This is a genomic window from Falsibacillus pallidus (assembly GCF_003350505.1).
Taxonomy (GTDB): domain Bacteria; phylum Bacillota; class Bacilli; order Bacillales; family DSM-25281; genus Falsibacillus; species Falsibacillus pallidus.
The window spans coordinates 1-57,671 of the sequence record NZ_QQAY01000017.1 but is presented as its reverse complement, the minus strand read 5'-3'; the positions used below and the strand labels follow the sequence as shown (position 1 = coordinate 57,671).

The following is a 57,671-nucleotide window of genomic DNA, read 5'->3' as shown; positions in this document are numbered from 1 at the left end:
GCTCTAAACTTGGCACTTGAAGCGAGGAAGCATTATTGGAGCGCCATGAGCGGCCACAATCCTGAAGCAGAAAATGCCAAATGCACAGATGGGAGCTTCGATTATAAAGGAACGGATTACCGCTATTTCTGCAGCGATTTGGGAACTAAAAAGAAATTCACGAAGTATATGAATAAAGTGTTTACAAGGAATGCAATCAAAAAAGGGATCAAAAAATATTCCTTCATTGAATACAAAGGCAAGTTTGCCCAGCCAAATGCAGACGGCGGAAGCCTCCTTGAATGGGATAAAGCAAAGGGAAAATTGATTTATCAGCGTAAAGATATCCGACTGTACGAATTCACTGTTCCTGTCGGGGAAACAAAAGAGGTTTCAAAAGAAAAAGTGACGTTTGTCAAAGTAAATGGCGAGTGGCTGATCAATGCCATTGATGCGGTCAGATAAAAAAATCACAGCATCCTTTCCATTTGGGAAGGATGTTTTTTTATTTGCAGCGGCTGTCTTTCTCCACGTTTCGATCTTCCTTCACTAAATTCGAGCAATCTTGCAACGCTTAACGAAAATCCGTGTCTGGATTTGTAGATATTTTTGTTGTTTTAAATATGAAAAATAGCGGTAAAAAGTAATAAAATGTTAAATGGATTTGAAAGGAGCGTGAAGACATGAGGATTAAAGTTGGAAGCTGGAGAATGCTTTCTTCACAGGACAAGCTTTTCCTATTAAAAGCCATCAGCCAAAGAAGCAGACAAATGAAAAGCGCCTGAGCCTGAGGAGTGGTTTACGATATGCAGAACAATTGCCCAATGCTGAAATAGGCTTCGCCTGCCGACAAGGGACAAGCGAAGCCTATTTAAATTTTGCCTTAAATCAGATTATCTTGATCCTTCAGCCTTAAGCAGCAATTCTCTTGCCAAAGTTGAAAGGCTTTCTGTTGTTGCGTTGACTTCTTTTATGGATTGGACAATAGTATCCAAGTCGACTTTGTTCCGATCGAACATCGTCAAATACTGTTCCATTTCCATCTTCATTGTCATCAGCCCGCCTTTGACTTGGCCGATTTTAGACTGTGATTCCTTCGTATACGTATTCATTGATTGCATGATGTGGACGAGATCCGTAATTTGTGTGTCGCTTTCTTCAATCAGCGATTTAATCTGGCTGCTCATCCCTTTGGAATTTTCAGCAAGCTTTCGAACCTCTGTCGCTACGACAGCAAATCCTCTTCCTTCATCCCCTGCTCGAGCCGCTTCAATGGAGGCATTCAAAGCCAGGAGATTCGTTTGATCCGCGATATCCTCAATCCCTTTTGTCATCGTAATGATTTTCTCAGATATAGCCTTCAGAAGATCGATTCCTTCCAATGAAGATGATACGTTGCTCATAACATTATCAAACGTACTCACCATTTCTTCCATCTGCCCCTGGTTGACGTTTGTCAAATTCAATAGGTTGCGGCTGCTCTTCTGAGTCGTTTCTGTCTCATTCCTGATTTGTTCCGCCTTGGTGCTTGTTTCATTAATAGATGCTTCTGTCTGCTGGACAGAGGAAGCCACCTCTTGGCTGATGGAGTTCAATTCTTTTTGAAGCATGGCATTAGACTCATTCAATGTATTCAATTCTCTCATTCTTGCATCCAGGTAGTTTTGGACGACAAGCTGAGAATCCAGGTTCACTGCATGTGTAATCGCTAAGATGACATCGTTCAATTTAACTGGATCGTTTTGCAGATACGCAATGACTTTCGGGATTAATAGAGTGCTGATGGCAGAATATGTCGCTAAAAACCATTCCACCGGCAGACCAGCGCTATTATGCGTATTACCGATTCGGTTTCTCATTTCAAAATATTCTTCATCAATCGTTCCGCTTAACAAACTTTGGAAATAACGGACAAACACTCCGTACAATCTTTCCCTTGTAGTGTGGTTTGAAGCAATTTTCTCGAGAGCCGGCTGTATGTAGAGGTGATTTAATACCTTTTGCAAGAGCTCGTCCAATAGTGGAGAAACAACTGGAGAAATCTCTTTCAGCGTCTCAAGGTGCTGCTTGGTAAAGCCCATATATTCTAAACGATTTTGAATCCTTGCATTTGATGTTTGGATGATTTGATCTTGATCTGGAAAAGCCATTTCAGGATTGAATGCCTGTATACGGCCCTTTCTCTTTTCCTTAGTTTGAAATAACACGTTTTTGTCCCCCTGGTTTTGAATGTCTTTATGTAAATGCCTTTATGTAAATTATGTATACAAATTCAAAAATTGGCAACTATTAATCTTCTAACGGGGCAAATAAGTTTTTGCCCCCACCTAATCATTCCCTATTATTCTTTTTAATTGGAAGTTCTTTCATTTTCTTAAATGTAATCTTCCAGCCGGACCCGCTTCCGATTTGATAAGCTCCTGCGAAGGATCCCTGATTGATGGCAACCCCTAAAATATCCAAAGAGTTTACATAGACCAAGGGCTCCCCCACTAAACTGTCTGCAAATGACCGCACAAACGTCATGATATTTTGATAGATTTTCCTCGTGCTGCTTTCTATAGAAACTTCGAGCAAGTCTCCATATTGGATGCCAAACTCCTTAAACAGCTTACGGCTGATATTTGTCCAGAGGTTTCCAAAGCGGATATCCAGGATTTCAATAATCCCCTCTACCTTCCCATTGGTTTGAGCAGCATCTGTCAATGGAAGTTCTACAAGCTCTTCCATAGAGAGGGATGGACCGATTTCCTCATACGAAATGACGCCAGAAGCAAGCCTGGCACCTGTATAAGCATAAATATCACGGCCATGGAAGGTGTAGGATTCTCCTGAGTTCGGCAAACGATTCACGGTTTCATCAATGATTCTCGCTTCCAAGAGTCCCTGATGTTTTTTGATATGGGTCAGGGTCCCATTGTCAGGTGTAATAATAAAATGATTGCTGGCCGTTTTAACAGCTATGCTTTTGCGGTCCGATCCCACGCCGGGGTCGACTACTGACACAAATACCGTCCCTTCAGGCCAATAAGAAACAGTCTGGAGCAGTCTGTAAGAACCTTCCCAAATGTTGTACTGGGGAATATCATGGGTCAAATCATAAATCGCAAGTGAAGAATCGACACCATTTGCCACCCCATACATGGCACATACCGCACCATCACTGATCCCAAAATCTGATTGAAGCACCAAAGCCCTGCTCATTCCATTCCTCCCATCCAACTGCGTAATTCTTTCTATTAACTTCATCATATGAAGGTCAAAAGAAAAACATGGTCTTCACTTCAAAAAAATATCCCTTTTTTGTTATGCAATTGTAACTCCATCTTTACATCACCTTCATTAACTTTATTCCTCCTTAACTCTTCTCTGTTTTAATGGAATTAACCATAAATGAGGAGGTTTTTTCCACTATGAAAAAGAAAGTATCTGTTGGGCTTTCCATTGCTCTTTTAGCATCATCAATTCCTGCACTCGCTTCTGCACATGATCACCATCATGGCTATAAAGGGAGCCATCATCCAAATGCACATAAGCAGATCCAGAGTGTAGAATTTACTTCTATGAAAGCTCCTAGTACAGTTGAAAATATGGTAAAAACCTATACGGATGCCAAAGTCAAAGTTACTTATAAAGACGGCACTGTCGAAGAAAATCCATTAAACTACAATCAGCTTTTCCTTTCTAAAGATAAAATCGTCAAGAACAAAGATGAAATGATTGCAGCTGGAACACCGATTGACGCCAATGGCGATCCCATTGTAGATACAAGCGTTCCGGACAAGCCATCTAACTTTGTGTCGGATGCTCCGGATTCCAACAGCATGATCACAATCGCAGGAAAAAGCTACTTGATTTCCCATTATGAATATGAATCCATGAACAATGCAGGCGAAGATGTTCACGGACTTCCTGCATCCATGACATTGACTCAAGTGGATCGCAATCCAAAGACAGGGGAACTTACTGTCAACAACGCGAAGAAAATCGATTTCTCCAATGTGAATGGATTGTGGACTCCATGCAACGGTTCTACCACTTCATGGGGAACCCATCTAGGTTCTGAAGAGTACGAACCGGATGCACGTGCTTTTGAAGATCCTTCATCCTGCTCTTACCGAGACGTAACCAATTTCGCTAAATATTACTTCGGCGATGAAAGCAAAGCGAATCCATATTTCTACGGCTGGATCCCCGAAATCTCTGTAGACAATAAAGGGAATGCCTCTGTCGTCAAACATTACAGCACAGGCCGCTTCTCCCATGAAACGATGCAAGTGCTGCCGGATGAAAAGACTGCGCTCTTTGGCGATGACGGCGGAAATACAATGATGTTTATGTATGTCGCAGATAAGAAGCGTGACTTCTCTGCAGGTACTTTATATGCGGCAAAATTCAATCAAACATCCGCTGAAAATGGCGGTGCTGGAGACCTCCAATGGATCAAGCTCGGTCATTCAACAGATGATGAAATAAAAGCGATTATTGATAAGGGCGTAAAGTTCAGCGACATTTTCGAAACAGCTTCCGAGCCAACAGAAGGATTCACAGCAGTTAAAACGAATGCAAGCAAAAAAGTAGAGTATTTAAAAGTAAAGCCTGGCATGGAAAAAGCAGCGGCTTACCTTGAAGCAAGACGCTACGGAGCCATCTTGGGAGCGACTTCTGAGTTCAATAAAATGGAAGGCATCGCAGTGAATCAAAAAGATAAAAAAGCCTACATGGCCATTTCTTATGAAAATGGCAGCATGGAAAAACAGGACAACGGTGTACGCGATGATATCCAATTGCCTGCACGTGATTCCGGTGCAACATTCCAGCTTAACCTGACAGGCGGACAAGCAGATGCTTCAGGTGAAAAAATCAATAGTGAGTATGTCCCTTCCAACATGGGAGCACTTATTGTAGGCCAAGACCTTGAGAAGCCTGATGCATACGGAAATACAGCTGCACCAGACAAAATCGCCAACCCGGATAACCTAAGCTTCTCAGATGATATGAATACATTGTTCATCGGAGAAGACAGCGCACTTCATACAAATAACTTTGTGTGGGCGTACAATGTAGAAACGAAAAAGCTTTCCAGGATTCTCTCCGTCCCAGTTGGAGCTGAAGCAACAGGACTCCGAGCGGATGACATGATCAAAGATTCAAGATATATCCTGAGCAACTACCAGCATCCGGGTGAAGATCTGGATGGAAAGCAAATCACTGCCGTCGATAAACAAAAGCTTGAAGAAGCTATGAAAAACGGCATCGGCATTCAAGAAACTGGCGGAGTCGGCTATATTTCCGGACTTCCTTCAGGAAAGATTGGCGCTGGTTCCAAGGGTGAACGTGAAAATGATCATCACCAAAAAGAGAATGACCATCACGGACAAGAAGATGACGAATAATTGATTCATACAAAAAAAGCAGCCTCCTCGGCTGCTTTTTTGTATTAGGCGCATATTTTCATTTTAAAAATCCCACATCGATCTTCATGATTTCAGACCTGCTTGCAATCCTGATTGGCGGGCCCCATGTGCCGTAGCCCGATGAAACAGCCACATGCATTTCGTTTTTCTTCATGTACCCCCAATCGAGTTCAAAAAGCCTTCCTGTCAGCCAGTGGTTTGGCGCGAACTGTCCCCTGTGTGTATGCCCGCACAAAAGCAGATCCACACCAGCATCTGCAGCTGCGGCAAATCCGTATGGCTGATGATCCATCATAATGATAAAACGTGAAGGATCGACTCCGGAAAGGAGCTCAGCCACAGGCTTTCTCCCCACGGGATCCATACTTTCTGCCGTCTTATCTTTCCGCCCCGCAATGACTACTGATCCCTCTTCTGTCTCAACTTCCACTACTTCATCCCTTAGGACTTTTATTCCGATGTTCTTCATTTCGTCGACATATTGTTCGATATGACCGCCGTAGTACTCGTGGTTTCCAAGCACTGCATAGACCCCATATTTGGCTTTCAACTGCTTGAGTGTCTCACTCATTTTATTGCGGAGAAACGGCTCAATGCTGTCATCGATTACATCGCCCGGAAGAAGAATCAAATCCGGCTTGAGATCATTGATGCGTTCGACCATCCTCTTTAAATGCCTGTTCCCGACGATGTTGCCCAAGTGGATATCGGAAGCAGCGGCAATTCTTAAAGCAGTGTTGGTTCTACCGGTACCTTTTCGAATTTCAACGGGATAGTCCCGAATGACGGTGCTCCAGGCATTCCTCGTACCCCAAAGCATGAGACACGCGAGAAGAATTAAAACGGTCCATCCTGCATACAGCACATAATCACCTGGCAAATGACCTGCAGGCCGGAGAATGCCGTACACAATATCAGCGCCTATTAACAAAATGATTCCAAACTCCATCACTGCAAAATAGTAAGAGCCGATCACTTTGAAGAAGCGGAACAGTGGAAGAAGCCACTTCGGACCCGGCACCCGGCCAAATAAATACCCGAAAGAAACGAGGGCAAAGATCGGCCAATAAACGGCAGCGTGAACTCCACCACCGAGCTCCTTCATAAAAATCAAAAGATGCCATCCAATATAAAAATTCAATCCGACCACTGCAATGAGCATCAAAAGAAACATGCCAATCATCCGGCTATTCATTCAAAAATTCTCCCTTTGGCAATCAATCCTATTTGCCTTTTTCCCATAATCATATGGATGGGTGCTCTGTAAGTCAACGATTTCAATCTGCTTCTTTCGATAGCAGCTGCCCATCTGTTTTTGAAATGAACAATTTACTAATTATCCCTGAGGAAGTAAGAACACCGGCGATAACAAGAGCAGCCCCTGCCAGCTGAATCTCTTCCACCCCTATGCCCGATGCAGCAGAAATAGTCATCGTTACCACCGGCACAAGATTAAAGAATAATGAAGTCTTTCCAATGCCGATGATCTGGATGGCGCGATTCCACCACAAATAGCCCAAGACACTTGTAAATAAAGCCATAAACACGATCGAACCCCATGCTCCAAGCGTAATTCCTTGTGAAGCAGGCTGGTCGGAAACCAGTGAAAGCAGAATGAGTGCCCCTGCCCCAATCACCATTGTATAAGTGGTTGTTGCCAGAGACGTACTGTTCTTCACCAACTTCCTGCCCAACACCCCATATAATGCCCAGCAAAGGTTCCCCATCAATATAATGAAATCCCCGATGGAAAAAGATAGATTTTCAATGACCGCCATTGAACCGTGCGTAATAACGAGTCCCACTCCAATCAATGCAAGAATGACCCCTGCACCCTGGTTGGCCGTGATTTTTTCTTTCAAAATAAACCGGGCCAAAATCGTTGATAGTACAGGATTTGTCCCCATAATCAAAGCACCATTGATGGCTGAAGTGTGTTGAAGGCCCAAGAAGAAGAGTGCGTTAAAGCCGAAAATCCCTATGATCCCGAGGAGAAGGAACGCTTTCCCGTTTTGTTTAAAATGGTGTAGACGGATCCCCTCCCTCTTCCACATAATCAGAAGCATAATAGACGCTGCAATACCGAATCTCCAGGCAGCCGCACTTGAAGGAGAAAAGAATTCCACTGTGTACTTTGCCAAATTAAATGTCGCACCAGTGATGACAGCAAATCCTAACAAAGATAAATAGGTCAAGGAATGTTTCATGCTATACTTCCTCTCCTTCATGTTCATTCGCCAGCAGTTCTTGATAGATTCCCAGTTTTTCATTCGCCGTCAATATGATTTGTTCGAGTTCTGCTTTTTTGCGGTCCAATTCTTTTATGTGCTTCGTAAGAATAGCGATTCTTTTATTCAGAGAGGGATATAGCTGAATTTTTTCGGACGTTTTGATTTGATCCAATATACATCCGCCTTTGATAAATTCCTGAATATCCTCTAATGACATCCCGGTATCTTTTAAACTCTTGATGAAAGATACTAATTTCAAATCCCCTTCCGTATAACTCCGCTTTCCACCATTCTGTCGATCCGGTGAAGGCAGAAGGCCAATTTTTTCATAATATCTCAACGTGTATGCATTAATGCCGGTCAGTCCGGCCGCTTCACTGATTGAATACATTCCAATCATCTTCCTTTCTGTTAATTACTGTAAGCTTACAACTTAGAGCTGACTCTAAGTCAAGAAAAAAATGCAAAAAAAATTACCGCGAATGTCTGGACCAGCTAGCAGCTCCGATCAGACAAATTCCGCGGTATATAAATGGACTTTTTATCGTTGTCTCAATCATTCTTTCTTTTTTAATCAAACGTTTGATGAAGAAACATCCTTGTAGATTCATAGAGATAAAAGTCGCCTTTTGTCTCTTATTAATGAACAGTAAACTCCCCTTGATGTGCTTTTGAAGTCCTCACTTCAACGGTCAAACTTCCATTTTTCACGTAGGCTTTCAGCAAAAACGGGGCAGTTGTTGAATTTTGAAAACGGAAATCCAATCCGCCATACGAGACAGTGGCATCCCTTTCCGTTGGAACATATCCCACATGCACAGAATGATGATGCTTTTCTACATAGGAAACGCCGATTTGGTCAACCGCATTATAAAGAGTGGATGATGTCTGGCATATCCCTCCCCCAATGCCGTCCACCAACTTCCCGTCGACTGCCTCTTTTGCTTTTTGATATCCATGCTCTGCATCACTTGGCCCCACTGTGGTATTAAAGGAGAAAACATCGCCGACCCCTACAATGACGTTGTTGATGGATTCTGCAGAAAGCTCAATGTTTTTGGAACGGCCAGCAACACTGCTGTCAAACTGGGTTGTATAGGAAGCAACGACAACTTCCCCAAGAAGGGCAGCCTCTTCTGGCTTGTATCCACTCTCTGTGACAGTCAGCGGCAATTCCACTTTTCCGCCTTTTTCAGATGCTGCGATGACCTTCGAGACCAATTCCGCTTCCTCCAGGATCATTCGCGGCTTCCCTTTTATGACCTGCCCATCCGCTCCAATTTTGTCAGGATACATCCGTTGGTCGAATCCTTCTGCTTGATTGGTGCCCCTTGCAGCATTTTTTGCCCACTCCGCAATCTCTTTTTCATAGGCAGCCCGATCCGTAACATAGCCCATTTCTTTCGGGTCGATGGTTTTAATGACTTCCATGGTTAATGGATTGATCACTTCAACCACCCCTGATTGCTCCTCCTGTTCCGGTTTTTCTTCCGGCGCTTGCTCCTTCTCGGCTTTTTCCTTCTCCCTCTTCAGCTCATCAATCTGCTGCTGGAGTTCTGCAACCTTTTTTTCGAGTTCCTTTTCCTTCGCTGTCTTTTCAGAACACCCCGTCAGCCCAATGAGGCTGCACACGATCAAAACCGACGTTAGCCATTTTACCTTTTTCATAGATCCCCCATCGTTTCTCTTTGTCTTTGAAAAATTTCCTTCGTCTATAAATCTATTCAGTTTCCGCCTTCATATACCTGATGGGAATGGTTCTATTGGCTTAAATTGAGGAGGGAACAGTTGCGGCGCCACCTGAAAAATTGGGAAATGCTTGATTAGAGGTGTTATTAATTTCCATAATAAGGATAGTTGGGCGGTTATGCAGAAAAGTGCGGTGGTTATCTCCTAAAGTGGGGAGGTTAAACACAAAAGTGTGCTGAAAAACCGGCAAAGTGCGGCGGTCAATGCCTATTCTGGGGAGCAAAAGGCAAAATCCAAGCGACCCCTGCTCCAAATTGCCCAAAATGGCCCTTCAAATGGGGCTCGCGGTAGTCCGGAATTGTCTCTATGCGCCAACCTCGGCGTTCTATGAATCAAAATCATGCTCCTATGCGCGAGAAACCTCGGCTTATGCGCCGAAATCGATTCCTATGCGCCAAACTACTCCTCTTATGCGCCGCCGCACAAAAACCCATAATTTGCAGCGGAAACTCACTAAATTGCGACGCTGTACATCCACTTCCGGAGCAAATCCCCGCAATCACCAGGTGCAGCAGCAAAGAAAAAAGCCGAAAACCACAAATGGGTTTTCGGCTTAAGTCCTGAACTAGCTATGATATTCGTTAGACAACAGGGACATCGACAACAGGCTGATATAGTTGTCCCCTTCTTTCTCGCAGTCTCTTAAAATACCTTCATCGACAAATCCGAATTTTCGAAGGAGATGGCTGGAGGCCGCGTTGCGGGTATCGACCTCGGCCTCGATTCTGTGCAGGTTCATGGAGGTAAACCCAAAATGAACGACTGCCTGCAATGCCTCAGACATGATGCCCCTCCCCCAGAAGCTCTTGTTCAGCTCATAGCCTATTTCTGCCCGAGCATGTGCAGCGGCATAGTTTTTATAGCCGCAGCTTCCAATCATCCGCTCTTCACCTTTTAGGAAAATAGCCCATCGGATACCGGTCTTTTCCTGAATCAGTCTTTCATACCAATCCAATTCCGTCTTGGCATCCGCTAATGTTTCATACGGCTCTAATCCTGTGTATCTGACAACATCCTTTTCTGAAAGGATTGCAAGAATGGACTCAATGTCTGATTCTGTAGCCCTTTTTAGGATTAGCCTATCTGATTGAAGCAACGGAAACTGGCTGAAATCAAAAGTATTCATTCTATTACGCTCTTTCCTATCGAAAATAAAACAAATCCACTTTCGGTTTTTTCAGCTGCCTCAGTCCTCGTCCTTGATGTCGATGTCTTCCGGAATCGGTTCGTTCAAGTATTCCATCATCTGCTTCTTGTATTTCTCCATTTGCTCAAGATGGTTATTGAACTGATCCTTATTGATGAGGTATTGAGATCCGTCATGGACGGCGCGGATCTTCTTTGCCAAAATCAACGATTCGATATAGGCTTCCGGCATGGACAAATATTCAGCTGTTTCTTCAATTGTTAAATACATGTGGACACACTCCGAATATGAATAGTTTCTTACATTCATTATACATCATATCTATCGCAGTTCACCCACAGCTTCCCAATCATTCTGCCAGCTTCAGACCTCTTTCAATCAGTACCTTCCATTCTTCATCCAGAATCTTGATTTCCTCGAGCTGCTTTGAAATCAATTCCTGTTCATCCAAGAGAAGCGTGCTGTCTCTTAAGATTTCCATGATTTCTACGCGCAGCAGCCAGTCATGCGGGAACTCTGAAGTCAATTGGCCAATGATCCTTTGCAGTGCAGGAATGTCCGCTCCATTGTTCCTCATTTCACGAACTTCTCCATATAGCTGTTCCAGAGGCGTCCACTCCCTTTTTTCAAACGGCTTTTGCTCAACCTCTTCCAGATCCGCATAGAATTGCTCCGAATCAGCGGCCCCGGCAAAGACGGATACTACTTTTTCCCCAACAGCCAGATCAAACTCTCCCCATGATGGATCAAAGAGAACTTTATCTCCTAATTGAACCCGACAGTCGGTAAAACTGATTAGAATCGGCGAATCGTTTTTCTTAAGGATCTTCTTCACAATCCCCTCAACGACCACTCCACTTTCATAAGATAATCGGCAGTCTGCGCCTTCCTCAATTCCAAGTGATTTCAGCTGCTGATCATTCATTTCCTCCAGCGGACATTCGGTATTCTCAAGCTTCCCGATTGGTGCACCGAATCCATCGAAATGATGACTTTTTCCATGGCCAATGATTTCTTTATTTTCAAATGCCAAAGCAGTCGGTCCGACAGTTTTCATGTAGACGGCTTCACCTGCTCCATCCTTTTCAATTGTTTCAAGTGTACCAGTCACTTGAAGGCCAGAGGAGAATTGAAAGGTAGCGGTATGCCCTGACCTTAGCGCTGTTTCAAGGCTCGCGGTGCCGCCTGTATGGGATGCCATTGTCTTCCTGAATTCCTTCACAGCGTCAATCAGTTGTTCGAAGCTTTCGCATACAAAAAGCTGCGGCTGTGGCTTCGTGATGTCAAAGCTCGTATTGATGACTTTTTCCAAATCAAAAGGAATTTTCTTAACTGAAGGAGACAGGCTGTTCCTTCCCTCTGACACAGATGATAGAAGTCCGGCCCCGTAGATTTTCGGGTCCTCGACCGTTCCGATCATCCCGTATTCCACTGTCCACCAGTATAGACGCGAGATTTGCTCGGCTTCTGAAAGCTCGACGACCGAAGCCTGTCTTTTTTCCACTTCTGCCTCAGCCTGTTCAATCTGTTCTTTCGTTGCTGAACCGCTTTCCAACAGGTTGGAATACGTTCTGACGGCTTCAAATAAATCATGTTCTTCTTTTGTAGCCAATGCTTTTGAACCGATTTCCCCGAACAGCTTTACATATTCAGAGAATTTCTCTTCACACAAAATAGGGGCGTGTCCTGCTGCTTCATGGATGATGTCCGGCGCAGGAGTATACTGAATGTTCTCCAGTTTGCGGATATCCGATGCAATCGGCAGGATTCCGTGCGCCTGAAAGTCGAAGAATACGACGCCCGGAATAAAGCCGTCTATATTGGCTGCCCCCCATCCAAATGGTGAAAGGGCCTCGTTCATATCATCAACATTCGGGATTCTTTCTATGGATATGCCTGAAGACTTCAATCCCCCGGTGTAGGCAGGATGTGCAGCGTCCTTCAGGAAATGATGGTTCTGTCTCATGACATAGCGCCAAACCGCCTGGTCGATTGGAGAGTATTTTTCATACTGTTGATCGACCACATATTTCTGCAGGTGCCTTGGTATTTTTTTTGTCGCGGTTATCGCTTGATTCATTTTCTTTTCTCTCCTTTGAATAAAAATTTAAAATAAAAAAGAGCCCCTTTCATCCCCTTGCAAGGGACGAAGAAGCTCTCCGCGGTACCACCCTAATTAACAGGTTCATTCACCTGTCCACTCTTTGACAAAAGCCTTGAAAATCTGCATGTGTAATTCGCCGCTCTGCCAAACCTGGACTTTCACCACCCGTCCAGTCTCTTCTTGCTGTTTTGCAGGGACTACTATGAATGCTCGGCTGCTTCTATTAAATCACTAATATACTTAAACGCTAAAACGCTTTTAAGTGTTAAAGTATTTGTATAAACAAGATACTACCAATCTGAAACTCTGTCAATCAAAAATGAATAATAAATTTCCTTTTACTTAGAGAGATGCTTGGACACATTAATTTTCATTCAATTCTGTTAAAATAAAAGAAAAAAGTTGAGGTGCCCTATGAATCCACAGAAATTAGTCATCACTCATGATTTAGATAAGGAACTCCTGGAGAAAGTGAAGGAAGCTGCTCCGGACTGGGAAGTCATCGCAGGAAAAGATGCTTCCGTTTGGGAGCCTCATATCGAAGAAGCTGAAATTATTGCAGGATGGAAAAAAGGATTGGAATCGCATTGCCTGACCGAAAAGGCGAAGCTAAAGTGGCTGCAGACGTGGAGTGCAGGTGTGAACAGCCTGCCACTGAGTGACCTGCAGTCTAAAAATGTTGCTGTCACAAGTGCAAACGGCGTCCATTCGTATCCTATCTCTGAAACGATCTTCGCCCTCATGTTGGGACTGACAAGGAAGATTCACGCATATGTACGGAACCAGCAGGAGAAAAAATGGCATCATGCCAACTTGAGCCTTGAAATCCATGGCAAGACCATCGGGATATTAGGAACGGGGGCGATTGGCAAAGAAACAGCGAAAATTGCCAAGGCATTCGGAATGAAGGTTATTGGACTGAGGAATTCTGGGGAGCCGGAAGATTACTTTGATGAAATGTATGCGATGGACGGACTGTCCTCCCTTCTTCCTGAATGTGATTATGTGGTCGTGGCGCTGCCGCTGACGGAAAAGACCCATCGTTTAATCGGACAAGAGCAGTTGAACAAGATGAAATCGACTGCCTATCTGATCAATATCGGACGCGGGGACATCATCGATGAAAAGGAGCTGATTCAAGCCCTTCAAGATGGAAAAATTGCTGGGGCAGGCCTTGATGTATTCGAGAAGGAGCCGCTTGAGGAGAACAGTCCCTTATGGGAAATGAAGAACGTGATCATTACCCCTCATACAGCCGGATCGACCGAACACTACAACAGCCGTCTCATTCAGGAAATCTTCATCCCCAATTTAAAAGATTATATCGCAGGCAATGACCCTCAAATCAATCTGCTGGACTATTCAAAAGGGTATTGATATCAGCAGGATTTTTCGACAAGTTTGCGTGAAATTCGTTGGATGGACACTTTCTTTGGCGAAGAAAAACTTGTTTTGTCGTACGTAAAGGAATTTGCAGCCTCTCTCTAGAAAACCCTATTTTAAGGGAGGGGATTTCAGATGAATACGAGTTATGTCGCAAATCTTTTAGGGGTTTCACCAAGCACCGTTCAGCGGTGGATCAAGCAGCTGGATCTTGAAATGGAACGGAATGAAATTGGCCACTACTCCTTTACAGAAGATGATGTCGCTGTTTTTAAAACCATTCATAAACAGCTTCAGAATGGAGTCATTCTCCAAGACGTCAAGCTTGCCAAGATGAACAAACGCAAAGGTTCTGCCGTCGTTGTCAAGAAAGAAACGGAAGCAGCCGACAGCCAAAAAATCCTCCAACGTCTTTCCAGTCTTGAACAATTAGTTCAGAACAAGGCGGATTCAGTCGTATCCTATCAGCTATTGACTCATCGCAGGGAAATCGAGGAACTGGAGAAAGAAGTGAAAAGACTTCAGGAACGTGTCGAGGCATTAGAAAAGGCACATCCGGGCAGCAGAAAGCCTTCTTCCTCAGAACTCCCTCTTGTGCTGGATCAGGAAAAAATTTCGATGAAACGAAGGAAAAAGAACATCCTTACATTATTGTTTGGATTTTAAACGCATCATGCACAGTTTTGTGTATGGTGTTTTTTTTTGCCATCAAAGGAACTTTCGCTTACGATTAAACGTATGTAGATACGAATTTACCAATACGTTTAAAGGGGTGCCCCTGTGAAAAGTGAAAGAAAGCTATGGAGAATGTGGAAGGTCCTTTCATTGGCCCTTTCCATTGTCATCAGAGTTTACTGGTATCGAATCACCCGGAAATCAGAAAAAGAAAAAGATCTTTTATGGGAGCGTATTGGACAGGAATTCAAAGATACCCTGTTTGAGTTAAAAGGCGTCCTGATCAAGGTTGGCCAATTCCTCAGTATAAGGGCTGACCTACTGCCAAGCGGATTCGTCAGTCAAATTCAAGACCTTGTCGACCATGTCCCCCCTTCTGAATGGGAAGAAATCGAGAAGGTCCTCGAATCAGAATGGGATAGGCCGATTGAAGAAATGATGCATTCCATTGAACCAACGGCCATCGCTTCCGCCTCTATCGGTGAGGTGTATAGGGGTTTTCTTCCCGATGGCACAAAGGTTGCTGTGAAAGTCCAGCGCCCTTCCATCGAGGCAATCGTCAAAACGGATTTCCGTTCATTGGCCATCATCATCTGGTTTGCTGATCACTTCGCTCCTGTTCCTAAGGGCTTTATCAATTTTAAGAAACTGTATCAGGAACTCAAAGAGGTCATCGAACGAGAGCTGGATTTCCAAAAAGAAATGGAATCCGTTCAAACGTTCAGACAGAGGTTCCAAGAAGATGCGGGCGTAAAGATCCCTGAGGTATATCCGAGCCATTGCACGCCGAAAGTATTGGTCATGGAATGGCTGGACGGTGAGCGGATCACAAGCATCGAAGCGCTCAACCAGCCTTCCATCAACAGGGATGAACTATCCGAAAGGCTTTTTCGCCTCTTCCTCCCACAATGGCTTGAGCCGGGCATCTTTCATGCAGACCCGCATTCAGGCAATGTCCTGCTTTTGAAGGATGGGACCATCGCCCTGTTGGATTTCGGGATGATCGGGGAGATTTCCCGCAAGGATGCAGCCCATTTCCAAGAGCTATTGGAAGGCATTTTGATGAAAAACTATCCGAAGGCGACCAAAGCATTGAATCAGCTTGGATTCCTGCTGCCTGATGCTGATGAAGAAATGATCGTGAAGCTTTTAGAAGATGCCCTTTCACTCGACATGCACCAAATGAAAGAAATGGACTTATTTACAGCTAAAAAAGAAATCAATGATCTATTTAAAACACTGCCAGTCCAAGTTCCGACCCGCTTCATCTTTCTTGGCAGATCATTCGTAACGATTGAAGGAATGATCCATATCATTTCACCTGATCAAGATACGTTGTCCATTATCAAGCCGGCATTCATGGACTGGCTGAAAAAATCGGGAACAAGCAAGTGGGAGCTCTTCTATAAATGGATGAATACGCAGCCGATCTTCCAAATCGTCCATCATGCATCGGATTACCTGCAAGCGCCGAAGAAGATGCTTTCCCTTCAAGAAGCGCAGCAATACAATGAATTCGAATTCAGGATTTATGAAAACAAAAAGAAACATTGGGTATACATCGGATTGGCCGGAATGGCAGGCATCATTTCCGGAGTTTATCTTGATCATTATTGGCTGACGGCAGGAGCGATCGCTTTGGATGCTGTCTGTATTATTGGGTATACGGCAGCATCCGCCGGACAAAGGAAGTGGCTCAAGAAAACGAAGCGGAGCAAGGTCATTTAGTTGGTGGTTTCTCACCCGTTTGCTATCATTAGGATATAAGTGAAAAGGAGATGAGAGAATTGGCAAAGCAAGTGAAATTAGGCAAAACCGAGCTTTTTGTAAATCCCATCGGACTTGGAACGAACGCAGTCGGAGGCCATAATATCTATCCGAACCTCAGTGAAGAAGTCGGTAAAGATGTTGTACGCACCGCTATTGAAAATGGCATCAATTTTTTGGATACAGCCTTTATTTACGGCCCTGAACGGTCGGAAGAACTGATTGGCGAAGTGATAAAAGAAAAAGGCTGCCGCTCTGAAATGGTCATTGCCACCAAAGGAGCCCATAAAATCTTGCCGGGCAATCAAATCATCAAAGATAATTCACCAGGATTTTTAAAACAATGTGTCGAGGACAGTCTGAAAAGGCTGCAAACTGATTATATCGACCTGTTCTATATCCATTTCCCTGATGAAGACACACCGAAATACGAAGCTGTCGGGGCATTGAAAGAATTAAAGGACCAAGGAAAAATCAAGGCAATCGGCGTTTCGAATTTCTCAATTGAACAATTGAAGGAAGCCAATCAAGATGGATATGTCGATGTCCTTCAATCAGAATATAATCTATTCAAACGCCAGGCAGAAAAAGATTTGCTGCCATATACAGCTGAAAATCAAATTTCCTTTGTTCCCTACTTCCCTCTTGCTGCAGGATTGTTAGGCGGAAAGTACACGAAGGACACGACCTTCCAGGACGGACGGGCCAAAAACCCGATGTTCCAAGGGGAGCAGTTTGAGAAGAACCTGGAGAAAGTGGATCAGTTGAAACAGATCGCTGAAACGAAGAATGTTGAAACAGCACATCTTGTTCTAGCATGGTACTTGTCAGTCGATTCCATCGACGCCCTCATTCCAGGCGCGAAAAAACCGGAACAAGTGGTCAACAATCTTAAAACATTAGACGTTCAATTAACAAAAGAAGAGATTCAGAAAATCTCAAATATTTTCCAATAAGAAAAGCGAACGCCCTGAGTTCCATTGGAGATCAGGGCTTTCCTATTTAATATCGCAAGGTGCATATTTCAGCACTCAGAAAATCATCCTAACCAAAAAGGAGTTGAAGGTTGATGCCGAAAGAAAGTCAAAAAAATACGAATACCGAAGTGGACGCTCATAGAGATGGACGGTTGGATACTGTCATAAACGATCCTGGTACAGACCTTGGGAATCAGGCAGGTGTCGCAGCCCAAACTGAAGACCATCAGCACCCATACCATGTGACAAAGCTTGAGCATCATGATAAGGATCTCGAAAAGTTCCAGCGTATGATGAAGGGTAAGGTAGTCGAGGATAAGTAAGTCCAAAAAAAAGGTGTACCAAATGCATTGCACTTGGACACCTTAATTTTTTAAGCTTTTTTAAATGTCAAAATGGCCGTAGTCCCTGCTCCTTTTTCACTTTTAAACTGGAGGCTTCCGCCATACTTCTCCAAAATATTGTAGCAGATCATCAACCCAAGCCCAGTCCCCGAGCTCTTCAAGGAATAAAACGGTGTACCAAGTTCTTTTATTTCTTCTTGGTCCATCCCCACCCCTTCATCTGCAATTTCTACAACAGCATAATCCCCTTCTGTTCTGGAAGAGATTCGAATTTCCCCGCCTTTTTTCATCGCTTCGATTGAGTTCTTCATGATATTCACGAGCAGCTGCTTGAGCTCTACTTTGCTGCCATAAATAAAGGACTCTTCTGCCTGGTCCACTTTGAATTGAATATTGTTGATGGATCCATAGGATTGAAGCAGGTCTGTTACACTCTTCAAGATTTCAGACAGGTCAACTAAAGAAGCGTGTTCGTCATGCGGTTTGGAAAGAGAGAGAAAATCCTGAATGACAGATTCCGCTTGATCCATCTCCAAAAGCATCAATTGAAAATGTTCCTTAGCGGATTCCGGGATATTCGGGTCTTCCCGATATAACTGCAGGAACCCTTTTACAACCGCAATCGGATTACGGATTTCATGTGCTACAGCTGCTGCCAGCTGCCCTGTCATCTTCAATCTCTCCGACTTTTGGATATGATCATAATATTGGCTAATCCGATCGATTCGATTATTGGTAATGAAGAAAATAAAATAGAGCATGATTTGCGCCCCGATGAAATCAAGCACATTTCCTGTAAAATCGCCTTTTAAGAAGGAGAACTTCTCACCCTCTTCAAAGTAGACATAGAGGAATGCGCCAAAAGCTCCGGCAAAATTCAAGATCCATATCGTGTAAAATAATTTTTTATGAAAAAAACCGATTGCCACGGCAGGAAGCAGCGCAATAAATATAAAATTCAAAGCTGTCAACGGATAGTAAATGAAAAAGGCGTAAAAGTATCCTGCAATTGTAAATATCAAAATACTTCTAAGCAAAATAGACTCTTTTTTAGGATAAATGATAAGCAAAACGGAAATGACGACCACAAAAAATGACTGGATTATGATCCCTGCATTCCATGAAAGGGAAGGCGATGTCACAACTCCAAGCACCATGATTGCAATAATCAGCGCTGCCGTCCATCTATATAAAACGATATTTGCTATGTGATTAAATTCCTTCATTCAAATTCTCCTTCAATCAATAGAAACCGCAACAGAATTTTTATAGAGCTATAATATTACTGAACTTCCTAATTATAGCACTTATCCCTTGTCCTTGAACGCTTGCTGTCAAAAAAAAGAAGCTACCTGATTTTTTCAGGACAGCTCGTTGAATTTCTATTATTCTCAGTTAGCAGGAACGCCTTTTGGCTTTACTTCTTTTTCAGCTCTTGCCCCTATGATGTAACGGTCCCCACCTATAAATAAAGACACAAAGAGGCCGATGATGCCCGCAATCAATGCCAGGACAAATCCATGATGCAATGCCGTTTCAAGAGCACCTCTCATGTATTCGACCAGCTGAGGCGGAAGGGCCGTATTTTGCTGCATAAGGACCTCAGGCTTCGCTAATTTCTGAACCTGCTCTGCAGGCATCTGGGAGGAAGCAGCAAACGAAGTCATTTTATCTTTCAAGTAATTATTGACGATCGTTGCTGTAATGGATGCCCCCATGACGCCGCCGATGCTGCGCCAGAAACCGACGACAGATGATGCGATCCCAATGTATTTCATCTCAACATTTTGAGCCACGGCATTTTGAGATACACTCATCAACGGCCCTAGGACAATCAATCCCATCCCGATCATAACAAGGGTCACGGTCAATTTGGCCGTTTCGTGAGTGATTGTTCCAAGCATGTATGCTTCCCCGATTCCCGCTGCCATTGAAATGATCATAATGGTGCGGAATGGAACTTTTGTACAGAGAAAACCACCCATTATCGCCCCAATCATGATCGGAAACATCATTGGAGTAAGGACGCTGTTGGAGTTTTCATTCCCCATGACAGCAACAGAAAGAATCGGCAGATACGTAATGGCCGAGAACATGATGGCTCCCTGGCAGAAAACAATGATGCTTGTGCCAAGAACCATTTTATTTTTAAAGATCCCAAGCGGCAGGATTGGCTCCTTCGCTTTTCTCTCTACCAAAATGAACAAGACAATCGCAATGGCAGAAGCCGAGAACATACTGATGATCTGTACAGAATCCCATGCATAATCCTTTCCACCCCACTCAAGTCCGAGCAGGAGAAGGACTGTGGAAGCTACAAGAAGGAGTGTTCCAAGGTAGTCGACTTTCGGCTTTTGATCCGATTTTGACTCCTTCAGAGCAAATAGCAGTGTGACAATCGAAAGGATGCCGAACGGGACATTAACATAAAAGCACCATCTCCAGCCTAGCACCGCCGACTCCGAAATCCACGTACCGATCTGTGGTCCAAGCACAGAAGAAATCCCAAAGATTCCTGCAAAGACCCCGGACATTTTGGCCGCCTTCTTAGGATCCGATGACATAGCAAAAATGATAGTAAAGGAAATCGGGAATATTGCCCCTGATCCGACCCCTTGAATCACACGATAAGCAATCAACTGATCAATCGTCTGTGCTGTCCCGCAAAGAGCAGAACCGATTAAAAACAAGCTGATGCCGATTAAATAAAACAATTTCCGTCCGAATAAATCACTCATTTTCCCGAAAACGAGCATCGTACTAGTCGATGCCAGCATATAAGCAGTAAAGATCCAGCTCATTTTTTCAAACCCGCCAATATCTTTGATGACCTGGCTGATGCTCGCAGACACAATGGTATTATCCAGCGACGACATGAACAGGCCAAGTGCCATCGCCAGCACCACATAAGCCATTCTTTTATTTGTTTCCATCATTCCCACTTCCCCAAAGTTCAATTTTCTAATTTTTATCCTCAAATAGAATATCACGGGATCATTAAAATTCAATAAAAATTGGAATTATTTATTTCGACAAAAAAAGAGCTCGATGATTGAGCCCTTTTTCAAATATGATTATTCTTTTGGTTGGAGAGCACCTGCCGGATCGTAGCGAGTTAAATCCAACTCAGTCGGGATGCCCTGAACCAATTTCGCCAGCTCAGCCCCGAGATAAGGCCCGCTTGTCAGACCCGATGCACCGAGGCCATTCGCAATCAGCAGTCCATCCACCCTAGGCAATGGACCGATAACCGGAAGAAAATCCGGGGTAAACGGCCTGAATCCAACCCGTGTTTCAAGCCATTCTCCCTGTGCCAATCCAGGTGCGATATCCAACGCTTTGCTGACTACTTCATGGATGCCCCCTGCTGTCACCCTTGAATCAAATCCGACCTCATTTTCATGAGTGGCCCCAATGACCACCCTCCCGTCTTCAAAGGAAAGGATGTACTGATCATTTTGCGGCATGATCACCGGCCAATCTTCCGTCCCTTTATCTTCTATTTGCAGATGTACGATCTGTGCTTTCTGGGGCTTCACCATGAACGTAATGCCAACCTGATCTAAAAGTTCTTTTGCCCAGGCGCCTGCTGTGACGATGACTTTGTCCGCCTGCATTTCCCTGCCATCCATTCGAACGCCGGAAATGCTATTGCCTTTTTGCAGCAATTCCGCATCACCGTGTATTACTTCCGCATCACATTTGACCGCTGCATTAATCAATGCATCCCTTAACGCCCTGCCGTTTACTTTCGCTGCTCCTGAAACCCATACGGAACCAAATTCATCCGATAATGGCGGGAATAGATCTTTTGTTTGTTGGGGCGTTAATATTTTCACTTCTCCGATTTCCGGAGCATCCTTTCGGCGTTCAATCGCTCTCTCAGCCATTTTTTCCAGCTTTGTATGATCATTATGTATACTTAATGCCCCGACTCTGCTGTACCCTGTTTCCGTCTCCCCGCATTCTTTCAACTGTTGGATAAGATCCGGATAATAGCGGGCACCGCCCTTCACCATTTCATACCATGCCTTATTCCGCCTCTGCGATATCCATGGGCACACAATGCCTGCAGCCGCATCTGTCGCCTGTCCTTTATCAAATCTATCTATTAATACAACATTCAAGCCAGCCTTAGCTAAATGGAAAGCGGTGGATGCACCGAGTATCCCAGCTCCGACTATTATGATCTTTTGCATTTGCAACACCTTTTCTATGGAAATCTTTTTTCCATTATCCCATATTGGCGGGCTGGTTCTCAAATACAGGAATGGAACCTTATACGTGCACACACAAAAAGGATAATCCTCATTCCAGCGAGGACTATCCTTGATTTTTCAGCTATTAGTCTAATATCTTAATGCGCTGCTGTATGATTGGCCGGCTTTGATGCTTTGGATGCAAATCCAATATAGATGGAAGCAAATGCAATAATGAAGTGAAGGATATTATCGGATATTAAGAAAATGATTCCTGCAAATTCATGTGTGAATAATCCTAAGATAGCAACCAGCAAATAGACAAATCCAAATACTTTAGCATATAAGGCAGCCTTTGCCTCCGTTCCGCTCATAATAAGGGCGATGATACCTGATGCCAAGTGGACAATATTATGCATCGGAGTCAGATGAAATATCCCCTCCATCGGCAATATAAAGCCAACAATGCCCAACAGTATAAAAATAACACCTAATCCTTTAGTAAATTTTTGAGCCATATTTATTCGACCCTTTCTATTTTTGATTTATTCAAATAGAAAACGGACCAAACAGATAATTGGATCACAAAAAATTAATTATTTTTTTGAAGGATATTTTCCAGCGCCTGATTAAGCTGTGGATACCTAAACGTATATCCTTCCTTTAACAGCCGTTCTGGAAGGACCCATCGGCTTTTCAAAATCAGCTCCGTTTCTGTCTTGATGAATACAGCGCCCATCTCGAGCATCCACTTAGGGGAAGGCAGACCCCACTTCATATTCATGTTCTTTCTCAATAGCTCCATCAGTTTCCGGTTGTCGACTGGATTTGGTGCAGAGCAATTGAACACCCCGCTTAAATCCTCTCTTTCCATTAAAAACAGCATGATTTGATGCAAATCTTCAATGTGAATCCAGCTGAACTTTTGATTGCCAGGCCCTTGATGTCCCCCGAGACCGAATTTAACAAGGTTTTTAAATGGACCCATGACACCGCCGTCAGGTCCCAATACGATGGCGATCCTTAATGCTGCTTGGCGAGTCTTCGGCAGATCGAATCCAAAAAAGTATTTTTCCCATTCCTTCGCTACCTCAACAGAAAATCCGCTCCCGATTTCACCGCCTTCTTCTGTCATCGGCCGATCCTCTGCGTGGCGGTATATGGTTGCTGTACTTGAATTGAGCCATAGTGCAGGAGGGTTTTCACATTTTAACAGAGCATTTCCTAATATCTCAGTCGTTTGCGTTCTTGATCTGAAGATTTCTCTTTTATTTTTTTCATTGTAGCGGCAATCCACTGACTTCCCAGCCAAGTTGATGAGGACTTCAGCGTCTTCCAATGCTTTTAGGATTCCTGGTTCATCCTCCCACTGTATATTGGGGGAACGCCTGGAAATGATGAAGACTTTATAACCATCCTCTGTGAACTTTTCTTTAAGGTATTGACCAATAAATCCGGTTCCACCGGCAATGACCACTTTTTTCTCCATCATATCAGCCCTTTTCATGAGATTATAATTAAAGTTTGTGAATGAATTCACATATATTATACCTAATATTTACCACGTTAGAAACCCTATTTTACAAAACTTCAGCACATTCTCCGATACGAATGAAATGAAATGCGCATAATGAATGTGTTACCTTTATGATGATGGAAAAATGAAAGGAAAGGAACGATGATAAATGCGTGATAAAGACACATTGAAACAGGAAATCCTTGAGGCTTTTCATTTTAGACATGCAACGAAGCAATTTGACCCTGACAAGAAAATTCCTGAAGATGATTTCCAATTCATCATGGAAACAGGGCGCTTATCCCCAAGTTCCTTCGGCTTTGAGCCATGGCGCTTCCTTGTGATTCAAAGCGAGGAAATGAGAGAAAAGATCAAGAATGCTGCTTGGGGTGCTTACGGAAAACTTCCCGAAGCCAGCCATTTTGTGGTGATTTTATCTCGAACCAAGCTCGATACAGAATATAATTCAGCCTATTTGCAGGATCATTTCAAGAATGGGAAAAATATGCCTGAAGAAAACTTTAAGAAATATATGCAGCGCATCGAAGAGTTTCAGAAAGAAGACTTTAAGCTTCTTGATGGAGACCGTCCGCTACTGGATTGGGCAGGCAAACAAACCTATATTGCCCTTGCCAATATGATGACAGCGGCAGCCCAGATCGGGGTCGACTCCTGTCCAATTGAAGGATTCAACATGGACAAAATGAATAAGCTGCTCGCTGACGAGGGCTTGTTGGAAGACGGCCATTTCGGCATTTCCGTCATGGTGGCATTCGGCTACCGCGTCAATGAGCCGGCAGAAAAATCACGCCGTCCATTTGATGATATTGTTAAATTTATATAATTAGACGAAAGAGGACCGGAATATCCGGTCCTCTCTTTTGTTTGGTCTACCTTTTATACCAATCCGCATTCTCATCCATGTGCAGAAAAGGAATATCTGTATCAACGGCGCCTGTGATCCTGCCCGCTTCCAGATCTGCTCCTTCCAGCCACTTTCCGAAGTCGAATTCTACTGGCTCCCTGTCCCCTCCGAGCGTAATCCAAGCCTTCATTTGATGCGGCAAGTAGGCAGTTGTGTGGATGGTCCCTGCCCAGCTTCCATACAAATCGGAAAAGACGCCTTTATCAGTATCATTCAATAGCCGGAATGCCTGCTTAGCATTTAATGTTGCAGCTGCCCGTGTATCTTCAATGACTTTGAGCCTTCGTTCAGAATCAACCAGATGCCTGCGGTTTTCATCCTTCATGATTTCAAAGTGGTTTGTACAGGCAGCTGCCATTCTCACTTGCACATCGCGAGGAGAGGCTTCAATCACAACAGCTTCCCGATCCCTGTCATAGACCACATAGCTAAAAGAATGGCGGTGAGGTATTTCCTTGAGCATCGCAGCAGCTTCGGCAACAGTTGCGCAAGACTCCAGGATGAGCCTGCCAATCATGCAGCAAATGAACCCATCTCCGGGCTTTTTTCGATTCATGAAATTGTAGCCGACAGCAAGCCCGTGTTCATTCATGCCGTCCATCCGGCCCGTTCCCCGCTGGCTTGGTCCAATCATCGCATACCCCTTGCCGTCTGTCGGCTGGTACAATACATACCGCCCTTCATACGTCTTCGGATGGTAATCGTAGTTGCGGATGAGATAATCCTCTCCAGTCAAAATCGAGCAGCCGGAACGGTTATACTCCACCCGGTAGCCGCCGAACTCCTGCAGCACCTGCTGCATCGGCCATTGAAGAGCATCTTGAAGCCCCAAAAGCTCATCCCATATACCCGGTGCGAATCGCTTGATTTCCCGTTTGGCTTCCTGTTCATCTATTTCGAATCGGGGCTTCCGCACTTTCCATTGATTTTCCCGATTGATAACGGTCAAAGAATTCTTCAGCCGCATGCCCTGCATATACCCAAAATCGTAGTGAGAACCTCTGAATTGAATAATCTCGCTGTGAATTTCCTTCATGTCTGCCCTTCTTTCCTCTCTTGGAATCGTCTCAATCAGCATAATGGATAATTCCACGAAAAGAAAACATCCCGTCTCCTTACTCTCCAGCTGCCTTCAATTTTTCATCCAGCATCCAGAAAGCATCCATCAAACGATCTTTTGGAACGGTATGATATAAATCACCGATGGACGCTTCATACGAGCATTGATGATCATTCACTTCTTTTAGATAGCCGGTAAAGACGACCCCTGTTTCTTCAGCAACCTCAAGCAAAATCGCCTCTGCCTTTTCTTTCGCAAGATGAAAATGGACGTGGAACATATTTGAAACCGGTACAGCCGGAATGGTCTCAACCCGGTGGCAGGCATTGAAAAATGAAGCATACTCAATGGCCTCGATAAAATACTGCTCCATCTTTCCGACTCTTTCTTCAAAATAATGGTCTGCCGTCAGGATATACGGATAAAGGCTGATCAAATTGCCGCCGTGGCGTGTTTTCCAGATCTTCGCTTCCTGGGTAAAAGATTCATCTCCGGCTAAAATGGCACCGGCAATGCCGCCAATCCCTTTATAAAGTGAGACATAGACACTATCAAATAAGGAACAGACCTCTGCAGCCGTTTTTTGATAGAATGGCAGGACTTCATACAGGCGCGCCCCGTCTAAATGAAGCCTGATTCCCTTTTCTTTGCAATAGGAAGAGATGTCTTCCAGTGTTTTATAATCAGGCAGCTGCCCTCCGATCTCACGCTGAGGGAGTTCAAGAAGTATGGCAGAGACCTCATCCTCCATGTTTAAGATATCTTCCATTTCAATCACTCTATCTTTCTCTGTCAGTAGAACGGACTCTATATGATGAAGCTTCTTTAAGCCATCCTGTTCGTGGATTTCCAAATGGCATAGCGGATGGTAGGCGACTTTTTTGATCCCTTTTTCATCACTCCAGATTCGCAGGGCAATCTGCTGCGCCATGGTGCCGCTCGGGAAAAAGACCGCACTTTTTTTGCCGAGGTACTTAGCCATTTTTTCTTGAAACTCCTCAATGACCTTCCCTGCCCCGTACATATCACTTTCCAGATGATCATCGATTGTGTCGAACGCATCTTTCAGGACTTTCATGTTTCTCTTTCCATGTCCATTGACCGGGTATTCTGCAGTTTTAAAAGCTTCTATCAGCGTTTTATTCATATTAATCTCCCCATTTATGTAAGTTTTCTTGATTGGTTAATACTCATTGTTTTCTAGATAAATTGTGCGGAATCCTCTTTTGGGATGGGGGCAATTTTTAATAAATGACATTAGTCAACCCATTTATTTGATAAAATGGATAAAAAGAGAAATAAGGGGGATTCATTTTGTCCAACTTCAACCTCCCAGCCGTTCTGTTCAGCCTTGCTGCATGGGGGCTGATTATTTTTTCAGCAGTTTTTATTTACCGGAGAAAAGAGATTAAGCTGAAAACATGGAAAATTATTTTTGTCATGGTAATCGGTTTATTTTCATTTTCCTTCAAAATGCATTTCTTTGGGGAAATTATACAAATATCCATTCTCCCTCTTGGCGTATGGATTTTATTCGGTGTTTTACGTCGGAAAGAAGGTCGCTGGCAAGCCTACCGTCCCTATGCATGGCTAGGGTTTGCAGCGAATTTCATTTTTTTGATATCCAGCCTCCTGAGCATTTCCGTTCACCATATGCTTTTTCCAAGGGATGTGGCAAGCACCTATGTCTCAAACATCCACTCCCCTTCGGTCATTGTGATCCATCCGAGCGGCAAAGAGGAAATGGTCGATTCTAAGAAGCTTCAAACCGCTGTGGAAAATATGAAAGAAGAAGAATTGAATATCTTCAACTGGCATGATCAAACCGCCTCTCTCGATAGAACACAAGTGGTAGAAACTTTTCCTTATGTCTTGAAAGGAACTTCATCGAAGTGGGGAAGCGGCATCGAGACACTTGTTTATGTTGCGAAAGATGGGAAAGGCATTTTGATAACAAGCAAGGAAAAACAGCACTATTTCCGCTCACCTGATTCTATTTTCGAGGGGGTGGATGAAGAATGACCAAACGAAGAAAGCTTTCAATGTTTTTAGCACTGGTACTCGTCATCGCCATCTTATCAGCATATTGGTTCTATTTAGCAAAGCCGAGCGGCCTTCCTACGGAGAAAGAAATTATGTCCATGGCCGCCAAGGAAGATACAACTTTTCGGCCAGACAATATACAAGAAATCCTTGCGATCGATTCAACTCATGTGCTGGTTCCTTTTATAACATCCAAGGACACTTACGGACTGATTTTTGTCGTATGGAAACATCATAAGTGGGCAATGGATTCCATTGTAACCAACGGCTCCCCTAGAATCTGGACCTTTAAGAAGAATGATCCGTCTTCACAATACATCGTTTGGAACATGCATCCTGATGACCAGTTGGGGCAGATTGACTTTTACCTCTTAAAGAGACGATCCTATTCCGGATCAGGAGGGATATCCACATATGAGCCTGGGACGCAGATGAAAACCACAGCTTTATTAGATGAGAGCACCTATGGATTCAAGAAACTCCCGAAAGACTGGGCTTACTATATGGAGAACTTTAAGGACACTTCTCGGAATGAACCCCATTCAATGTTTGATAATTTCTTCTCGCACAGTTCTATGTATATAGGTTGGCTTCCGATGAATAAAAATGGAGAGTCTGTATTTCCTGAGCAGTCCGTGAATGGAGAAAGCTATCACAGAGGAGATGAAATTATCGATTAATTAATTATTCTTGGTAAAGAGGATCTTGAGGGAATATTAGAGTAGAGATCTTTACAGAAAAAGGAACCGAATTCGGTTCCTTTTTCAATCCGTTCCAGTAAAGGTGACAGTCATCACCCGGTTTTTGTCGAAAAATGGCCTATGTGGTGCATTTCCTTATTGAACAGGAGGATCCCATTATGTACCTAGTTAGGAAAACTAGCCACAGGCGCATAGAATTGGAGTTTTCGCGCATAGCTGGACTTGGCCGGCGCATAAGAATCATTTTTCGCGCATAGAGCATGGAGTTTGGCGCATGGCCAACCGTTTCTCGCGCATAGCCCCCGTCAAGAAGGGAAATCCGCTATGAATTCCACACTGTTTTTCTCCAAATGTCTCTCGCAAATTTCCTTCACCTCTAAAGAGAGCAGAATTTCACTCATTAAGACCCCAAATTGGACATGGAGGAGGTCTTTTTTCTATATTTTGTCCCATCTTCATCAAATGCCACCTATTTTCATAACCTTTTTTCTTTTTCATCATGCAAATAGGGGCAATATTGAACCCGGTACCTTTTTTACAATGCTTTCCGAAATGCTTTTACTACGACTCCATCATCCGCAGGCTCAAAGTCATGTTCAGGGACATGGTGGAATCCCAGTTTTTGATAGAGTTTCATCGCTGTTTCCATGAAGGGGGCTGTATGGAGACCGATGTGCGTGCAGCCCCTTGCTTTGGAGCGGCGCAGGCATTCTTCTATCAGGAGTGGCGCTATCCCTTTTCCCCTCGCATGCGGGTCAACTGCGAGCATCCGGATTTCAGGGTAATCTGAGGATCCGACGAGCCCCCGGTAGACATCTGTTTTTTCTGGACATAATACGATGCTTCCGACAATTTCCCCTTCTAGCTCAGCTACAAATATCATCGCACCGTTTTCTTGATCTGCTTTTGAAGAAATGGCTGTCCTCAACCCTTTCCAATGGTTTGATGAAATTTTATTTTTGTGCTCGTCATAAGCTTCCACCCTCTGCTTTCTTATCAATTCCAATTCTGTTTCATGGGCATCTCGAATTAGCACCATACCTCTTCCTCCATCCATCGTTTGAATGAAACCATTATAATCCAATTTATGGATTAAATGCGCATATTAATGTTATTTCAGCTAATACTATTAAATATCAAAAACTCATTTGACATATCTTTAAAATATGATATAGTAGTAAAAACTTTAATACTTAAAAGCGTTTAAGCAAAAGAATATTCATAGAAGCGTTGATAGGAATTCAGTAGTTTTTGTCCTGCTGCTTATAGAGAGCTGATGGATGGTGGAAATCAGCACACAGACAAAAATGAAATTCGCTCCTTGAGCTCCCTGTTGAATCAGGGCGGTGTGAGCCGTTAACAAAATGAAGCGGCAGGGATTTTTTCCTGCAACTAGGGTGGTAACGCGATATTCATCGTCCCTACTGGTATTTCCGGTAGGGGCGTTTTTGTTTTTTATTGTTCAGAGAGAAAGGGTGTTCAGCATGGAGGAGAATCAGCAAGCGTTGAAAAAAGGATTGCTGCCAAGGCACGTTCAGTTCATTGCTTTGGCAGGGATGATTGGAACGGGGATTTTTAAAGGCAGTGCAGACACATTGAGCATGGCAGGACCGAGTGTTGTGCTAGCTTACTTGGCAGGAGGGCTTCTCCTCTTTATCGTCATGGCAGCTTTAGGGGAAATGGCCATGATGCACCCCAATTTGAATGTCCAGAACCTTGTGCATAAAGCTTTTGGATTCAGAATTTCATTCATCGTTGGATGGCTGTACTGGATCAACTGGATCCTGGTCACCATCGTTGAACTATTAGCAGGCGGAAGCTTCCTGCAGTACTGGCTTCCCGGTGTACCGTTATGGCTGTTGAGCCTGATTTGCGGCATCGTCATTATTGGAATCAATTTGTTCCAGGTCAAGCATTATGGGGAAATGGAATTTTGGTTTGCCGGAATTAAGATATTAGCACTTATTGCTTTCATTGTTTTAGGTTTCCTTATTATTTTCGGCGTTCTGCCAAGCCATGTGGATGATCCTATCTCCAATTTCACCGGACATGGAGGAATCTTCCCGCATGGATTCGGCGGAACAATCAGCGCCCTTTTAGTTGTCATGTTCTCCTATGGCGGGGCAGAGTTGATCGGGGTCGCGGTCACTGAGGTCAAGGATTCCGAAAAGGTCCTTCCGAAGATCATCAAAGGAACGGTCTGGAGGGTCATGATCTTTTACGTACTTCCAATGCTGATTATCTGCGGATTGATGCCTTGGAACGAAGTATCGGCAAAAGAAAGCCCATTCGTTCAAGTATTCAGCCTCTCAGGTCTTCCTGGGGCAGCGCATATCATGAACTTAGTGCTATTGACGGCCGTCCTGTCTGCAGCCAACTCAGGCATCTACGCGACATCAAGGACCCTGTATTCCATGGCACAAAGCGGCGAGGCTCCTAAAAGACTGCTTAAAACAACCAGCACAGGCATTCCGATCAACGGGATCATGATCACCAGCTTCTTTATCGTCGTCGGCGTGTTCCTTGCATACATGACTCCTGAGCAAGTCATCGGTTATTTGATGACAATTCCAGGATTCACTGTCATGCTGATTTGGATCGGAATCTGCGCGGCCCATCTGAAGCTTCGCAAAGAAGATCAGGTGCGTCCATCCTTCCGTCTTAAATGGTCCCCGGCAACGAACATTATTGCTATCGCCGGTCTTTCGTTCATCTTTATTTCATTTTTATTCAATAAAGATAATATCGTCGGTTCCACGGTATGCATTGCGGCGGTAGCCGGACTTACTGTCATTTCTATATTCGCAAAGAAAAAAATACACTAAACATTTGATAAGAGCGGTGCTTCCACCGCTCTTTTTTATTCGGCCAAAAACCGTGGAGACCCGCTTTTTGCCGAACTGTCCAAATTATATAAATACATTTAAAAATCTTATTTTAATAAACCATATTGTATAAATATTCTTTCCGCCGTATTATTAATCTTGCATTTTAATTTATATTTATTCAGGAAGGAATACAGCCATGAATTCTCCATCTACAAAAAAGCTTGGTGTATTGGGACTATCCATCATCAGCGTCAATACAATATTAGGTTTAAAGAATATTCCTTATGCAGCGACAGTCGGTCCATCTGCCATTCTATTTTGGGTCATCGCGGCACTGCTTTATTTCATCCCCCTCAGCTTGATCATCGCGGAGCTTGCAACAAGCTATCCGGAACAAGGCGGCGTCAGCGCGTGGGTCAATCGGGCATTCGGACAAAGAGCGAGCTTTTTAAGCAGCTGGTTCTATTGGGTAGCGAATTTCACCTACTACCCATCATTGCTGCTTGGCATCACGGTCAATATTTCGTATGCCATCAACCAGCCTATGATCATTGAAAATACTTGGCTTAGAACCATCATTGCCTTGACGATTTTCTGGATCGTTACATTACTGACACTCCGGGGAACAAAAATGAGTGAAAAGCTGGCGGCCATCGGAACACCGATCGGGCTGGTGGTGCCGGTTATCCTTATCTTTGGATTCGGTGCATACAGCATCTTCAGCGGAAACCCTTCCGCAACGGAATTTACCGCAAAAACGATTACGCCAAACAGTTTATCCCTTGATACCATCATGTTTTTATCCACATTGATGTTTGCCTTTGCAGGGATGGAGATGCTTGGAACGATTGCCGGAGACGTGAAAAATCCGCAGAAAACTTTCCCGAAAGCAATTGGAATCACTTCTGCCATCATAGCTGTCGTTTATATCCTTGGAACAATCGCTTTCCAATTTGTCGTGAATATCAAGCCTGACCAAACGGCAACCGCTTTGTACTTGTTCGCGGATAAAGCAACAGCTGATTTTCATTTACCATTTCAATTATCTCAAGTTTTAGGCATCTGTTTTGTCATTTCCATCGTTGGCGCATTATCTTTTCTTATTCTGAATCCAAGCGTCATGTTCTATGAAAGCGGCAAGAACGTCCTGCCGAAAATGTTGACCAAAACAAATAAAGCCAACATGCCATCCAACTTAATCTTATGGCAGTCAGCCGGCGTGTCTGTGATTCTATTATTCTCAGGTTTCATTCCGACCATTTCTAGTGCACTGAATATGCTGACATTCATGGCAACATTAGCTTTCTTCATTCCATATGTATATCTGATCCTTGCCTATATCAAATTACGCAGGACAGACAAAACTACTATACGTCCATTTAAAATCAAGAGCATCATCATGGCGAATGTCGTGGCTGGAGCCGCACTGTTTTCCGTCATCGGAACGATAGCTTTGACCTTGATCCCTGCCCCGCATACAACCATTTCAGAATATGCACCACTTGTTGTCGGTCCTATTCTATTCGCAGGATTGGGACTGTGGTTCTATCAGCTCGGGACAAAAGAAACACGCACACAATTGAAAAAGGCAAGTTAATAGAAAAAGCTCAACCCTATGAGGTTGGGCTTTTCTTTTGCCATAAAAAAAGGATAGTAAATCTCTCATCCGCGGTGTAAAATGAATATCAAAAAATGGAATTCAACCATTATTTTCGCTTCCTGGAGGTTGTTGCTGACTACTGATATTAATCCCGATGATCTTTTTAAGGTGGGGGATCAATCTATTCCTTCCGCCAGTTTCCTCTTATTTATCTAAATATTACAAATATATTGAAGAGGTAGATGAAAGTTGAGCATACTTACGAAAGAACCTACTATTTTTAACCACGTTGGGAATAAGATCAAAACGGATGACCGTGAGATTAATATTATTGCTAGATTTGAAGAGCCGCTGGTCGTCGTTCTTGGAAACGTATTAAGCCATGAAGAATGCGATGAGCTGATTCAATTATCCAAGGAAAAAATGGACCGCTCCAAGATCGGATCCGGGCGCGATGTAAATGAACTTAGAACGAGCAGCAGCACCTTCCTTCCGGAAAATGAAAGTGATGTCGTCGAAAGAGTTGAAAAGAGAGTGTCTCAAATCATGAACATTCCTTTCGAACATGGGGAAGGGCTTCAAATCCTTAACTACCAAATTGGCCAGGAATACAAAGCACACTTTGATTTCTTTTCCAAACCTGTCAGCAACCCAAGGATCAGTACATTCGTCATGTACCTGAATGATGTGGAAGAAGGCGGGGAAACGTATTTTCCAAGCCTGAAACTCTCCGTCTCACCTCAAAAAGGAATGGCCGTGTACTTCGAATACTTCTACGATAATCAGGAATTAAACGACCTTACCCTGCACGGCGGAGCACCCGTTATCAAAGGAGATAAGTGGGCTGCCACTCAGTGGATGAGGAGAAAAAGATATAAGTAATGTAGAATGGACGGTCTTCTCTGGAGGACCGTCCATTTTTTGTGTTTATTGGAGAATCAACGTTCCCCACTTTCTTTTGCATCATTTGATTAATTTGTAAACATAAAAAGAGTGCAATTTCTGCACCCTCATCCCAACCTTCTTTCCAACCGAATGCTGAGGGTTGAAAGAGAAAAGTTTATAACGAAATAAATAACGGCTACTAGGATGATGATCGGAAAGATAAAATCAAAATCCTGATTCCAAATAATTTTGGCTGAATTCAATATCTCAAGCAGTCCGAACATGGACGTATAGGACGTGTCCTTGACGATTGTTATGAACTGCCCGACGATAGCTGGGATCATCCGCTTAAAGGCCTGCGGCATAATGATATATATCAGTGTTTGAATATATGTCAGGCCCTGTGAACGTGCAGCTTCAATCTGACCTTTCTCAATTGAATTCAAACCGCTTCTTACAATTTCTGAAAGCTGACTGATTTCAAAAATGATGAGTGCGATGGCCAATTTCCAAAACAGGGTTACGTCTATTCCGAGTTCAGGCAAACCAAAGAACGTAAAAAATAAGATCAAAATCAATGGTGTATTTCTCACTATCTCAACATAGGCAAAGGAAACCTTCCCAATGATCGGCGTTTTGCTGTAGCGGAATATAGCTAAGAATGCACCGATGATAAAACTTGCTACAATAGCGGTGAATGCAAGCAAAAGGGTCATCAAAACCCCTTTTCCTAAAAATATCAGGTTTGGCATTGTATATGCCTCTTTAATTAAATCCATGTACAGCCCTCCTTAAACAAGCAGTTTTCTTTCAAGGAAATTGACGAGTATACTTAATGGAATCGTCAGGATCAAGTAAAAGACCCCTGCAAGGATATAGACCGGAAAAACTTGCCCCGTACTCCCTTGAAGTGAATCTGCAACATACATCAAATCATATCCGGCAAAGAAGGTGAGAACGGCTGAGTTTTTTACCAGATTAATAAATTGCGATCCTAATGGCGGAATCACGATGCGGAAAGCCTGTGGAAGTATAATGAATACCATGGCTTGATAATAGGAAAGCCCTGAGGATCGAGCTGCCTCCATCTGCCCTTTAGGAACAGATTGTATGCCCGCACGGACGATTTCAGCTATGTATGCGGCTGTATAAAACGTCAATCCTAGCATTCCCGCCTGAAATCCTGATAGATTCAGGAATCCGATATGAAGCTGCGGCAATGCATAGTATAAGAAGAAAATCTGAACCAGCAGCGGGGTATTTCTCAAAAATTCGACATACCACCTTGCACAAAAAGCTAGCGGCTTTACTCCTGAAACCCGCAGCGAAGCAATGGTGAATCCCAGGATAAAACTCATGACAAGGGCTGCCAAACTCGTAATGAGAGTACGAAAGAAACCTGACCAGTATTCATCAATGTGGGAAAATACGGTTGCAAAGCTTTGAGCATCCATTTTTCTCACCCCTTATGTTATTTGTCATCAAGAAGCTCATTCAGTATGAAAGAAAGGGCCAGTGGAATACACCAGCCCTCACTTCCTCTTCATTATTTCAGCATAGTGTTTTCTTTTAGGATATCTTCAGGCGGCTCCTCGCCAAACCACTTTTTATAGATTTTGGCTAGTTCACCTGATTCCTTCATGTCATTAAGGAAATCGTTCACATATTCCCTGAATTCATCATCATCCTGATTGAAAATCATTCCATACGGTTCGTCTGTGAACAGACCGCCTGTCAAAACGTAATCAGGATCCTGCTTATGCATTCCCATAAGGATGGCATTATCTGTTGTCAGTACATCGCCTTTTCCTGATTTCAATGCTGTGAAAGCTTGTGCATAATCATCAAATAAAGTCACTTTGGCGTCAGGAGCTGCCTCTTTGATGTTTTGTTCACTTGTTGAACCCTTAACGGAAATAACGACTGTATCTTTGCCTAAATCATCTACACTTTTAATTTTACTGTCTTTCGGAACCAGCAGGGACTGCCCAGCAATGAAGTACACATTTCCGAAATCGACTGTCTGCTCACGCTCTTCTGTTATTGTCGCTGTTGCAGATGCAAGATCGATGTCGCCGCTTGATACAAGTTCCATGCGGGTCTTGGAGTTTACTTGTTTAAGCTCCAGGATATCATCAATTTTTTTGTCTTTCCCGAAGATATGTTTGGCCAGTGCTTTCATTAAATCGATGTCATATCCCTTTACATCCCCGGATTTAGGATCTTTTAGACCGAATAGATTGACGTCATATTTGACGCCTGCTACCAGCTTCCCTCTGTCTTTAATTTGATCCAATTTGCTTGCATTACTGTTTGAATTGCTGCTTTCTTTGCCGCCGCAAGCAGCCAAAACAATTCCAACACTAAGCAGCATGACCAGCATAAGCACTAAAGACTTCTTCAAAATAACTCCCCCTTAAAATTTGTAAAATATATGAGAAAGGCAACTTTATAAGATCTTGCTTAAAAAGTTTCTAGCCCTTTCTTCCCTAGGATTCGTAAAGAATTCATTCGGTGTGTTTTCTTCCACTATCTGGCCTTCATCCATGAAAATCACACGGTCTGCAACTTCACGGGCAAATCCCATTTCATGAGTCACCACGACCATAGTCGATCCTTCTTTAGCCAACAGTTTCATAACTTCAAGTACTTCATTGATCATTTCCGGATCAAGTGCTGAAGTCGGTTCGTCAAATAAAAGAATCTTCGGCTTCATGGCAAGGCCGCGGGCTATTGCTACACGCTGCTGCTGACCACCCGACAATTGGGTTGGACGGAAATGGGCTTTTTCTAAGATCCCGACTTTGGCAAGATAATGCTTAGCATCTTCTTCTGCCTTTTCTTTGGTCATTTTCAACACTTTGCGAGGTGCAAATGTGACATTATCAATGACACTCATATGTGGGTAAAGATTGAAATGCTGAAAAACCATGCTGATGTCTTTACGGAGATCATTCAAGTTCAATTTCTTATCGCTGAGGTTCCGGTCATTGACCATGATTTCGCCATCTTTATATCCCTCAAGTCCATTGATGCAGCGGATCAGCGTACTTTTGCCCGAGCCGCTTGGTCCAATCACCACTACAACCTCTCCATTTTTTATGTTCAAATTGATATTTTTCAGCACGTGATTCTCGCCATACCATTTATTGACGCCATTAAAATGAATCATTTATACGCCTCCTTCTTCTCTTCGCTGGAATTAACTATATATTATGTAAACATATGTAATTATTGTAATTGTAACACAATTCATAATGAATTACTATTCAGAATTATCAAATAACACTACTCGGTAATATGCACATAAAAAAAGCCGCTTTAAAAAAAAGCGGCGCTGACTTTACCAATTATGATTTTCTTATCCAAGCGTGAGCAATGCCACACATTCCACATGCATCGTCTGCGGGAACATATCCACCGGCTGCACTTCAAGCGTCTGGTAGCCGCCGTCCTCGAGAACCCTTAAATCCCGTGCTAGGGTTGCCGGGTTGCACGACACGTAGACGACTTTCTTTGGCTTCATTTGGATGATTGTGTTCAACAATGCTTCATCGCAGCCTTTCCTTGGCGGATCAACTACGAGCACATCAGCGCTGATCCCTTCTTTATACCAGGAAGGGATGACTTTCTCCGCTTCTCCGACAGCAAAATCCACATTGTCGAAGCCGTTTAATTCTGCATTGCGCTTCGCATCTTCAATGGCCTGCGGGACAATTTCCACTCCGAGCACTTTTTTGGCTTTTTGAGCTAGGAACAGCGAGATCGTCCCGATACCACAATACGCATCAATGACGGTTTCATCCCCATTCAACTCGGCATATTCCAATGCTTTATCATAAAGCACCTTGGTCTGGACCGGGTTTACCTGATAGAACGAGCGGGCAGAGATGGCGAATTTCACATCCCCGATATAATCGTAGATGAATTCTTCTCCCCAGAGGACCGTTGTTTGATTGCCAAAGATGACGTTGGTCCTTTTAGAATTGACATTTTGAACAACAGATTTCAATCCATTGACTCGCTCTTTTATCTCTTGAACGATCTCTTCTTTATGCGCCAGGTCCGCGGTCCTTGTCACAAGGACCACCATCACTTCACCTGTTTTACGGCCCACCCGTGTCATGATATGGCGGATCGACCCTTTATGCTTCTCTTCATCATAGGCACGCACTTTATATTTCTTCAAAATATCCTTCACGATTTGGATCGCTTGGTCGTTTTCCTTTTGCTGAATGATGCAAGTGTCCATATCAATGATTTCGTGGCTTCGCTTCTGATAGAAACCTGCAACAAGTTCTCCGTTCTTTTCTCCCACAGGGACCTGTGCTTTGTTGCGGTAGTACCAAGGTTTCTCCATCCCAAGGGCGTCATGGACGGGTACCTCAGGGAGCTTGCCGATCCTCTGCAGGACGTCTCTCACATGCTTGGTTTTCGCTTCCAGCTGTCCTTCATATGAATAATGTTGAATTTGGCATCCGCCGCATTCTCTATAAATCGGACATGGCGGCTCCTGTCTTTTGGGGCTGTCCGTATACCGCTCAGCAACACGGCCGAATCCGTACCCTTTGCTCGGCTTCACGATTTTCACTTTTGCCTCTTCACCGGGAAGGGCATTCGGGACAAAAACAGGGTAGCCGTCAATTTTGGCCACACCATTCCCGTCGTGCGTCAAATCCTTAAAAACAACATCATAATATTCATTTTTCTCTACGGGGGCTTTCCCTTTTTTGCTCATCATGCAACTTCCTTTTCTGTCCGTTTTTCACTATTTCTGATTGTATCATAAGTCCATGGCTAAAGCGATTTGACGATTACCTCTGCCTCCATTCATGTTTCTCCTTTTTAGCGCATAGCATCAAATAAGAATATTCAAGGAGGCGGTCCATCCTGAAAGAGGTCCTGATGTTTACAGACCCGGGTATAGATGATTCGATTGCCATTATGTACGCACTTCTTCATCCAGGCATAAAGCTAGTTGGAATCGTCTCAAGCTATGGGAATATGAGCAAAAAAGATGCAACCAAAAATATAGCCTACCTCCTGCATTTGGCGGGAAAAACCGATATCCCCCTCATTGGCGGCGCGACAAGGCCTTTAAGCGGGAAAATCCCAAAATACTATCCTGAAATTCATGGAGAAGAAGGACTTGGCCCTATCTCTCCACCTGACTATATAAAAGGAGATCTGCTCAATTTCAGCCAGGTTTTTGACATAATCGAAAAGCATCCAGACCTGACCATTGTAGATGTGGGAAGGAGCACCTCCCTTGCCACTGCAATTGTATTGAGCAGCGAGCAGATCGGGAAAATAAAGCAATTTCATATTATGGGCGGCGCGTTCTTGACCCCGGGAAATGTGACAGAGTATGCTGAAGCAAATTTCTATGGAGACCCCATCGCCGTCAATTTGTTCTTAGCGAACTATAAGAACATCACCATCGTGCCCCTCAATGCGACGAATAAAGGAATCATCACAAAAGAGATTGCCCAATACATTGTTCAAAATGCCAATAATCAGTTAGTGTCCATCCTCCAGCCCATCATCGACTACTATATAGATGCATACAAAAAGCTGGTTCCAGGCATCCAAGGGGCTCCTTTGCATGATGTGGTGACTTTGTTTTTACTCATGAATCCCGGGATGGGCAGTAGCATTTCAAGAGATGTGAATATTGAACGGGATGATAAAAGCCGCGGGCAGAGCATCGCCGATTTCCGTCCGAAATCCCAGCCTTCCAAAAATAACATCAATATTTATATGGATTTGAATTACAGCAAATTTGTAGAGGATTTTATTCAGGTGATGATCGGAAGGAATATAGGAAAGAAATAAAAAGCTCCTCATATTCTATTGAAAAAAGTTCTCAATTACGGTTGACAATAAAGTGATTCAGACTTTATGATAAAAGTATCATTGAGAATGATTTTCAAAATCAATACTAATTTAGAATAGATGAGGTGTTCACATGTTGTCGAGTCTGTTTTTATCATTTCGCGAAGGACTGGAAGCTGCGCTGGTCATTGGAATCATATTGGTTCAACTGGCTAAACTCAATAAATCTTCCCTGTCCAAAGCTGTTTACATAGGTGCATTGGCCGGGTTGGCTGTCAGTGCTGTCGGCGGTGTGATTGGTTTTAATGAAGCACAGGAGCTTGAAGAAGCAGGGGAGGAAATCTTTGAAGGAATCATGATGCTAGTGGCAGCTGGATTAATTGCCTACTTCATTCTTTGGCTCCATAAAAGCAAGCAGGTTTCCTCGAGCGTTCTTTCTCAAGTTGAGAAGCGCACAAGCTGGATTGGGTTATTTGTCCTCTCGTTTCTTTCTGTATTGCGGGAAGGCATTGAACTTGTCATCTTCAATATGACTCAAATAGCAGAGAACTCAGGTATGGTTGCATTTGGAAGCATCTTAGGCATTGCCTTAGCGGTCTTATTGGCCATTATTGTTTTCAAGACCACCCTTAAATACAACCTGGGCATCATTTTTAAAGCCCTAGGCATAATATTGATCCTGATTGGCGGAGAGCTTTTCGCTGAAGGACTGGTAAAATTGATTGAGGGCGGAGGAGAACTTTTAGAAACAATCGGCATGATCGTATTTATCGTCCCTTCCCTTTATATTTTCCTTAAAGATGATTTTAAGAGATTCCAAAATCGAGACAAACAAAATAGCAAACCAAAGACGAGTTAATATAAAAGGCTTCCCGTATAAGAGCGGGAAGCCTTTTCTCATTGTTATCTATCCGGACGATCTTCCGGGCGGATCGCATCAATCGGTACATATACTTCAAGATGCCTGTACAGATTTTCGAATTCTGCCGGCAAAAGCCCTCCTAATTCTCCGTCAATATTCAGCTGCATCTTTTCAGTGGACTGCACCTTAATATGATTGGCCTGCGTGTAAATGACATTGGGATCATTGACGTGCTCTCCGCGGATGGCCAGAGATGCAATACGGATGAATTCTGCCAGATTCGTCTTCTTTAAAACGAGCAGGGAGAACAATCCATCATTGATGGAAGCATCCGGTGCAAGCCTCTCGAATCCTCCGACTGAATTGGTCAACCCGACTAAAAACAGCATGACTTCCCCTTCAAACAACTTTCCGTCATATTCAATAGACACTTCAGCAGCTCGGATCGAAGGCAGCATTTCCATGCCCTTTAAATAATAAGCCAACTGGCCAAGCATGGTTTTGAGCTTGCTTGGAACTTCGTATGTCAACTCAGTCAAGCGTCCCCCACCGGCAATATTGATGAAATAGCGGTCGTTCACCCTTCCGATATCAATCGGAATTCTGTCGCCTTTCACGATGATATCTACAGCGGCCATGATATCTCTCGGTATATGTAATGCACGCGCAAAGTCATTCGTTGTCCCTACCGGAATGATCCCTAATTTAGGACGGAATTCCTGCTCTGCCAAGCCATTGACAACTTCATTAATGGTCCCGTCCCCGCCTGCAGCAATGACAAGGTCGTATTTTCTTTCAACCGCAATGCGCGCCGCTTCAGAAGCATCGCCCTCACAGGTCGTCGCATGACAGGAGGTTTCATAGCCGGCCTGCTCCAGTCTCAACAGGACTTCCGCCAAATTCTTCTTGAATATTTCCCGTCCGGAAGTAGGATTATATATTATTCTTGCTCTTTTCATTACCCCATCATCCTAACCTTCTATTTATTTCTTGGCTCTTTTCTCAAAGTTTGTTGCTTTACCCATTAAAACAGGATCCCTTATGCAATCAAAATAACGTATTTAGCTAGTAAAGAGCCTGGATACCCATTTCAACGGACCAAACAGCTAGTTTTACGTTAAAATCGGCAATAAGATTTTAACAACAATTTGTACGAAAACAGCCATTTCTTTTTTAAGAACTATTTTAAGCCGAAAAATTGGTTAAATCTTTATTCTATTCCACTGATTATCCATCATCAAACCGTTTAATGAAACTGACGGAAATTATCATACCTCTTTTATTGAAAAAAATCTAATTAAAACATTGTGTCTAAAATTTCTTTCTCCTACATCATGCCTTCTTTTCGCAGCGGATAAACGCAAAATGAAAGATTAAAAAAAGGAAAAACCCCTTCCGCGTTGGGGAGAGGTCCTCTGCTCTGCAGCAATTCCACACTTCTGATCATGCTTTTTTGGCGAGTTTATCTTCCCTTCCATTTTTCCTGCTTCCTGATATCAGCTTCAGACCGCCGCCTATCAGCAGGACACATACAGCAGCAGGCTGAAAGTAGCTGTCAAACCAGTATTCTATATCGATGCCGATCTCGTTGTAAATGTAGGGGGATGCAGCCGGGAACATAACACTCGTCAACAGATAGTAGATGCCCAATAAAGCAAGTATGATGCCCACCCATCTCTGGTGATTGAATAAAAATGAAATGACCGGTTCATCTTTCAACTCTTCATTTCCGGATTTTGAAGCTGTCTGAAGTCCATCAAAAAAGCTGAAGAACCAGATGAGCGGGACAAGGAACAAGAACAGTCCCAGCCTTAAAATATCTAAGATATAAATGGATAACAAGAATAGCGCCATGAGCTGGATGCCCCTTTTCTGCAGCCCGAGATAAAGGTGGCCGGCGCCTGGGAATATGGATAAAAAGACCGCGATGGCCCTGCTCCTTTTGCCGCCATCCTTGCGCTCTTCGAACTCCTCGAGCAAGGATCGGTCGATCAGCATTTCCCCACGCTGCTTTTTATTCAATTGCTGCATGGAATCAAAAAATCCGAAGATCCATATAATCGGCAGGAACGCCAGAAATACTAAAAATTCACTTCTGTGAGATAAAAAGGTGACGAATAGCACAATGGAGCCAAATCCAAAGAATCCTGCCAGCAGCGTCAGCCCTCTGTTCATCAGCCCTAATTGAAAGTGTCCGACCCCAGGGATAAAGGAGAGGATGATGGTAAAGAACCTCTCTGATTCAAGCGATTGCCCGCCGAGAGCAGCGTCCTCCGTTTTGGTTTGATAGATCCTTGATGCCGTGATGGCTGTATCAATAATATTGATCAAATAGAGGATGAAAGCCATTATGCCAAGCATCAGGAATATCGGCCCTCCTGTAAAATTGATCATGGCCGCGGCTGCTAAAAGCAGTCCGAACACCCCGATTGTGTAAAAGAATCCCCTGACCAATTTTCCAATATACATTAAACCGGCACCGGGAAAAAACGCTAATAAAAAAGCAATGATGGGATTTTTCATTTTATTTATCCTCCTTCGTTTCCTTTTCTACCTTATCCACTATTGAAACAGTTTTATCGAGCAGCACCTTGGTGACAGAGTTCTTTGGCGGCGCTGATGAATTTTCGTAATCCGCAACATATGCTGTAATCGATTGAAAAACACCTGTGGACATCAACAGCACTGTCATGCCTGCAGCAAGGAGATATTGGACCACAGGCTTTTGAAAGACAGCCTTCTGTCTTTTTGCTTCAAGGTGATCTGTCAGGAAAATGACATTATCGGTTTGGGTAAGACTTGAAATTTCCTGCATGATTTTATCAGCGATGCCTTTCTCATCAAACTCCGGAGTGGATGAGCCCTGTTCTTTAACTGCCTGCATATATAAGTCCATGCAGGGGTCGCATTCATATAAGTGGTCCTCATATTCTTCCCGCTTTGATTCATCTAGATTGTCAGAAGCATAAAGCATCCATTGTTCATACGAAACGTGCGTCATGAGAAGTCATCCTCCTTCCAATGGTTTCTGATCCACTTCCTCGCCCTGTACAGCTTCATTTCAATTGTTTTTTCCTGCAGATCCATCTCCTTTGCCAGCTGGGTGCAGGATTTTTCCTGTATGTAAAACCCTTGGACAACCTCTCGATAATTTTCTGGAAGTTCTTCGATCCTCTTCTTTATGATGCGGTTTTTCTCTTTGCGGAGAATATACGATTCAATGCTTTCCGACTGCACCTTCTCAAATTGTCCTGCATTCATATCGTCTTCCAGATCCTCTTTCTTCCTTTGATGCTTCCGTTTGATATCTATGGCATGATTGACAGCGATTCTCGTGATCCAGGTCTTGAATCCTTGATGATTATAGTCAGGAAGGGATGTATAGATTTTCACAAACACTTCTTGTACCGCATCTTCCGTGTCCTTCTGATTTCGCAGTATCCCATTTACTGTCTGGAATACGTGGGAACTGCAATGCTCAATGATTATCCGGAAGGCTTCCTCATTCCCTGTCAGCACCTGTTCAATCAGTGCTTGATCCAATCTGCTCCCCCCTTTCAGCCGGTCTACATTTTAATAGACGAAATGACTTGGGCATGCCCCTACAGATTGGAAAAATTTTTTTTGAAAATGGGTGGCTGGCGCGGCTGCAATGGGAGCACTGGCACGCCCCGGTTTTTGTCGAATGATCTCGTTTTCCCCTTGGAGTTTACTTCCCAGACGGCCGCTCGCGCATAGAAAGGGGAGTTTGGCGCATAAGCTGCCTTGTATCGCGCATAGCCGGCAATTTTTCGCGCATAGAACCAGTGAAATGGCTCATAAGCAGCTATCTCTGGCGCATAGAGCCTGTGCAGGTATGAGATATATCCTAATTTCTCTACTCTCTGCATCCCCATTCCATCCTCCAGCCCCTGAATTGGTCATTCTACTGCCATTTCAGCATCATTTTGCGTGGATTCACTCATCAAACCCATGAAAAAACCTCCTCGGGAACCCGGTCCCAAGAAGGTCTGCCTTTGCCTATTTAAAAAAGTGCCACTCCGCGCGTTTTTAGGAATTCTATCGATTCATCAAGCGAGTCTTCATCGATCTGATAGACTTCGCGCACATACTTCTTCCATTTTTCTTTATCTTTGAGATTGATTTCGGAAATATTCCGGTAGGTCATCACTTTCAAGGAATGGTCCCGAAGGAAATAGCATTCATGGCCATTGAACCTTACTGCAGTGATTCTTCTCATTGTTTGGTTATTGTCCTCGTCCAGATAAGAGCTCTCGATATCTTTTTGAATATCTTCTTCTTCCAGCGGCTTCCACTGAATCTCTTTTTTTACAAAGGACTTGCCGTTTGCCCTGCGATCGACTTCATAGGATTCCTTTGTTTTTTGAGTAAAGATGATCTCTTCCCCAAACCCGTGTAGGACGTGCTGGCGCTTTCCTTCAAGCTCAATCGGCTTCATGATGGGGGAGCCGTATCCAACATCTGCATAATATCTTTTATTCTCTAAGACAACCATGATTCCGAGGTGCCCCGGCTCTACCCTTACCAGCGAACAGTCAAAATCAAGGGCTTTCAAAAGTCTTGTGAAGTTGATGTTCAGCGTGAAGCATGTTCCACCCCAGCCCTTATCAACCAAATTCCCGACAAACTCCTCCATCGAAGGGACATGGACTGGGTTTTTGCAATAGTAGTGGAATTTGCTGAATGTCTCATAGGGCACCTTAAAGAGATGCCGCTGGATGAGCCTCTGCAAATAATTGAGGCTTGGCGTTTCCTGCTCCATTTTTAAATAGTCCAGATATTTTTTTACTGTATCATTCATGATTATCACTCATTTCAACATTAGGCTTCGGGGCCTCCCGGGCGCCGGCACTATCTGTTTCCTATTTAACACTTCAAACGTGACAACGACATGACATCTTCATAATATTTTTAAGACGTTTCATTTTTTCTTTGATTTTACTAGTCGAATCTATGAAAATCAACAACTATCATCCCTCAATTTTTTTAACAGCCAAGCAAATGTTGGCGGATTCTGCGCTAAAAATATGAAACTATTTGTTCCTGTCATCCGTCTTACTAGTAGAAGAAGATTGCCGCAGGGAGGAAATCAGGCATGCGAAGAAGAAAAGCACTTTTATCCATAATCATTATTTCCGCTGTTTTATACGGTTTACTTATCGCATCCAGTGCAAACAAACAATCGAAAAGGTTGGATCTCGAAAATAAAGTCGTGTCCTTTATTGAAAAAAATGAGGAGAATGGTGCCGCTCATATCAATTTCCAAAAAGACATCGGCATTTCTTATGATAAGGCTTATATTTTCCCTCCATATACATCCGATAGTGAATTAAAAAAACATCTCGGAAACCGCTCAGCCGAACTGAAATCATACGGCCTTTACTATCGCGATGACATTTCACTCCTTGTCTTTGTAAAATCGAATCAAATCATGCATGTTGTCAAAATTCCGGCAAAATACAAAGTTACACCTGATAAAAGCTCTCATTCCCCCTATTTAATACAAAAGTCAGTCAAATTTAAAGTCAACGCATAACCCCATTCCGCCTTGGCCTTGGTCGAGAGCGGGATTTTTTGTATAATTTATGTAATTTTCTGACTTTTAATCTCATATAATGACAGACAAGACCCATGAAGGCTGTTTATTGGTTAAATAAGGGGAAATATCCATTCTTCTATGTAGAATCCTGTCAGTTTAGTTCCTTTTATCCTTGAAAATGGACCGTGTTTCTGTATACCATAATAAAATGGAATTAAAAATTGGGGGTTTCACTATGTTTAATATTTTACTTGCCATTGTCGGCGTTTTTATATTATACGAATTGATCAAAACGAAAAACGAAGTAATCGATTTAAATGATTCTATTAAGGATCTAAAAGATGAACTTGCCAAAAAGCATGATAAAGACATGGAATTCTAAATAAATAAGGCTGACTCATCGGATTGGTCTGTCCTCCTGCAAAAGATAAAATAGGAGAGAAACAGGCGCTTATGAGTCAGCCTTATTTTTTCACTTGCCTTCGTTCATTCGGTTCACATTTGCTTGTAGCGTCTTCTCTAAATCCTCAGTAAATCCTCTTTTCATGACGGCTCTTTCTTGTTTAAAATACTCCACTACTTCTTCATCGAACTCTATTTCAATCAATTCGCGGATATCCCATATCCGGAGTGCAATCATAATGGAAATTAAGTGCGCCACTGTGAAAGATTTTTTCTTAAAGTGAACCAGCTCATTGATTGTAGCTATACGAAGACCGGTCAAACGGTGCAGATCACCCTGCGTCATACCTCTGGCTCTAAGGATTTTCCCAAGCTTAACATTTACCTTATGAGGATATTTGGCAAGTGTTTCTATGATGATTTCGTTGGTCTTTTGGTGTATCATTTGTACAGCCCTCCACTTCTACCTTTTTATCATAACGTGGCTGGGCATTTTCTGGAACACTTTTACACAATCCAATTACTGGATTATTCATTTTTCAAAATCCGGACATAAAAAAATAACCCCCGCCAGCTAAAAGAAGGGCTATCATTCCTGTTCTTCGATAATTTTTTTCACCTTTCGGAAGTAGTACCTGACTTCCGGCAGATTGTCTGCTTCCTTTAGCTTCTGTACCAGATCTTCCGCTTCCTTCTTTTTGTCAGGAGTCAATTTAATTTTCACTTTCTCTTCTTTCGACATCGCCAACCGTGTTCACCTCATTGTGTATTGTAGATCCCTGATGAGACGCCGTCTCAAACTGATACCTTGAAATTTCACCAAGATAGTGCTGCCTGGTGCATTCCAAATTCTGTTCAAGCTTTCTGGTAATGACTGAACTTCCTCCAATTCCGGATACCAGACTGATATAAATCACATACCAGACAGGCACCGTATCCATGACCGGCAGGACTGACAAAAAACCGGCAATGATTCCAATGATGATATCCTTCGATGATCCAAAAATGTAATGCTTTTCTCCTTCATCTGTCACAAACTTTCTTGGAAGTGTAAACTCTCCATCCTTGAAGACTAAAATATGTCCCAGACCCCCGATACCACCCATCAACATCGGCAATACAATGATTTCAATTAAGGACATAATCGATACACCCTTTGAAATGATTTACTTATATTATATAATTTTCCAGAATATTCTGAATGGACAATTAGAAGGAAATTTCAAAAAAAGTTTCTCAGGGGAAAAATGGAATAATCATGATAATAGTCACACGTATTCTATCATTTATCAATTACAAAACAGCTTCTATCCCCCAAAAGCAGGACTCGCACCTTACGGGGACATGTATTTTAGGCTATTCCCTATTTTTCCCTCATATTAATTCCTCCAAGTAAAATGTGCGCCTGGACTTTCTTCTTTCTTTAAAATTGCAGAAGCCACTGAAAGCTGCGGAAGCCCTGTTTTAAGCAAAGGAGCATCTGGAAGCCCGGGCTTAACCAGAAATGGCGTACCAATGGATATATACGAATAAAGAGCTTCCATATCACCACTCCTTAATCGTATGCACCCGTGCGTCACTTTTTGGCCAATGGACGCGGGATCATTGGTTCCATGAATGGCGTATCCATCCTGAAGGACGAGGCCGCGCGTACCAAGTACACCATCTCCCCCATTTGGATTCACTACCCTCTGTGATACTTTGCTTGTGGAAAACGGAAGGTTCTCCTTGCCTGATGCTGTTGTATAGGATGACAGGATCGTTTCTTTCCCTGATGGGCTTATTTTGGCCAGGATCAACTTATTGGCTTTCGGATAAAAATGAAGCTCCAATTTGCTGAAGTTCGCAAATTTATCCGGGCTTTTTGATTTTAAAAGGATTGTATCTTTTTGTGCTGTTGCTTCATCTGAAAGCGTCAAAAAATTAGAAGGAGCCCCGCCGGTCATCTCGTCGAGGCTTTTTGGAATGTGTCCATATAATTCGTGGTACCTCACAAAGGCATTTTCCACTGAAAGAAGGGCAAGCGTTTCTTTCTGCTTCTCTATTGGTATTGATACGCTGTTCAAATCATCTTTTGGAGGCGGCTCAGGGTTATGATACTCGTGGAACTGATAATAATAGTCGTTCTTTTCGATAAAGAAACGATTTTCAACATACCTCCAGACAATAAGGAAGGTAAATAAAAGTAAGGACAGAATCAAAATGGCAAGCAGCCATTTCCATAATGAAGAATATCGGCTCGCCTTTTTGTTCTGCGCCGCATATGGCAATGACTGATATTGGTTGAGGTGGTCCAGCTCCCTTTTTGCTTGGAAATAGCCAAGCGCACTAGACTTCTCAAGCTGCTTGACTCCTTCTGTAAACTTCCCTTTTTTAAATAATTCCTGTGCATACTGGTAAAGCATCTGCCGATCATGAGGATGAAATTTTAAATACTTTTCACAATACCTTGGATCATTATTAGAAAGATACGTATGAGACCGAACCTGCGTCAGATTTTTCTTTAGATAGTCCAAATGATACACCCCCCTAATCAAATCTACTCACCGCCGCCATTTTTATACCAATTTTTTAAAAACTCAAAATTTTATTGGAATGAGTTGATAGACATGAGAGAATCGAGGGGAGATTGAAAATCATGGAGGATGGGAAAATGATCAAATCAAAAGTAGTTTCATTTGAAATGAATTCACAGGACCCTGATAAAGCAGCAGCGTTTTATTCTAATGTCTTCGGCTGGACGATTGGTGAACCAAAATGGGGGTATAGTGAAGCTGTTACAAATGGCGGCGACGGGATAAATGGCGGGATTGTGCACGGCCCGAGTGATTATCCACATGGGATCCGACTCCATTTAGAGGTGGATTCCATTGATAATGCTCTAAAGGAAGCTGTTCAAAACGGCGCGCAGATTGTACGTGAAAAGATGGAGTTTGAAGAATTTTATCTAGCCTACATAGTCGATCCGGTTGGGGTTGGCATCGGACTAATTGAAAATAAATAAAGGCTCTTTTCTTAAAGTTTGTTGCTTTTAAAATTAAATTAGGATAGTTTATACAAACAAAAGGGCTTATTTAGCTAGAAAAGAGCCTAGATTCTATATTGCAACGTGCCAAATCGATAATTTCGCGTTAAAATCGGCAGTAAGATTTTAACAACAATGTTTACGAAATCAGCCTAAATAAAACAAGGGCCTTCCGACTTTTAGTTAGAAGGCCCTTGTTGATTAAATTAAATCTTAGTGTACTCCGACTGCATCAAATGCTGCATTCACACTTGCTGCTTCCTGGCTGCTGGATCCGTATAGATCAACAGCAGATTGGACAGCTGCAGCACGAAGCTGGCTGAATGTAGCTTGAGGCGTCAAGTATTGAGTAAGCGCTCGGTAGAAAATAGCACCTGTTTTACTTGTGCCAACGCCTGTAACTTTCACTCCGTAAGCTGTACCTCCTTGGCTTAAAAGGTAGGCGGCTTTATTGCTGATGCCACTGTTTGTGTGAACTCCGCCATTATCGCTCGTTCCTGTGTAGCGGCTGGCATAGTTATCCGGATCGCCGTATTTAGTAGGATCGGACATGGAACGTAAGGCATCCCCTTGTTTTGAAGGAGTATAGATATCCTCGCCGATTTCCCAGTCAGGGCTTTTGCCTGAATAGAATTCTACTAAAGTACCGAAAATATCGGAAAGAGATTCATTGATGGCACCAGACTCATTTTGATAGACAAGTCCTGCCGTCTTTTCTGTCACGGCATGAGTCAATTCATGCGCAACCACATCGATGCCTCCTGAGAATTCGATGAAGTTTACTCCGTCTCCATCTCCATAAACCATTTGAGAGCCGTTCCAGAATGCGTTATTGTAGTTGCGGCTGTAGTGGACTGAAGCTTTCAATGCAGCCCCATTATTGTCATAGCTGTTGCGGTTGAATGTATTTTTATAATAATCATAAGTCACACCTGCATAATAATGAGCATCTACTGCTGCGTGATCATAGCTTGCATTGAACTGATCATCTGCATCTGCCCAAAGCGTTCCAGGTAACCGAGTACGGCTGGAGGCATCATATGTGAAAATGCCTTTTCCTCTTGTATTATCTTGAAGATAATAGGTAGAACCTGAAAGAAGAGTATTTAATGATTTCGTATCTCCCAGCACTCCCGTACCAGTACCGACTGTGTTCGTGCCGCCCGTTGCACCGCCGCCCGGCTTCGCATGATCGATAGAATTATATTTTGAAAGAATTTCCCCAGATGAAGCATCGACAAAATAGTCCCAGTTGCCCGGCTCTGGAGAAAGGAAATTATAATTTACGTGGTAAGCATAATGTGCAGTGCCGTCTTTCATAAAGATCACATAATCCGCTTTTGGAGCGTATTCGTAGTCTGGCTGTGAACCTGCTGCTGCCGTCAAATCTGCTTCCCCTTTGGAGATCGCATCCTTCTTGGATACCTTATCTGCCTTGCTTCCAGCCTTTTTATCCAAGTCCGGCTGAACCGCGCCTGAGAGGGCTGTCAATACGCCATCTTTATCAACATGTGCCGTGATGACCGAGCCGAATACAGGAGTCCCTTTATAGACCTGTTGAAGGCGAAGATATGTAAAGCCAAGTTCATCCTGTTGCTTCTCCAGGACTTTAAATGAATTCTTCGCATCTCCCCCAAGTTTGAAGGAGCCTTCTTTGCCATTGAGATAATTGAATACGATGGTTTCTGCCGAATCCTTCGAAGCTTTTGTCAATTTGCCTGAAACAAATTCCGGCGTCCCGACACGATCGCTCCATTTCACTTTTTCAGATAGATCTGCAGAACCGTTTCCTTGGGCATATGAATACACCGTCGGACTCATAACCAAACCTGCAGCCAACCCCAATGCAACCAATTGTTTTTTCAATGAAACAACAACTCCTCTTTCTATTTTTTTGGACTACAGATATGAATATACAGAAAATAAATAATATTTAAAATAGTCCGTTATAACTCAATTATGAAAATACACCCATGCGTATTTTCCCATTTTCTATAACCATAGGAATAATGGGAATAAAATGCGGTTTTCAGCATATTTGTAGGTGTTTAAGGTCGGAAAATACCGATGGCGCATAGGAGTGTGATTCTGGCGCATAAGTTACTCTGTTCGGCGCATAGGCGGTTGTTTTTGGCGCATAAGTTACTTCGCCCGGCGCATTGACATGTACTTTTCGCGCATAGAACTTTTCTCGAAGGTTAAATCCCCGTAAATTCAGCACAATTTAGTACTTGAAACCCATCTTGCCGACATTTCGCACAGGTTTTTGCTCCAAAACAACAAAAAAAGCTGGCCGCAGCCAGCTTTTCATCAAACTTTATGGTTTATCTTTTATTCATTTCTTCAATCAATAATTTATTGACCATCGGTGGATTTGCCTGTCCTTTGGTCGCTTTCATGATTTGACCGACCAGGAATCCAAGGGCGCGGTCTTTACCGTTTTTGAAATCCTCGATGGACTGCTCGTTAGCGTCCAGGATCTCAGTTACGATTTTGAGAAGTGCTCCTTCGTCAGAAATCTGCACAAGGCCTTTTTCTTTGACGATTTTCTCTGCATCCCCGCCGTTTTCAATCAATTCTTTGAACACTTTCTTCGCGATTTTGGAAGAAATCGTTCCAGCTTCGATTAATTTGATCATGCCTGCCAATCCTTGAGGAGTCAATGCCGTATCTTCCAATTCCTTTTGCTCGGAATTCAGGTAGGCAGACACTTCACCCATCAACCAGTTGGAAGCAAGCTTCGTATCTGCACCAGCTGCAACGGTTTCCTCGAAGAAATCAGACATTTCTTTCGTAAGGGTCAAGACCATCGCATCGTATGCAGGAAGCCCCATGTCTTCAATATAGCGTTTCCTGCGCTGATCCGGAAGCTCAGGGATTTCTGCACGGACACGCTCTTTCCATTCATCATCGATATGAAGGGCAACCAAGTCAGGTTCCGGGAAGTAGCGGTAGTCGTCAGATCCTTCTTTTACACGCATAAGGATGGTTTTGCCTGTAGACTCATCAAAGCGTCTTGTTTCCTGCTCGATAAGACCGCCTGAAAGAAGCACTTTTTCCTGGCGCTTCTCTTCAAATTCCAATCCTTTGCGGACAAAGTTGAAGGAGTTCAAGTTTTTCAATTCTGCTTTCGTACCGAATTTTTCTTGTCCGATTGGACGAAGGGAAATATTCGCATCGCAGCGCAATGAGCCCTCTTCCATCTTACAGTCAGAAACACCTGTATATTGAATGATGGATTTTAACTTTTCAAGATAAGCATACGCTTCTTCAGGCGTACGGATATCCGGCTCGGAAACGATCTCGATCAACGGTGTTCCTTGACGGTTGTAGTCGACAAGGGAATACCCATTGCCTGAGTGAGTCAATTTCCCTGAATCTTCTTCTAAATGCAGGCGAGTGATACCGATTCGCTTTTTCTTACCGTCGACCTCAATTTCGATCCAGCCATGCTCACCGATCGGTTTATCAAATTGAGAGATTTGATACGCTTTTGGATTGTCAGGATAGAAATAGTTTTTACGGTCGAATTTAGTATCCGTTGCGATTTGGCAGTTCAGCGCCATTGCAGCCTTCATACCGAACTCTACTGCTCTTTTATTTAAAACTGGCAGGACCCCCGGGTAGCCAAGGTCGATGACGTTTGTATTTGTATTTGGCTCTGCCCCGAAATGAGCAGGCGCCGGTGAAAATATTTTGGAATCTGTTTTTAGTTCTACATGGACCTCAAGTCCAATGATTGTTTCAAAGTTCATTCCTATGCCCCCCCCCTTACAGTCCTGGTTTTTGTTTATGGAAGTCTGTAGCCTGTTCAAAGGCATGTGCCACACGATAAACCGTACTCTCATCAAAGTGCTTACCGATGATTTGCAATCCAAGCGGCAGTCCGTTTGATGCAAATCCTGCAGGAACGGAGATTCCCGGTACACCAGCAAGGTTAACAGGGATTGTCAGGATATCGTTCGCATACATTGTCAAAGGATCGTCGATTTTTTCGCCGATCTTGAACGCAGGTGTCGGAGTTGTTGGGCCAATGATGACATCGTAGTTCTCAAAGACATCTTCAAAGTCCTTTTTGATCAGCGTACGGGCCTGCTGAGCTTTAATATAGTAAGCATCATAATAGCCTGAGCTTAATGCAAATGTTCCAAGCATGATACGGCGCTTCACTTCTTCACCGAATCCTTCAGAACGTGTCTTCTTGTATAGGTCGACAAGGTTTTCCGCATTTGGAGAACGGTAGCCGTAGCGGACGCCGTCGAAGCGCGCCAAGTTGGATGATGCTTCAGAAGAGGCTAGCAGGTAGTAAGTAGCCACACCGTATTTAGAATGTGGAAGGGAAACTTCATCCCATGTAGCGCCTAATCCTTCAAGGACTTTTAACGCATTCATCACAGATTGCTTTGTTTCTTCGCTGACACCTTCGCCTAGATATTCTTTAGGGACGGCGATGCGAAGCCCTTTGACATCGCCAGTCAAAGCTTCTGCGAAATTCGGCACCTCTACATTTGCTGAAGTAGAGTCGTTTGCATCTAGTCCTGAAATGGCTTGCAAAAGATAGGCATTATCTTCAACTGTACGTGTGATCGGGCCGATTTGATCCAATGAAGAAGCAAATGCCACTAGGCCGAAACGGGAAACGCGGCCATATGTCGGCTTCAATCCTACCACACCGCAGAATGCTGCAGGCTGGCGGATGGATCCACCAGTATCTGATCCAAGTGAAAATAGTACTTCCCCTGCTGCAACAGATGCCGCTGAACCGCCGGAAGATCCGCCTGGAACGGTTTCAAGGTTCCATGGGTTGCTGGTCTTTTGGAAACCGGAGTTTTCAGTGGAAGATCCCATCGCGAATTCATCCATGTTCAATTTTCCGATCGTCACTGTTTCAGCACTATGAAGCTTGTTCATGACAGTCGCATCATAAATAGGATCGAAGTTTTCGAGGATCTTGCTTCCGCATGTTGTGCGAAGATTCTTTGTAACGATGTTATCCTTGATCCCGATCGGCATTCCGAACAGAAGTCCTTTGGATTCATCCGTACCAAGTTTGGCGTCGAGTTCTTTTGCTTTTTGGCGAGCAGACTCCTCATTAAGGGTCAAGAAAGCTTTCACTTGATCCTCGACGGCACCGATGCGCTTATATGATTCATCTACAAGATCTGTTACAGTGATTTCTTTTTTATGTAAAAGTTCATGAAGCTCTGATACTTTATGATCAAATAATGACATTGAATTCCCTCCTATTCCAAGATGGTCGGAACACGAACTTGTCCATCTTGATGATCTGGTGCATTTTTCAATACTTCTTCACGCGGAAGTCCTTTGACGGATTTGTCTTCTCGCAGCACATTTTTCATATCCAATACATGTGAAGTAGGCTTCACATTATCTGTATCCAACTCATTAAGCTGTTCCGCAAATCCAATGATTGCGTCAAGCTGATGGGCAAATTTTTCAACTTCCTGTTCTGAAAATTCCAGACGGGCAAGGTGAGCAACGTGCTTAACCTCTTCTTTTGAAATTCTGGACATTCCATTCACCTCCGAAAATAGTCGAACAAACACAATAATATTGATAATATCAAACTTCAATCATGACAAGCAACTTGAATTGGCATTTCAATACATAAGTATTATTGTACCACGAACGCTGTCTGTCTCACAGGTATGAGCTAGTTATTTCCTTACAAAGATGAAGGAAAATACAGGCTGCACCCAAATTGAATATTTTTACAAAATTCATATGGACATTCTTCCCGTAAAAGTAAAAAATAATAATGAAGGAAATGGGGGAATTTTCATTGAAATTTTTTCGATTTGATGAGGAAGTTAAACGTTCCATCACTGCATTTAACAGTCGCAATGTCGGCATCAGTCCAATTATGAAATCCGCTGCACCTTCCCAGATTGGCTGCATGCATTTCAGTGGAGACAGCGTTCTCGGTATGCATCCGGCCACATGCCCACAGCTCTTTTTAGTAACAGATGGCTCAGGATGGGTGAAACTGCGAGGAGAAGATCCAGTCCCTGTGGAAGCCGGTACAGCTGTATTCTGGGAAACCGGTGAAGAACATGAATCAGGCTCCGCAAACGGTATGACCGCATTTGTAATGGAAGGAGAACACTTCTCTCCTGAGAAATTCATGCCTGCTTTGACTCCAGTAAAATACAATAAAAATTAATTTCTTCTTCACGGATATGGCGCCTTTCTGAGGGTGCCTTTTTTGTATAAAAAAATAGTGAAAGGGAGAAATTATTGGGGTGAAAACTGTTAGGATTTGTTACCGGGTTTTCCAGTAAAAAAGCTTGTAATGTTTTTGATATATAATTCTGAATAGTTTTACTTTAATTTCTTTTCAACCCTTGCCTATCCCTTATGTCAACTGGTCTGAACGCTCTTCCGTATATTGTTGCAATTGTTTCGATTCCTTGAACAAAGGGAATATATTTGTTAGGTTATTGAACCGTAGGCAGAGCTTTCGGTTCGTCGTTCGTGAGCTCTAAAAAATTTTACTCAAAGGAGAGATATAGTGGAAACAGGAACGTTAGTATCATTAGGAATATACTTCGTCGGTATGCTCCTGATCGGTTTCTACGCTTATAAGAAATCGACAGGCAACTTATCGGAATACATGTTAGGCGGTCGTGGACTGGGTCCTGCTGTAACAGCTTTATCAGCCGGGGCGTCTGATATGAGTGGATGGATGCTCATGGGATTGCCAGGCGCAATGTACGCAGACGGACTTTCAAGTGCCTGGATCGCAGTCGGTTTATCCATCGGTGCGTATCTGAACTACCTCATTTTGGCTCCACGCCTTAGAACGTACACGGTGGTAGCAAACGACTCCATTACGATCCCCGATTACTTCGAAAATCGTTTTATGGATAAAACAAGGATTCTACGGTTCTTCTCCGCAATCGTAATCATTATTTTCTTTACGCTGTATACTTCAGCTGGTTTAGTATCAGGAGGAACCTTATTCGAATCTGCATTTGGCCTTGATTACCGTGTAGGTCTATTCGTTACAGCAGCTGTCGTAATCTGCTACACATTATTTGGCGGCTTCCTTGCAGTTAGTTTGACGGACTTCGCACAAGGTGTCATCATGTTTATCGCATTGGTCATGGTGCCAATCGTCGCATTCACTGATTTAGGTGGAACGGCAACTGTTTTTGATGAAGTTAGAAATATTGATCCAACTCTATTAGATATTTTTAAAGGAACGTCCATTATTGGAATTTTATCATTCCTTGCATGGGGATTGGGCTACTTCGGGCAGCCCCATATCATCGTTCGCTTTATGGCCATTTCTTCTATTAAAGAATTAAAGCCGGCACGACGCATTGCTATGAGCTGGATGATTATTTCTATCATTGGTGCACTACTGACTGGTTTGGTCGGTATTGCTTATATCTCCGTGAATGGTCTTTCATTGGATGATCCGGAAACAATCTTCATCTACTTCTCGCAAGTGCTGTTCAACCCGTATATCACTGGATTCTTATTAGCAGCCATCCTGGCGGCAATCATGAGTACAATTTCTTCCCAATTGCTCGTTACGTCCAGTGCATTGACAGAAGACTTCTACAAAGCATTTCTACGCAGAAATGCATCTGATAAGGAACTCGTGACAATCGGTCGACTTGCTGTTTTGCTTGTGGCCATTGTAGGCATCCTTTTATCTCTTACACCAAACGATACTATCCTTGGCCTGGTAGGTAATGCATGGGCAGGATTCGGTTCCGCATTCGGTCCAGCCATCCTATTGAGCTTGTACTGGAAGCGCATGACCAAGTGGGGTGCACTTGCAGGAATGATCGTTGGTGCCGTTACCGTCATCATTTGGATCAGCATCGATGGATTGAGTGAGTTCATGTACGAAATGATTCCAGGCTTCTTCCTCAGCTTGATTGCTGTTATCGTTGTAAGTATGATGACCAGCAGTCCGAAAAAAGCTGTCCATGAAAAATTTGATGAAATGGAAGAAGTGCTTGAAGATGCAACAAAATAAAATTTATTGATTTTATAGCTTACGGCGAAACTTTAAGAGCCCCTGTCTTGTGACAGGGGCTCTTTTTCACTTCTATCTGGCTGGCTTCAGCGCCTAGCTGCTCGAGGTCATAAGCCATAACTCTACGGAAATCAGGATTTCCTCCGAGTTCCGTCTTATGCATGTCGCAGCTTTCAAGGCACATCCGCTTTTCTATTTTATAACATTTCAGAAGTTGTTTTTGCTTGCATGTGAAGCATTAGGTAGTCTGGGCCGCCCGCTTTGGAGTCGGTTCCGGACATGTTGAATCCGCCGAACGGCTGGTAGCCGACGATCGCGCCTGTACAGCCGCGGTTGAAGTAAAGGTTTCCGACATGGAAGTCTTCCTTCGCCTGGTCGATGTGTGCGCGGTTGTTCGTGATGACTGCACCCGTCAAGCCGTAGTCTGTGTCGTTGGCGATTTC

The 57,671-nt window shown here is 43.4% G+C and carries 57 protein-coding genes and 1 other annotated feature (1 of these 58 running past the window's edge); of the genes, 20 read left to right on the top strand and 37 right to left on the bottom strand.

What is annotated here, in order from left to right; translation table 11 throughout:
* Positions 1-444, top strand: the 3' portion of a protein-coding gene (locus DFR59_RS17370) for an IseA DL-endopeptidase inhibitor family protein (RefSeq protein WP_114746934.1). Its footprint begins 99 nt before the window's first position; the window shows 444 of its 543 coding nt (coding positions 100-543); the start codon falls outside the window, past its left edge; it ends in the stop codon at positions 442-444.
* Between the two features lie 428 nt (positions 445-872).
* Here DFR59_RS17370 and DFR59_RS17365 read toward each other — a convergent pair whose 3' ends face one another.
* A complete protein-coding gene (locus tag DFR59_RS17365) occupies positions 873-2,186 on the bottom strand; it encodes a globin-coupled sensor protein (RefSeq protein WP_245948520.1) in 1,314 nt (437 codons plus the stop codon).
* Between the two features lie 124 nt (positions 2,187-2,310).
* Entirely contained in the window at positions 2,311-3,183 is an 873-nt protein-coding gene (locus DFR59_RS17360) for an SAM hydrolase/SAM-dependent halogenase family protein (RefSeq protein WP_114746933.1), read from the bottom strand.
* Positions 3,184-3,392: 209 nt separating this feature from the next.
* On the opposite strand from DFR59_RS17360, the gene DFR59_RS17355 reads away from it, so the two are divergent.
* Positions 3,393-5,375, top strand: a complete 1,983-nt coding sequence (locus DFR59_RS17355; protein WP_114746932.1) for a PhoX family protein — start codon at positions 3,393-3,395, stop codon at positions 5,373-5,375.
* 58 nt (positions 5,376-5,433) lie between these two features.
* On the opposite strand, the gene DFR59_RS17350 is transcribed toward DFR59_RS17355, so the two are convergent.
* From DFR59_RS17350 to DFR59_RS17320, 7 genes are all read right to left on the bottom strand, one after another.
* Complete coding sequence (locus tag DFR59_RS17350; protein WP_425454726.1) at positions 5,434-6,216, bottom strand: metallophosphoesterase; 783 nt, start codon at positions 6,214-6,216, stop codon at positions 5,434-5,436.
* Between the two features lie 457 nt (positions 6,217-6,673).
* Complete coding sequence (locus DFR59_RS17345; protein WP_114746930.1) at positions 6,674-7,603, bottom strand: DMT family transporter; 930 nt, start codon at positions 7,601-7,603, stop codon at positions 6,674-6,676.
* A gap of 1 nt (position 7,604) precedes the next feature.
* Positions 7,605-8,024, bottom strand: coding sequence for a MerR family transcriptional regulator (locus DFR59_RS17340; RefSeq protein ID WP_245948522.1), 420 nt, complete (start codon positions 8,022-8,024; stop codon positions 7,605-7,607).
* Positions 8,025-8,266: 242 nt separating this feature from the next.
* A complete protein-coding gene (locus DFR59_RS17335; RefSeq protein WP_114746928.1) occupies positions 8,267-9,295 on the bottom strand; it encodes a VanW family protein in 1,029 nt (342 codons plus the stop codon).
* Between the two features lie 646 nt (positions 9,296-9,941).
* Positions 9,942-10,502 carry a GNAT family N-acetyltransferase gene (locus tag DFR59_RS17330; protein ID WP_114746927.1) on the bottom strand — a complete coding sequence of 187 codons (561 nt, stop codon included), beginning with the start codon at positions 10,500-10,502 and terminating at the stop codon, positions 9,942-9,944.
* 60 nt (positions 10,503-10,562) lie between these two features.
* Positions 10,563-10,793, bottom strand: a complete 231-nt coding sequence (locus DFR59_RS17325) for an excisionase family DNA-binding protein (RefSeq protein ID WP_114746926.1) — start codon at positions 10,791-10,793, stop codon at positions 10,563-10,565.
* A 79-nt stretch (positions 10,794-10,872) separates the two neighbouring features.
* On the bottom strand, positions 10,873-12,591 hold the full coding sequence (locus DFR59_RS17320; RefSeq protein ID WP_425454725.1) for an aromatic amino acid hydroxylase: 1,719 nt from the start codon (positions 12,589-12,591) through the stop codon (positions 10,873-10,875).
* A gap of 450 nt (positions 12,592-13,041) precedes the next feature.
* Between DFR59_RS17320 and DFR59_RS17315 the strand changes: the two genes are divergently transcribed.
* The 5 genes from DFR59_RS17315 (at position 13,042) to DFR59_RS17295 (ending at position 17,752) form a co-directional block, all read left to right on the top strand.
* Complete coding sequence (locus DFR59_RS17315) at positions 13,042-14,004, top strand: D-2-hydroxyacid dehydrogenase (RefSeq protein WP_114746924.1); 963 nt, start codon at positions 13,042-13,044, stop codon at positions 14,002-14,004.
* Between the two features lie 141 nt (positions 14,005-14,145).
* Positions 14,146-14,676, top strand: coding sequence for a MerR family transcriptional regulator (locus DFR59_RS17310; RefSeq protein ID WP_114746923.1), 531 nt, complete (start codon positions 14,146-14,148; stop codon positions 14,674-14,676).
* 114 nt (positions 14,677-14,790) lie between these two features.
* Positions 14,791-16,413, top strand: a complete 1,623-nt coding sequence (locus DFR59_RS17305; protein ID WP_245948519.1) for an ABC1 kinase family protein — start codon at positions 14,791-14,793, stop codon at positions 16,411-16,413.
* A gap of 59 nt (positions 16,414-16,472) precedes the next feature.
* Positions 16,473-17,408, top strand: a complete 936-nt coding sequence (locus DFR59_RS17300; protein ID WP_114746922.1) for an aldo/keto reductase — start codon at positions 16,473-16,475, stop codon at positions 17,406-17,408.
* 113 nt (positions 17,409-17,521) lie between these two features.
* Positions 17,522-17,752, top strand: a complete 231-nt coding sequence (locus tag DFR59_RS17295) for a hypothetical protein (RefSeq protein WP_114746921.1) — start codon at positions 17,522-17,524, stop codon at positions 17,750-17,752.
* 50 nt (positions 17,753-17,802) lie between these two features.
* Here DFR59_RS17295 and DFR59_RS17290 read toward each other — a convergent pair whose 3' ends face one another.
* From DFR59_RS17290 to DFR59_RS17270, 5 genes are all read right to left on the bottom strand, one after another.
* Positions 17,803-18,999, bottom strand: a complete 1,197-nt coding sequence (locus tag DFR59_RS17290) for an ATP-binding protein (RefSeq protein WP_114746920.1) — start codon at positions 18,997-18,999, stop codon at positions 17,803-17,805.
* A gap of 165 nt (positions 19,000-19,164) precedes the next feature.
* A complete protein-coding gene (locus tag DFR59_RS17285; protein ID WP_245948518.1) occupies positions 19,165-20,709 on the bottom strand; it encodes an MFS transporter in 1,545 nt (514 codons plus the stop codon).
* A gap of 138 nt (positions 20,710-20,847) precedes the next feature.
* Positions 20,848-21,972 (bottom strand): NAD(P)/FAD-dependent oxidoreductase, encoded by a 1,125-nt coding sequence (locus DFR59_RS17280; protein ID WP_114746919.1) that lies wholly within the window; start codon positions 21,970-21,972, stop codon positions 20,848-20,850.
* 158 nt (positions 21,973-22,130) lie between these two features.
* A complete protein-coding gene (locus DFR59_RS17275) occupies positions 22,131-22,490 on the bottom strand; it encodes a DUF4383 domain-containing protein (protein ID WP_114746918.1) in 360 nt (119 codons plus the stop codon).
* 74 nt (positions 22,491-22,564) lie between these two features.
* Positions 22,565-23,461 carry a TIGR01777 family oxidoreductase gene (locus DFR59_RS17270; protein ID WP_114746940.1) on the bottom strand — a complete coding sequence of 299 codons (897 nt, stop codon included), beginning with the start codon at positions 23,459-23,461 and terminating at the stop codon, positions 22,565-22,567.
* A 196-nt stretch (positions 23,462-23,657) separates the two neighbouring features.
* Between DFR59_RS17270 and DFR59_RS17265 the strand changes: the two genes are divergently transcribed.
* Positions 23,658-24,332, top strand: a complete 675-nt coding sequence (locus tag DFR59_RS17265; RefSeq protein WP_114746917.1) for an NAD(P)H-dependent oxidoreductase — start codon at positions 23,658-23,660, stop codon at positions 24,330-24,332.
* Between the two features lie 46 nt (positions 24,333-24,378).
* Here the strand turns inward: DFR59_RS17265 and DFR59_RS17260 are convergent, their stop codons facing one another.
* A complete protein-coding gene (locus tag DFR59_RS17260; RefSeq protein WP_114746939.1) occupies positions 24,379-25,449 on the bottom strand; it encodes a C45 family autoproteolytic acyltransferase/hydrolase in 1,071 nt (356 codons plus the stop codon).
* Positions 25,450-25,528: 79 nt separating this feature from the next.
* On the bottom strand, positions 25,529-26,626 hold the full coding sequence (locus DFR59_RS17255; protein WP_114746916.1) for a threonine aldolase family protein: 1,098 nt from the start codon (positions 26,624-26,626) through the stop codon (positions 25,529-25,531).
* Between the two features lie 161 nt (positions 26,627-26,787).
* Here DFR59_RS17255 and DFR59_RS17250 point away from each other — a divergent pair, with 161 nt between their 5' ends.
* Both DFR59_RS17250 and DFR59_RS17245 read left to right on the top strand, forming a co-directional pair.
* Positions 26,788-27,495 (top strand): hypothetical protein, encoded by a 708-nt coding sequence (locus DFR59_RS17250; RefSeq protein WP_114746915.1) that lies wholly within the window; start codon positions 26,788-26,790, stop codon positions 27,493-27,495.
* Positions 27,492-28,196 (top strand): hypothetical protein, encoded by a 705-nt coding sequence (locus tag DFR59_RS17245; RefSeq protein WP_114746914.1) that lies wholly within the window; start codon positions 27,492-27,494, stop codon positions 28,194-28,196. Before DFR59_RS17250 ends, DFR59_RS17245 begins: the two co-directional genes overlap by 4 nt.
* Before the next feature lie 556 nt (positions 28,197-28,752).
* On the opposite strand, the gene DFR59_RS17240 is transcribed toward DFR59_RS17245, so the two are convergent.
* Positions 28,753-29,256: a GNAT family N-acetyltransferase gene (locus tag DFR59_RS17240; RefSeq protein ID WP_114746913.1), complete on the bottom strand. Its 504-nt coding sequence runs from the start codon at positions 29,254-29,256 to the stop codon at positions 28,753-28,755.
* Between the two features lie 182 nt (positions 29,257-29,438).
* Positions 29,439-29,643, top strand: a binding site (T-box leader).
* A 58-nt stretch (positions 29,644-29,701) separates the two neighbouring features.
* On the opposite strand from DFR59_RS17240, the gene DFR59_RS17235 reads away from it, so the two are divergent.
* The 3 genes from DFR59_RS17235 to DFR59_RS17225 all read left to right on the top strand — a co-directional run bounded on the left by DFR59_RS17235 (position 29,702) and on the right by DFR59_RS17225 (position 33,527).
* Complete coding sequence (locus DFR59_RS17235) at positions 29,702-31,042, top strand: amino acid permease (protein ID WP_114746912.1); 1,341 nt, start codon at positions 29,702-29,704, stop codon at positions 31,040-31,042.
* Between the two features lie 199 nt (positions 31,043-31,241).
* Positions 31,242-32,642 carry an APC family permease gene (locus tag DFR59_RS17230; RefSeq protein WP_114746911.1) on the top strand — a complete coding sequence of 467 codons (1,401 nt, stop codon included), beginning with the start codon at positions 31,242-31,244 and terminating at the stop codon, positions 32,640-32,642.
* A 252-nt stretch (positions 32,643-32,894) separates the two neighbouring features.
* Positions 32,895-33,527, top strand: coding sequence for a 2OG-Fe(II) oxygenase (locus DFR59_RS17225; protein WP_114746910.1), 633 nt, complete (start codon positions 32,895-32,897; stop codon positions 33,525-33,527).
* Between the two features lie 128 nt (positions 33,528-33,655).
* On the opposite strand, the gene DFR59_RS17220 is transcribed toward DFR59_RS17225, so the two are convergent.
* The 5 genes from DFR59_RS17220 to rlmD all read right to left on the bottom strand — a co-directional run bounded on the left by DFR59_RS17220 (position 33,656) and on the right by rlmD (position 38,268).
* Complete coding sequence (locus tag DFR59_RS17220) at positions 33,656-34,309, bottom strand: amino acid ABC transporter permease (RefSeq protein ID WP_114746909.1); 654 nt, start codon at positions 34,307-34,309, stop codon at positions 33,656-33,658.
* Between the two features lie 12 nt (positions 34,310-34,321).
* Positions 34,322-34,984: an amino acid ABC transporter permease gene (locus DFR59_RS17215; RefSeq protein ID WP_114746908.1), complete on the bottom strand. Its 663-nt coding sequence runs from the start codon at positions 34,982-34,984 to the stop codon at positions 34,322-34,324.
* Positions 34,985-35,076: 92 nt separating this feature from the next.
* On the bottom strand, positions 35,077-35,913 hold the full coding sequence (locus DFR59_RS17210) for a transporter substrate-binding domain-containing protein (RefSeq protein WP_114746938.1): 837 nt from the start codon (positions 35,911-35,913) through the stop codon (positions 35,077-35,079).
* Between the two features lie 66 nt (positions 35,914-35,979).
* Positions 35,980-36,702, bottom strand: coding sequence for an amino acid ABC transporter ATP-binding protein (locus tag DFR59_RS17205; RefSeq protein ID WP_114746907.1), 723 nt, complete (start codon positions 36,700-36,702; stop codon positions 35,980-35,982).
* Between the two features lie 189 nt (positions 36,703-36,891).
* Positions 36,892-38,268: a 23S rRNA (uracil(1939)-C(5))-methyltransferase RlmD gene (gene rlmD, locus DFR59_RS17200; protein ID WP_114746906.1), complete on the bottom strand. Its 1,377-nt coding sequence runs from the start codon at positions 38,266-38,268 to the stop codon at positions 36,892-36,894.
* 167 nt (positions 38,269-38,435) lie between these two features.
* On the opposite strand from rlmD, the gene DFR59_RS17195 reads away from it, so the two are divergent.
* Together DFR59_RS17195 and DFR59_RS17190 are read left to right on the top strand one after the other, a co-directional pair.
* Entirely contained in the window at positions 38,436-39,365 is a 930-nt protein-coding gene (locus DFR59_RS17195; protein ID WP_114746905.1) for a nucleoside hydrolase, read from the top strand.
* 133 nt (positions 39,366-39,498) lie between these two features.
* Positions 39,499-40,224: an FTR1 family iron permease gene (locus tag DFR59_RS17190; protein WP_114746904.1), complete on the top strand. Its 726-nt coding sequence runs from the start codon at positions 39,499-39,501 to the stop codon at positions 40,222-40,224.
* Positions 40,225-40,268: 44 nt separating this feature from the next.
* Here the strand turns inward: DFR59_RS17190 and DFR59_RS17185 are convergent, their stop codons facing one another.
* From DFR59_RS17185 to DFR59_RS17160, 6 genes are all read right to left on the bottom strand, one after another.
* Positions 40,269-41,186, bottom strand: coding sequence for a diacylglycerol kinase (locus DFR59_RS17185; RefSeq protein WP_114746903.1), 918 nt, complete (start codon positions 41,184-41,186; stop codon positions 40,269-40,271).
* A 484-nt stretch (positions 41,187-41,670) separates the two neighbouring features.
* The gene (locus tag DFR59_RS17180; RefSeq protein WP_114746902.1) at positions 41,671-42,750 is read right to left on the bottom strand and encodes a hypothetical protein; all 1,080 of its coding nucleotides are present in this window, start codon (positions 42,748-42,750) and stop codon (positions 41,671-41,673) included.
* A gap of 1 nt (position 42,751) precedes the next feature.
* On the bottom strand, positions 42,752-43,228 hold the full coding sequence (locus DFR59_RS17175) for an anti-sigma factor (RefSeq protein WP_114746901.1): 477 nt from the start codon (positions 43,226-43,228) through the stop codon (positions 42,752-42,754).
* The gene (locus tag DFR59_RS17170) at positions 43,225-43,770 is read right to left on the bottom strand and encodes an RNA polymerase sigma factor (RefSeq protein WP_114746900.1); all 546 of its coding nucleotides are present in this window, start codon (positions 43,768-43,770) and stop codon (positions 43,225-43,227) included. The genes DFR59_RS17175 and DFR59_RS17170 overlap by 4 nt, the downstream gene beginning before the upstream one ends.
* Positions 43,771-43,829: 59 nt before the next feature.
* Positions 43,830-44,123, bottom strand: a complete 294-nt coding sequence (locus DFR59_RS17165) for a hypothetical protein (RefSeq protein ID WP_114746899.1) — start codon at positions 44,121-44,123, stop codon at positions 43,830-43,832.
* A 128-nt stretch (positions 44,124-44,251) separates the two neighbouring features.
* A complete protein-coding gene (locus tag DFR59_RS17160; RefSeq protein WP_114746898.1) occupies positions 44,252-45,049 on the bottom strand; it encodes an arylamine N-acetyltransferase in 798 nt (265 codons plus the stop codon).
* Positions 45,050-45,343: 294 nt separating this feature from the next.
* On the opposite strand from DFR59_RS17160, the gene DFR59_RS17155 reads away from it, so the two are divergent.
* Together DFR59_RS17155 and DFR59_RS20160 are read left to right on the top strand one after the other, a co-directional pair.
* Positions 45,344-45,784: a hypothetical protein gene (locus DFR59_RS17155; RefSeq protein ID WP_114746897.1), complete on the top strand. Its 441-nt coding sequence runs from the start codon at positions 45,344-45,346 to the stop codon at positions 45,782-45,784.
* A 238-nt stretch (positions 45,785-46,022) separates the two neighbouring features.
* The gene (locus DFR59_RS20160) at positions 46,023-46,169 is read left to right on the top strand and encodes a hypothetical protein (RefSeq protein ID WP_158538433.1); all 147 of its coding nucleotides are present in this window, start codon (positions 46,023-46,025) and stop codon (positions 46,167-46,169) included.
* 90 nt (positions 46,170-46,259) lie between these two features.
* On the opposite strand, the gene DFR59_RS17150 is transcribed toward DFR59_RS20160, so the two are convergent.
* From DFR59_RS17150 to DFR59_RS17140, 4 genes are all read right to left on the bottom strand, one after another.
* Complete coding sequence (locus DFR59_RS17150) at positions 46,260-46,634, bottom strand: helix-turn-helix domain-containing protein (RefSeq protein ID WP_114746896.1); 375 nt, start codon at positions 46,632-46,634, stop codon at positions 46,260-46,262.
* Between the two features lie 144 nt (positions 46,635-46,778).
* Positions 46,779-46,937: a hypothetical protein gene (locus DFR59_RS20155; protein ID WP_158538432.1), complete on the bottom strand. Its 159-nt coding sequence runs from the start codon at positions 46,935-46,937 to the stop codon at positions 46,779-46,781.
* Positions 46,903-47,331, bottom strand: a complete 429-nt coding sequence (locus tag DFR59_RS17145) for a DUF4257 domain-containing protein (RefSeq protein ID WP_114746895.1) — start codon at positions 47,329-47,331, stop codon at positions 46,903-46,905. The genes DFR59_RS20155 and DFR59_RS17145 overlap by 35 nt, the downstream gene beginning before the upstream one ends.
* Before the next feature lie 237 nt (positions 47,332-47,568).
* The gene (locus DFR59_RS17140; RefSeq protein WP_114746894.1) at positions 47,569-48,705 is read right to left on the bottom strand and encodes a L,D-transpeptidase; all 1,137 of its coding nucleotides are present in this window, start codon (positions 48,703-48,705) and stop codon (positions 47,569-47,571) included.
* A 137-nt stretch (positions 48,706-48,842) separates the two neighbouring features.
* Between DFR59_RS17140 and DFR59_RS17135 the strand changes: the two genes are divergently transcribed.
* Entirely contained in the window at positions 48,843-49,193 is a 351-nt protein-coding gene (locus DFR59_RS17135) for a VOC family protein (protein WP_114746937.1), read from the top strand.
* Between the two features lie 234 nt (positions 49,194-49,427).
* Here the strand turns inward: DFR59_RS17135 and DFR59_RS17130 are convergent, their stop codons facing one another.
* The 4 genes from DFR59_RS17130 to gatC form a co-directional block, all read right to left on the bottom strand.
* A complete protein-coding gene (locus DFR59_RS17130; RefSeq protein WP_114746893.1) occupies positions 49,428-51,080 on the bottom strand; it encodes a M4 family metallopeptidase in 1,653 nt (550 codons plus the stop codon).
* A 458-nt stretch (positions 51,081-51,538) separates the two neighbouring features.
* Complete coding sequence (gatB, locus tag DFR59_RS17125; RefSeq protein ID WP_114746892.1) at positions 51,539-52,969, bottom strand: Asp-tRNA(Asn)/Glu-tRNA(Gln) amidotransferase subunit GatB; 1,431 nt, start codon at positions 52,967-52,969, stop codon at positions 51,539-51,541.
* Between the two features lie 16 nt (positions 52,970-52,985).
* Positions 52,986-54,446, bottom strand: a complete 1,461-nt coding sequence (gene gatA / locus DFR59_RS17120; protein ID WP_114746891.1) for an Asp-tRNA(Asn)/Glu-tRNA(Gln) amidotransferase subunit GatA — start codon at positions 54,444-54,446, stop codon at positions 52,986-52,988.
* An 11-nt stretch (positions 54,447-54,457) separates the two neighbouring features.
* Positions 54,458-54,748, bottom strand: a complete 291-nt coding sequence (gene gatC / locus DFR59_RS17115; protein WP_114746890.1) for an Asp-tRNA(Asn)/Glu-tRNA(Gln) amidotransferase subunit GatC — start codon at positions 54,746-54,748, stop codon at positions 54,458-54,460.
* Between the two features lie 269 nt (positions 54,749-55,017).
* Here gatC and DFR59_RS17110 point away from each other — a divergent pair, with 269 nt between their 5' ends.
* Both DFR59_RS17110 and putP read left to right on the top strand, forming a co-directional pair.
* On the top strand, positions 55,018-55,398 hold the full coding sequence (locus DFR59_RS17110; RefSeq protein ID WP_114746889.1) for a cupin domain-containing protein: 381 nt from the start codon (positions 55,018-55,020) through the stop codon (positions 55,396-55,398).
* Positions 55,399-55,791: 393 nt separating this feature from the next.
* On the top strand, positions 55,792-57,228 hold the full coding sequence (gene putP, locus DFR59_RS17105) for a sodium/proline symporter PutP (RefSeq protein WP_245948521.1): 1,437 nt from the start codon (positions 55,792-55,794) through the stop codon (positions 57,226-57,228).
* A 197-nt stretch (positions 57,229-57,425) separates the two neighbouring features.
* Here the strand turns inward: putP and DFR59_RS17100 are convergent.
* The coding region (locus DFR59_RS17100) for an aldehyde dehydrogenase family protein (protein WP_114746887.1) at positions 57,426-57,671 on the bottom strand (246 nt) is incomplete at its 5' end.

Excerpts from the sequence above, each read along its gene's own strand:
- DFR59_RS17360 (WP_114746933.1), bottom strand. The coding sequence starts at position 3,183 with ATGAGCAGGGCTTTGGTGCTTCAATCAGATTTTGGGATCAGTGATGGT.
- DFR59_RS17355 (WP_114746932.1), top strand. The coding sequence starts at position 3,393 with ATGAAAAAGAAAGTATCTGTTGGGCTTTCCATTGCTCTTTTAGCATCA.
- DFR59_RS17350 (WP_425454726.1), bottom strand. The coding sequence starts at position 6,216 with ATGCTTTGGGGTACGAGGAATGCCTGGAGCACCGTCATTCGGGACTAT.
- DFR59_RS17345 (WP_114746930.1), bottom strand. The coding sequence starts at position 7,603 with ATGAAACATTCCTTGACCTATTTATCTTTGTTAGGATTTGCTGTCATC.
- DFR59_RS17335 (WP_114746928.1), bottom strand. The coding sequence starts at position 9,295 with ATGAAAAAGGTAAAATGGCTAACGTCGGTTTTGATCGTGTGCAGCCTC.
- DFR59_RS17330 (WP_114746927.1), bottom strand. The coding sequence starts at position 10,502 with ATGAATACTTTTGATTTCAGCCAGTTTCCGTTGCTTCAATCAGATAGG.
- DFR59_RS17325 (WP_114746926.1), bottom strand. The coding sequence starts at position 10,793 with ATGTATTTAACAATTGAAGAAACAGCTGAATATTTGTCCATGCCGGAA.
- DFR59_RS17315 (WP_114746924.1), top strand. The coding sequence starts at position 13,042 with ATGAATCCACAGAAATTAGTCATCACTCATGATTTAGATAAGGAACTC.
- DFR59_RS17310 (WP_114746923.1), top strand. The coding sequence starts at position 14,146 with ATGAATACGAGTTATGTCGCAAATCTTTTAGGGGTTTCACCAAGCACC.
- DFR59_RS17295 (WP_114746921.1), top strand. The coding sequence starts at position 17,522 with ATGCCGAAAGAAAGTCAAAAAAATACGAATACCGAAGTGGACGCTCAT.
- DFR59_RS17290 (WP_114746920.1), bottom strand. The coding sequence starts at position 18,999 with ATGAAGGAATTTAATCACATAGCAAATATCGTTTTATATAGATGGACG.
- DFR59_RS17285 (WP_245948518.1), bottom strand. The coding sequence starts at position 20,709 with ATGATGGAAACAAATAAAAGAATGGCTTATGTGGTGCTGGCGATGGCA.
- DFR59_RS17280 (WP_114746919.1), bottom strand. The coding sequence starts at position 21,972 with ATGCAAAAGATCATAATAGTCGGAGCTGGGATACTCGGTGCATCCACC.
- DFR59_RS17275 (WP_114746918.1), bottom strand. The coding sequence starts at position 22,490 with ATGGCTCAAAAATTTACTAAAGGATTAGGTGTTATTTTTATACTGTTG.
- DFR59_RS17270 (WP_114746940.1), bottom strand. The coding sequence starts at position 23,461 with ATGGAGAAAAAAGTGGTCATTGCCGGTGGAACCGGATTTATTGGTCAA.
- DFR59_RS17265 (WP_114746917.1), top strand. The coding sequence starts at position 23,658 with ATGCGTGATAAAGACACATTGAAACAGGAAATCCTTGAGGCTTTTCAT.
- DFR59_RS17260 (WP_114746939.1), bottom strand. The coding sequence starts at position 25,449 with ATGAAGGAAATTCACAGCGAGATTATTCAATTCAGAGGTTCTCACTAC.
- DFR59_RS17245 (WP_114746914.1), top strand. The coding sequence starts at position 27,492 with ATGACCAAACGAAGAAAGCTTTCAATGTTTTTAGCACTGGTACTCGTC.
- DFR59_RS17240 (WP_114746913.1), bottom strand. The coding sequence starts at position 29,256 with ATGGTGCTAATTCGAGATGCCCATGAAACAGAATTGGAATTGATAAGA.
- DFR59_RS17235 (WP_114746912.1), top strand. The coding sequence starts at position 29,702 with ATGGAGGAGAATCAGCAAGCGTTGAAAAAAGGATTGCTGCCAAGGCAC.
- DFR59_RS17230 (WP_114746911.1), top strand. The coding sequence starts at position 31,242 with ATGAATTCTCCATCTACAAAAAAGCTTGGTGTATTGGGACTATCCATC.
- DFR59_RS17220 (WP_114746909.1), bottom strand. The coding sequence starts at position 34,309 with ATGGATTTAATTAAAGAGGCATATACAATGCCAAACCTGATATTTTTA.
- DFR59_RS17215 (WP_114746908.1), bottom strand. The coding sequence starts at position 34,984 with ATGGATGCTCAAAGCTTTGCAACCGTATTTTCCCACATTGATGAATAC.
- DFR59_RS17210 (WP_114746938.1), bottom strand. The coding sequence starts at position 35,913 with ATGCTGGTCATGCTGCTTAGTGTTGGAATTGTTTTGGCTGCTTGCGGC.
- DFR59_RS17205 (WP_114746907.1), bottom strand. The coding sequence starts at position 36,702 with ATGATTCATTTTAATGGCGTCAATAAATGGTATGGCGAGAATCACGTG.
- rlmD (WP_114746906.1), bottom strand. The coding sequence starts at position 38,268 with ATGAGCAAAAAAGGGAAAGCCCCCGTAGAGAAAAATGAATATTATGAT.
- DFR59_RS17195 (WP_114746905.1), top strand. The coding sequence starts at position 38,436 with ATGTTTACAGACCCGGGTATAGATGATTCGATTGCCATTATGTACGCA.
- DFR59_RS17190 (WP_114746904.1), top strand. The coding sequence starts at position 39,499 with ATGTTGTCGAGTCTGTTTTTATCATTTCGCGAAGGACTGGAAGCTGCG.
- DFR59_RS17185 (WP_114746903.1), bottom strand. The coding sequence starts at position 41,186 with ATGAAAAGAGCAAGAATAATATATAATCCTACTTCCGGACGGGAAATA.
- DFR59_RS17180 (WP_114746902.1), bottom strand. The coding sequence starts at position 42,750 with ATGAAAAATCCCATCATTGCTTTTTTATTAGCGTTTTTTCCCGGTGCC.
- DFR59_RS17175 (WP_114746901.1), bottom strand. The coding sequence starts at position 43,228 with ATGACGCACGTTTCGTATGAACAATGGATGCTTTATGCTTCTGACAAT.
- DFR59_RS17165 (WP_114746899.1), bottom strand. The coding sequence starts at position 44,123 with ATGGGGATGCAGAGAGTAGAGAAATTAGGATATATCTCATACCTGCAC.
- DFR59_RS17160 (WP_114746898.1), bottom strand. The coding sequence starts at position 45,049 with ATGAATGATACAGTAAAAAAATATCTGGACTATTTAAAAATGGAGCAG.
- DFR59_RS17155 (WP_114746897.1), top strand. The coding sequence starts at position 45,344 with ATGCGAAGAAGAAAAGCACTTTTATCCATAATCATTATTTCCGCTGTT.
- DFR59_RS20160 (WP_158538433.1), top strand. The coding sequence starts at position 46,023 with ATGTTTAATATTTTACTTGCCATTGTCGGCGTTTTTATATTATACGAA.
- DFR59_RS17150 (WP_114746896.1), bottom strand. The coding sequence starts at position 46,634 with ATGATACACCAAAAGACCAACGAAATCATCATAGAAACACTTGCCAAA.
- DFR59_RS17145 (WP_114746895.1), bottom strand. The coding sequence starts at position 47,331 with ATGTCCTTAATTGAAATCATTGTATTGCCGATGTTGATGGGTGGTATC.
- DFR59_RS17135 (WP_114746937.1), top strand. The coding sequence starts at position 48,843 with ATGATCAAATCAAAAGTAGTTTCATTTGAAATGAATTCACAGGACCCT.
- gatB (WP_114746892.1), bottom strand. The coding sequence starts at position 52,969 with ATGAACTTTGAAACAATCATTGGACTTGAGGTCCATGTAGAACTAAAA.
- gatA (WP_114746891.1), bottom strand. The coding sequence starts at position 54,446 with ATGTCATTATTTGATCATAAAGTATCAGAGCTTCATGAACTTTTACAT.
- gatC (WP_114746890.1), bottom strand. The coding sequence starts at position 54,748 with ATGTCCAGAATTTCAAAAGAAGAGGTTAAGCACGTTGCTCACCTTGCC.
- putP (WP_245948521.1), top strand. The coding sequence starts at position 55,792 with ATGCTCCTGATCGGTTTCTACGCTTATAAGAAATCGACAGGCAACTTA.